The organism is Lentimicrobium sp. S6, from assembly GCF_013166635.1.
In the GTDB taxonomy this organism is placed as follows: Bacteria; Bacteroidota; Bacteroidia; order Bacteroidales; family UBA12170; genus UBA12170.
Map to the genome: position 1 here is coordinate 1 of NZ_JABKBZ010000050.1, position 41,565 is coordinate 41,565.

Annotated in this window: 41 protein-coding genes; 15 read left to right on the forward strand and 26 right to left on the reverse strand. The window is 35.0% G+C overall.

Annotated features, from left to right (window positions below; all coding sequences use genetic code 11):
• Nucleotides 1-115: 115 nt before the first annotated feature.
• From HNS40_RS15110 to HNS40_RS15125, 4 genes are all read right to left on the reverse strand, one after another.
• On the reverse strand, nt 116-520 hold the full coding sequence (locus HNS40_RS15110) for an endonuclease domain-containing protein (RefSeq protein WP_216664177.1): 405 nt from the start codon (nt 518-520) through the stop codon (nt 116-118).
• Nucleotides 521-881: 361 nt separating this feature from the next.
• Complete coding sequence (locus HNS40_RS15115; protein ID WP_253916374.1) at nt 882-1,286, reverse strand: endonuclease domain-containing protein; 405 nt, start codon at nt 1,284-1,286, stop codon at nt 882-884.
• A 661-nt stretch (nt 1,287-1,947) separates the two neighbouring features.
• Nucleotides 1,948-2,412, reverse strand: a complete 465-nt coding sequence (locus tag HNS40_RS15120) for a pyridoxamine 5'-phosphate oxidase family protein (RefSeq protein WP_172282306.1) — start codon at nt 2,410-2,412, stop codon at nt 1,948-1,950.
• A 70-nt stretch (nt 2,413-2,482) separates the two neighbouring features.
• Nucleotides 2,483-3,694, reverse strand: coding sequence for a S8 family serine peptidase (locus HNS40_RS15125; protein ID WP_172282308.1), 1,212 nt, complete (start codon nt 3,692-3,694; stop codon nt 2,483-2,485).
• Nucleotides 3,695-3,889: 195 nt separating this feature from the next.
• On the opposite strand from HNS40_RS15125, the gene HNS40_RS15130 reads away from it, so the two are divergent.
• Complete coding sequence (locus tag HNS40_RS15130; RefSeq protein WP_172282310.1) at nt 3,890-4,321, forward strand: Fur family transcriptional regulator; 432 nt, start codon at nt 3,890-3,892, stop codon at nt 4,319-4,321.
• A 37-nt stretch (nt 4,322-4,358) separates the two neighbouring features.
• On the opposite strand, the gene HNS40_RS15135 is transcribed toward HNS40_RS15130, so the two are convergent.
• The 8 genes from HNS40_RS15135 to HNS40_RS15170 all read right to left on the reverse strand — a co-directional run bounded on the left by HNS40_RS15135 (nt 4,359) and on the right by HNS40_RS15170 (nt 12,807).
• Nucleotides 4,359-6,368, reverse strand: a complete 2,010-nt coding sequence (locus HNS40_RS15135; RefSeq protein ID WP_172282312.1) for a PAS domain-containing hybrid sensor histidine kinase/response regulator — start codon at nt 6,366-6,368, stop codon at nt 4,359-4,361.
• A gap of 300 nt (nt 6,369-6,668) precedes the next feature.
• Nucleotides 6,669-6,998 (reverse strand): hypothetical protein, encoded by a 330-nt coding sequence (locus HNS40_RS15140; protein WP_172282314.1) that lies wholly within the window; start codon nt 6,996-6,998, stop codon nt 6,669-6,671.
• 3 nt (nt 6,999-7,001) lie between these two features.
• Nucleotides 7,002-8,408 (reverse strand): Gfo/Idh/MocA family protein, encoded by a 1,407-nt coding sequence (locus HNS40_RS15145; RefSeq protein ID WP_172282316.1) that lies wholly within the window; start codon nt 8,406-8,408, stop codon nt 7,002-7,004.
• Nucleotides 8,409-8,508: 100 nt separating this feature from the next.
• On the reverse strand, nt 8,509-9,072 hold the full coding sequence (locus HNS40_RS15150; protein WP_172282318.1) for a hypothetical protein: 564 nt from the start codon (nt 9,070-9,072) through the stop codon (nt 8,509-8,511).
• Nucleotides 9,073-9,076: 4 nt separating this feature from the next.
• A complete protein-coding gene (locus HNS40_RS15155) occupies nt 9,077-9,697 on the reverse strand; it encodes a hypothetical protein (RefSeq protein ID WP_172282320.1) in 621 nt (206 codons plus the stop codon).
• 18 nt (nt 9,698-9,715) lie between these two features.
• A complete protein-coding gene (locus tag HNS40_RS15160; protein WP_172282322.1) occupies nt 9,716-10,927 on the reverse strand; it encodes a DEAD/DEAH box helicase family protein in 1,212 nt (403 codons plus the stop codon).
• Between the two features lie 52 nt (nt 10,928-10,979).
• Nucleotides 10,980-11,780, reverse strand: coding sequence for a bifunctional 2-polyprenyl-6-hydroxyphenol methylase/3-demethylubiquinol 3-O-methyltransferase UbiG (locus HNS40_RS15165; RefSeq protein ID WP_172282324.1), 801 nt, complete (start codon nt 11,778-11,780; stop codon nt 10,980-10,982).
• Between the two features lie 52 nt (nt 11,781-11,832).
• Nucleotides 11,833-12,807 carry a T9SS type A sorting domain-containing protein gene (locus tag HNS40_RS15170; protein ID WP_172282326.1) on the reverse strand — a complete coding sequence of 325 codons (975 nt, stop codon included), beginning with the start codon at nt 12,805-12,807 and terminating at the stop codon, nt 11,833-11,835.
• A 413-nt stretch (nt 12,808-13,220) separates the two neighbouring features.
• On the opposite strand from HNS40_RS15170, the gene HNS40_RS15175 reads away from it, so the two are divergent.
• A complete protein-coding gene (locus tag HNS40_RS15175; RefSeq protein ID WP_172282328.1) occupies nt 13,221-14,549 on the forward strand; it encodes a trehalase family glycosidase in 1,329 nt (442 codons plus the stop codon).
• 229 nt (nt 14,550-14,778) lie between these two features.
• On the opposite strand, the gene HNS40_RS15180 is transcribed toward HNS40_RS15175, so the two are convergent.
• Nucleotides 14,779-15,273, reverse strand: coding sequence for a DUF4149 domain-containing protein (locus HNS40_RS15180; RefSeq protein WP_172282330.1), 495 nt, complete (start codon nt 15,271-15,273; stop codon nt 14,779-14,781).
• Between the two features lie 179 nt (nt 15,274-15,452).
• On the opposite strand from HNS40_RS15180, the gene HNS40_RS15185 reads away from it, so the two are divergent.
• Nucleotides 15,453-17,384: a M1 family aminopeptidase gene (locus tag HNS40_RS15185; protein ID WP_172282332.1), complete on the forward strand. Its 1,932-nt coding sequence runs from the start codon at nt 15,453-15,455 to the stop codon at nt 17,382-17,384.
• 6 nt (nt 17,385-17,390) lie between these two features.
• Here the strand turns inward: HNS40_RS15185 and HNS40_RS15190 are convergent, their stop codons facing one another.
• Nucleotides 17,391-17,885, reverse strand: coding sequence for a hypothetical protein (locus tag HNS40_RS15190; RefSeq protein WP_172282334.1), 495 nt, complete (start codon nt 17,883-17,885; stop codon nt 17,391-17,393).
• A 134-nt stretch (nt 17,886-18,019) separates the two neighbouring features.
• Here HNS40_RS15190 and HNS40_RS15195 point away from each other — a divergent pair, with 134 nt between their 5' ends.
• Nucleotides 18,020-20,032: a trehalase family glycosidase gene (locus HNS40_RS15195; protein ID WP_172282336.1), complete on the forward strand. Its 2,013-nt coding sequence runs from the start codon at nt 18,020-18,022 to the stop codon at nt 20,030-20,032.
• Nucleotides 20,033-20,115: 83 nt separating this feature from the next.
• On the opposite strand, the gene HNS40_RS15200 is transcribed toward HNS40_RS15195, so the two are convergent.
• Both HNS40_RS15200 and HNS40_RS15205 read right to left on the reverse strand, forming a co-directional pair.
• Nucleotides 20,116-20,511, reverse strand: coding sequence for a hypothetical protein (locus HNS40_RS15200; protein WP_172282338.1), 396 nt, complete (start codon nt 20,509-20,511; stop codon nt 20,116-20,118).
• 485 nt (nt 20,512-20,996) lie between these two features.
• Entirely contained in the window at nt 20,997-21,992 is a 996-nt protein-coding gene (locus HNS40_RS15205; RefSeq protein ID WP_172282340.1) for an aminodeoxychorismate synthase component I, read from the reverse strand.
• Between the two features lie 93 nt (nt 21,993-22,085).
• Between HNS40_RS15205 and HNS40_RS15210 the strand changes: the two genes are divergently transcribed.
• Nucleotides 22,086-22,706 (forward strand): aminodeoxychorismate/anthranilate synthase component II, encoded by a 621-nt coding sequence (locus HNS40_RS15210; RefSeq protein ID WP_172282342.1) that lies wholly within the window; start codon nt 22,086-22,088, stop codon nt 22,704-22,706.
• A 2-nt stretch (nt 22,707-22,708) separates the two neighbouring features.
• A complete protein-coding gene (locus HNS40_RS15215) occupies nt 22,709-23,257 on the forward strand; it encodes a GNAT family N-acetyltransferase (protein WP_216663637.1) in 549 nt (182 codons plus the stop codon).
• Nucleotides 23,258-23,284: 27 nt separating this feature from the next.
• On the opposite strand, the gene rfaE2 is transcribed toward HNS40_RS15215, so the two are convergent.
• The 3 genes from rfaE2 to panD are packed head-to-tail and all read right to left on the reverse strand — an operon-like array spanning nt 23,285 to nt 25,140.
• Nucleotides 23,285-23,782, reverse strand: a complete 498-nt coding sequence (gene rfaE2, locus HNS40_RS15220; RefSeq protein ID WP_172282346.1) for a D-glycero-beta-D-manno-heptose 1-phosphate adenylyltransferase — start codon at nt 23,780-23,782, stop codon at nt 23,285-23,287.
• Nucleotides 23,754-24,752, reverse strand: coding sequence for a lysylphosphatidylglycerol synthase transmembrane domain-containing protein (locus HNS40_RS15225; RefSeq protein ID WP_172282348.1), 999 nt, complete (start codon nt 24,750-24,752; stop codon nt 23,754-23,756). The genes rfaE2 and HNS40_RS15225 overlap by 29 nt, the downstream gene beginning before the upstream one ends.
• A 37-nt stretch (nt 24,753-24,789) precedes the next feature.
• Nucleotides 24,790-25,140, reverse strand: a complete 351-nt coding sequence (gene panD, locus HNS40_RS15230) for an aspartate 1-decarboxylase (protein WP_172282350.1) — start codon at nt 25,138-25,140, stop codon at nt 24,790-24,792.
• Nucleotides 25,141-25,303: 163 nt separating this feature from the next.
• Here panD and HNS40_RS15235 point away from each other — a divergent pair, with 163 nt between their 5' ends.
• The 4 genes from HNS40_RS15235 (at nt 25,304) to HNS40_RS15250 (ending at nt 27,986) form a co-directional block, all read left to right on the forward strand.
• Nucleotides 25,304-25,708, forward strand: coding sequence for a hypothetical protein (locus HNS40_RS15235; protein WP_172282352.1), 405 nt, complete (start codon nt 25,304-25,306; stop codon nt 25,706-25,708).
• Nucleotides 25,597-26,676 (forward strand): MFS transporter, encoded by a 1,080-nt coding sequence (locus tag HNS40_RS15240; protein WP_172282354.1) that lies wholly within the window; start codon nt 25,597-25,599, stop codon nt 26,674-26,676. The genes HNS40_RS15235 and HNS40_RS15240 overlap by 112 nt, the downstream gene beginning before the upstream one ends.
• A gap of 52 nt (nt 26,677-26,728) precedes the next feature.
• The gene (locus tag HNS40_RS15245) at nt 26,729-27,427 is read left to right on the forward strand and encodes a type 1 glutamine amidotransferase (protein WP_172282356.1); all 699 of its coding nucleotides are present in this window, start codon (nt 26,729-26,731) and stop codon (nt 27,425-27,427) included.
• Nucleotides 27,428-27,794: 367 nt separating this feature from the next.
• The gene (locus tag HNS40_RS15250; RefSeq protein WP_172282358.1) at nt 27,795-27,986 is read left to right on the forward strand and encodes a cold-shock protein; all 192 of its coding nucleotides are present in this window, start codon (nt 27,795-27,797) and stop codon (nt 27,984-27,986) included.
• Between the two features lie 76 nt (nt 27,987-28,062).
• On the opposite strand, the gene HNS40_RS15255 is transcribed toward HNS40_RS15250, so the two are convergent.
• The 6 genes from HNS40_RS15255 to HNS40_RS15280 form a co-directional block, all read right to left on the reverse strand.
• Nucleotides 28,063-28,938, reverse strand: coding sequence for a radical SAM protein (locus tag HNS40_RS15255; protein WP_172282361.1), 876 nt, complete (start codon nt 28,936-28,938; stop codon nt 28,063-28,065).
• A 239-nt stretch (nt 28,939-29,177) separates the two neighbouring features.
• Nucleotides 29,178-29,975, reverse strand: a complete 798-nt coding sequence (locus tag HNS40_RS15260; RefSeq protein ID WP_172282363.1) for an SDR family NAD(P)-dependent oxidoreductase — start codon at nt 29,973-29,975, stop codon at nt 29,178-29,180.
• Between the two features lie 89 nt (nt 29,976-30,064).
• Nucleotides 30,065-30,727 carry an oxygen-insensitive NAD(P)H nitroreductase gene (gene nfsB, locus HNS40_RS15265; protein WP_172282365.1) on the reverse strand — a complete coding sequence of 221 codons (663 nt, stop codon included), beginning with the start codon at nt 30,725-30,727 and terminating at the stop codon, nt 30,065-30,067.
• A gap of 31 nt (nt 30,728-30,758) precedes the next feature.
• A complete protein-coding gene (locus HNS40_RS15270; RefSeq protein ID WP_172282367.1) occupies nt 30,759-31,418 on the reverse strand; it encodes a peroxidase-related enzyme in 660 nt (219 codons plus the stop codon).
• A gap of 21 nt (nt 31,419-31,439) precedes the next feature.
• Nucleotides 31,440-32,303, reverse strand: a complete 864-nt coding sequence (locus HNS40_RS15275; RefSeq protein WP_172282369.1) for a DUF4437 domain-containing protein — start codon at nt 32,301-32,303, stop codon at nt 31,440-31,442.
• A 26-nt stretch (nt 32,304-32,329) separates the two neighbouring features.
• On the reverse strand, nt 32,330-32,626 hold the full coding sequence (locus HNS40_RS15280) for a putative quinol monooxygenase (RefSeq protein ID WP_172282371.1): 297 nt from the start codon (nt 32,624-32,626) through the stop codon (nt 32,330-32,332).
• Between the two features lie 262 nt (nt 32,627-32,888).
• Here HNS40_RS15280 and HNS40_RS15285 point away from each other — a divergent pair, with 262 nt between their 5' ends.
• From HNS40_RS15285 to HNS40_RS15305, 5 genes are all read left to right on the forward strand, one after another.
• Nucleotides 32,889-33,743 (forward strand): AraC family transcriptional regulator, encoded by an 855-nt coding sequence (locus HNS40_RS15285; protein WP_172282373.1) that lies wholly within the window; start codon nt 32,889-32,891, stop codon nt 33,741-33,743.
• A 443-nt stretch (nt 33,744-34,186) separates the two neighbouring features.
• Complete coding sequence (locus HNS40_RS15290; RefSeq protein WP_172282375.1) at nt 34,187-35,710, forward strand: carbon-nitrogen hydrolase family protein; 1,524 nt, start codon at nt 34,187-34,189, stop codon at nt 35,708-35,710.
• A 31-nt stretch (nt 35,711-35,741) separates the two neighbouring features.
• On the forward strand, nt 35,742-37,148 hold the full coding sequence (locus HNS40_RS15295) for an arginine decarboxylase (RefSeq protein WP_172282377.1): 1,407 nt from the start codon (nt 35,742-35,744) through the stop codon (nt 37,146-37,148).
• A gap of 1 nt (nt 37,149) precedes the next feature.
• Nucleotides 37,150-38,007, forward strand: coding sequence for an agmatinase (speB, locus tag HNS40_RS15300; RefSeq protein ID WP_216663640.1), 858 nt, complete (start codon nt 37,150-37,152; stop codon nt 38,005-38,007).
• Nucleotides 38,000-38,974 carry a deoxyhypusine synthase family protein gene (locus tag HNS40_RS15305; RefSeq protein WP_172282379.1) on the forward strand — a complete coding sequence of 325 codons (975 nt, stop codon included), beginning with the start codon at nt 38,000-38,002 and terminating at the stop codon, nt 38,972-38,974. The genes speB and HNS40_RS15305 overlap by 8 nt, the downstream gene beginning before the upstream one ends.
• Before the next feature lie 76 nt (nt 38,975-39,050).
• Here HNS40_RS15305 and HNS40_RS15310 read toward each other — a convergent pair whose 3' ends face one another.
• Nucleotides 39,051-41,363 carry a PAS domain S-box protein gene (locus HNS40_RS15310; protein WP_172282381.1) on the reverse strand — a complete coding sequence of 771 codons (2,313 nt, stop codon included), beginning with the start codon at nt 41,361-41,363 and terminating at the stop codon, nt 39,051-39,053.
• Nucleotides 41,364-41,565 lie beyond the last annotated feature (202 nt).

Below are 41,565 nucleotides of genomic sequence, written 5' to 3' on the forward strand. Positions count from 1 at the left end.
TTAGTAGAAAATCTCCTCTAATCTTATTTAAATTATAGGAATCTTGATACTTACTCAAGTACAATTTTTTCAACCTCTGGTGTTGGGGAAATAAAAAAACCGGTAATTATTTGTTTTACATATCCATTATTACTCTCTTTTGACAAATAATTGAAATGCTTTCTATAACTGTTTCAATGTTATTCTCAATTTCATTATTTGTAAATCTCTTTACCATCAAACCTGCTTTTTCTAACTCATAGGTTCTTCCTGCATCATCTTCCATCACATCTTTTTTTTGATGAATCAAACCATCTACTTCAATTATGAGCTTGGCATTATGGCAATAGAAATCAACGATAAACTGGCCTATTGGATGCTGTCTTCTGAATCTTAAACTTAAAATTTGCTTGCCTTTTAATCGCTCCCATAATATTACTTCTGCTTGTGTCATATCATCTCTAAGTCTTTCCGCCTTTAGAAATGTGTTTGCATTAGCTCCAAAGTTCATTGGTTTATTATTCTTTTTTATTCTGACCATAAAACAAATATATATATTATTTCGGTTTTGCTTTGACCTCATGGAAGCCGAAAATAGCATCTTTCTGATTAGAGAATTCCTCTAATCTTATTTAAATTAAAGGAATCTCAAGATTTACTCAAATGCTATTTTTTCCACCCCTCGGAGTCGGGGAAAGAAAAAATCATAGAGCACAAATCTAATTATACCATTATATCTTTTTTCGGTTTGCCCCGACCCCAAGGGGAGCCGAAAAAAGCATTATCCTTAGTAGAAAATCTCCTCTAATCTTATTTAAATTATAGGAATCTTGATACTTACTCAAGTACAATTTTTTCAACCTCTGGTGTTGGGGAAATAAAAAAACCGGTAATTATTTGTTTTACATATCCATTATTACTCTCTTTTGACAAATAATTGAAATGCTTTCTATAACTGTTTCAATGTTATTCTCAATTTCATTATTTGTAAATCTCTTTACCATCAAACCTGCTTTTTCTAACTCATAGGTTCTTCCTGCATCATATTCCATCACATCTTTTTTTTGATGAATCAAACCATCTACTTCAATTATGAGCTTGGCATTATGGCAATAGAAATCAACGATAAACTGGCCTATTGGATGCTGTCTTCTGAATCTTAAACTTAAAATTTGCTTGCCTTTTAATCGCTCCCATAATATTACTTCTGCTTGTGTCATATCATCTCTAAGTCTTTCCGCCTTTAGAAATGTGTTTGCATTAGCTCCAAAGTTCATTGGTTTATTATTCTTTTTTATTCTGACCATAAAACAAATTTATATATTATTTCGGTTTTGCTTTGACCTCATGGAAGCCGAAAATAGCATCTTTCTGATTAGAGAATTCCTCTAATCTTATTTAAATTAAAGGAATCTCAAGATTTACTCAAATGCTATTTTTTCCACCCCTCGGAGTCGGGGAAAGAAAAAATCATAGAGCACAAATCTAATTATACTACTTTATCTTTTTTCGGTTTGCTCTAGCTTCAAGGGTGGCGAAAAAGGAAACATTCTGGGAGATAGTATGCAATAAGGCTATTAAATTTAAATTCAGCTGTTCTCCCACTTTCCCCATCCCCAGGGGGTGGTGGAAGAAAACAATAGGAATTTCAATGATAACTCCGACCTGATTTTTTCCACCCCTCGGGGTCGGGGAAAGAAAAAATCATAGAGCACAAATCTAATTATACCATTATATCTTTTTTCGGTTTGCTCTAGCTTCAAGGGTGGCGAAAAAGGAAACATTCTGGGAGATAGTATGCAATAAGGCTATTAAATTTAAATTCAGCTGTTCTCCCACTTTCCCCATCCCCAGGGGGTGGTGGAAGAAAACAATAGGAATTTCAATGATAACTCCGAACTGATTTTTTCCACCCCTTGGGGTCGGGGAAAGAAAAAATCAATAATTAGATGTTTAACATTTTCTTTTTTACTCCCCTCCCGACTGCTTTCCACTCATCTCCAAAATCTCAATTTTCCAAAGCTTTACATTTTGAAGCATCTTTTCCTCAAAAGCCCAGGTTTTTCCAGAATAATGCTTCATAATTTCATTAATGGCATAATCTTTCTCTTCAAAAGTTGCTAATTCTTTCATATTGCCATAGCCAATCACACTTTTAAAAGCAGCGGTCCATTTACAGGCAATTACTGGGTCTGTAATAGTTTTTACATCTGCTTCAAATTCAAAGCATACATATTCGTTCTTCATAAGGAAATCTATTTTTCTTCCTTTTATAGCAGTATGAACGTAAATATGCTTCTCGTCGTAGCCAAATGATACTGGTGTTATATAGGGGATATTATTATCAGCATAGGCTATTCTACAAACCTCCGTACTTTTTATGATTTGGTCTATTTCTTCTCTGCTATTTATCTTTTTGTCGTCTCTTCTCATGTCTCAAAGATACTTTTTTCCATAAAAAAAGCGGGAATAAATCCCGCTTCCATATATTTTTAAATAGATGCTATAAATGAGCTATATCATCTGCATTTCCATCGGGATCGTTATTTACAGTTCCTGAGGTAGAGGGGTTTCCATTGGTCATTAATAAAACACCACAAACATGAGGTGTGGCCATTGAAGTACCGCTCATGGTTGTATATCCACCTCTTTTATAACAAGAATATACAGATACACCTGGAGCACATAAGTCTACAGGAGGATTTCCATAGTTGGAGAAATAGGCAAAGTCATCGTTGATATCCATGGCAGAAACGGTCCAAACATTTGTTCCATTTATTCTTCCTGGACTAGGCTGAGGTGAATTATAAGTATGTAATCCATCATTTCCAGCCGCTAGAGCAAAGAAGATACCATTTGAAGCAGCATTCACAACTGCATTATCCAATGCACTAGAAGCAGGATAACCAACACTCATATTGGCAACATCTCCTGCGCTTGCATTGGCACCAACATAATCAACACCGGCAATACAATCAGAAACTCCTCCATAACCTCTTCTGTCTAATATTCTAACAGCAACAACCGGTGCGCCAGCTGCAACCCCAATTACCCCAAAATTATTATCTATAGCAGCAATAGTTCCAGCACAATGAGTACCGTGTCCATGACCATCATCAGGATTGTTTTGACCGAATGCTACACTTCTGGCAACATCTACATTTAAATCTGGATGATCTAAATCGATTCCAGTATCTAATATCCATGCAGAATTGGAACCTGAATAAGTAGCACCTCCTCCAACTCTAGTGATTCCATAAGGAAGTGTCTGTGTAGTAGTACCTCCTCCTCCACCTGGATTTCCACCTGGTTTCTTTAATATCACATAATGATCTTGCTCCATGTAAATGACTCTTTCATCTTTTTCAATAAGACTTGCTTGTTCAGGGCTTAATTCTGCAGCAAAACCTCTAATGGCATGACTATAGGTTGCAGTAATACTTCCACTTTTCAATCCTGAAGCAGAAAGAATATCTTGAGCTATTAATTTGACTTCTTTTTGACCAACTTCATAAGACACTGTGCTTTTTAAATTTGCATCATCCATTACAATGATATACTTCCCCGGTATAACATCTCCATTGGAAATCCCCATTAGGTTTTCCGCTTCAATTGTTGCTTGTTTTACTTCCTTTATAGTTTCATATTTTTCACAAGATACTACTACAAAAACCAAAGCCAACAATAGGCTTTTTACAATGATTTTTCTTGACATAAGTAATTGTTTTTAGGTTTAATTCGTTTAGATAATTCTAAAAATGCTATTTAGAATGACTCAAAATTAGCAAAATATACCATATAAACAAACTTTATTGTGCTTATATATAGATAAATATGAGTAATTCAACAGATGAATATTTCTATAAAGCTTATTGTTGCTGGGATTAGAATACTATCTTTGCCCACGAAAATGAAAAAAACAAGAATAGAAATACTAGAGGAAAAGAAAGTAAAAATCACAGCCAATCGAGAATTGGTTTTGGATGTGTTTTTGAAGCATGAGTATGCTTTATCTTTAGCTGATCTAGAAGATTTATTGCCTTGGGGCGATAGGGCTACCCTATTTCGTACCCTTAAAACCTTTGAGCAAAAAGGTGTCATTCATCAGATAAAAGATGGTAGCAATTCCACCAAATATGCCCTTTGTCACGATTCTTGTGGCTCTGCTCAACATCTCGATATTCATCCTCATTTTCATTGTCAGGAATGTGATAAGACCATTTGTTTGGATAAACAGGAAATTCAAATTAATAGCCTTCCCAAAGGTGCTCAGGTGAACGAGTATTCTTTGATTATCAGTGGTTTTTGTTCAGGATGTATAATACGCTTGAAAGAATATTAAAACGATTTCATTTTGAAGGAAACTGATTTTGTAATACTTATTTCTTCATGTGTTTTATAATCATTTGTCTTAAATCATTAGCTTTTATGGGTTTTGAAATATAATCGTTGCAACCAATAGAGATGAACTTTTCTTTATCACCTTGTATAGCATATGCCGTTTGTGCGATGATGATAATTTCTTTATTAAATTCCCGAATTTGTTTAGTGGCTTCATAGCCGTTAATCTCTGGAAGCTGAATATCCATTAAAACCAAATCAATTTCTGAATTTTTAACACAAGCCATAACTGCTTCGGTTCCTGTTCTTGCATAATAGATATTTTTTGCTAATTTCCTCACACTTATTGTAATAAGTTCTTCAGATTCTTTGTCGTCCTCAACTATTAAAATGTTCAAGCGCTTGTTAATATTTAAATGTTTTGCTGTAGTAGTTTCATTTTTGTCAGACTCTTCTATTATTTGGCTTTTTTGAATTGGAAGAGTAAAATAAAAGGTGCTTCCTTTTTTTGCATGTTCTCCATCAGATTCCACCCATATTTCTCCACCTAACAATTCCACATAAGCTTTAGAGATGGATAAGCCTAAACCTGCACCTTGAATGGCAAATCGATTGCTAATATCTGCTTGTATGAATCTTTCGAATATTGCTTTTTGTCTCTCTTTAGGGATCCCAATTCCCGTGTCTTTAACATAAAACTCCATTTTAGAAATCGCTTTATCTTTTTTTACTTTATAACCAAATTCTATGGAGCCTTCTTCGCTATATTTAATAGCATTTTTAACTAAGTTGGTTAAAATAGCAAATACTTTTTCTCGGTCGGTATTTATTATAGATTCACTGTTTTCTAATTCATTTTTAAACGAAAGGTGCAAGCCTTTTTCTTCTACCTCAGGTTTAAAGAAAGTATAAATATATTCTATTTGCTCATTGATGTTGGATTGATGGTTCTCTACTTCCATTAATCCAGCTTCAAGCTTTGAAATATTGACAATATCGTTGATGATATTAAGCATGCGCCCTCCACTTTTCTCTATAATGCCAATATACTTTTTTTGCTCTTCTCCACTTAGGTTAGGTTCTTTAAGTAATTCTGCAAAACCAAGAATACCATTCATTGGAGTACGTATTTCATGGCTCATATTGGCCAAAAATGCTGATTTTAACCTTTCGCTTTCTTCCGCTTTTTCTTTTGCTTTTTTAAGCTGGTCCATATTTTGGGCTAATAAAACATCTGCATTTTTCTTTTCAGTAATGTCCTTAGCCATAGAAATAACAAGCCTTCTGCCATCATTAAATATTCCTAAAGGTGAAGAACTAAAATCCCATACAATTTTATTTCCTTTGGTGGTCAAGATTTCATACTCCCCCTCCTCCACTTTTTTATTTAGATGGTATAGATTGTCAATATAATCTTTAATGTTTTTGCTTTTTTGCCCATAGGCTTTTTTTGTCCAATCATAAATCGTTGGGATTTCAGCATGTGAATATCCTGTTAATTCCGTCCAAGCTTCGTTTATGGTAATCACCTCGCCATCGTCTGCATGAATCATAATTGGAAAGGGTGATGCCATAATAGCTCGCTTTAATTTTCTTTCCCCTTCTTCGGCATCTTCTTTAGCTTCTATCAATTTTTTATTATTTCTGACGAGTTCTGCGTTTTGTGAATTCACCAAATCATTGATGTCATTTTTTTGAGCGATTTCAGTTTTTAGCCATTTTCTAATTAATAACATGAGAATAACCAAAGCGGTGATTAAATTAATGATTTTTGGGAAAAAAACATTTTGAGGTTGGGCTAAATAATTGAAAACACCAATAGGTATAAGACCTGAGAGTGAAGTATACCAAGCACCAAAGTAAAGGCTTTCAAAAAGAGACCGAAATGCATCTAGTGCTAAAATAATCAACAATAGCCTCAGTAATTTATCTGATGACGCTAGGGCTCTAGTTTTCTTAAAATAGAACACAAATATATATGCCCAAACCAATATGAGCGCCCAATAAATAATAGGTGTTAGATATTTGAAAAAGTCGGCTGTGCTCATATTTGTATTTTTGTCTATTATATATAATGACTGATTTTATAATATGCCAATTGGGTGCAAATAAAATTTAGCCAGAGAGAATAAGAAAAAGATATTATTCTAAATTATTGCATTATCAACCATTGCTATCAAAGATAATGAAAAGCTATCGTTTTACCAAATTTACATATGTATCAGTAAAACAGGCAGATAAAATCATGATATTATGTAGGCAAGAGTTTTCAATATGATAAAACTATAATTAGCATTTCCTCTCCTATAGGGGTGTTTTTAAATGGAGGAGGCCATCTAGATAATATATCAGCATGGTTTTTTCCATGAGGCTCCGGGTTTAAGATTTCTCATGACCAAGAAGTAATCAAAAGTAGTTCCATTATGCATATCATATTTTTGATCAGAAGCATTCGCCACCAGAAGCATTGGACTTAGGTATTTATATAGGCCCATTAGGGTATAAAGTGGTGAAGCCAAAAACTGACTTATGGGAAGGACGATAAACAAGCTAAAAAAACCTAAGAAACTCATTTTCATGAGGAGAATCCAAAGAATCATCAAGCCCATCATTAAAGAAAACATGATGAAGGACAATACCCATTGAAGAATGATATTCTGCTGATAAAATGGATTCATAAACTAGAGTTTCACTGGCATCATCTTCTTATTTTTTCGACTCTTTTCAGCCATAAATCCCATGACATGACTTTCCACGGAAGCATCTATGGTGGAGGTGAGTAGATCTGGATTTTGTTCTTTTACCGCTTTTATCCAATCGGTAACCAAAGCCCAGTCGCCACCACCATGACCACTGTTTTTATAATTCTCCACATCTTCCACATGAATATCCCATCTGTTTTTTTCTCCGGTGAGGAAATCGGTATGAACAAACTCATCCATATCACCAACGATATCACCCATAGAACCCATAATTCTTGTCCTACGTCCATGATAAGAAGTGAAAGCTTCCATGGAGAAATTGGCAGTTATACCCTCCTCAAATTCCATGGAACTCACATAATGATCGGGCTGGTCGTTATCCATATGATAAACGCAGCGTCCATAATTGGTGGTTTTCAATTGCTCTAATATAAACTCTTCTTTGTCATGTTCCTCCTCAGGAAAATCGAAGACATGAATATAAGTTCGGTCGCGATAATAAATTTTAAGAGCAGAGTATGGGCATTGACTTTCGACAGCACATCCATCGGTACATCTAGTGGTACTTCCTTCTGGAGCATTAGATTCCTTAAACCATTTTAAATTGCCATAGGCTGCAATACTGGTACAAGGTTGGCCAACCAACCAACGGAGGATATCCAAATCATGACAAGATTTCCCTAAAATGATAGGAGTAGTTTCTTTGGAATTATGCCAATTTCCTCTCACATAGCTATGCGACATATGAATATGTTGAATAGGTTCCAAATGCTGAATACTGATCAACTCACCTAGAACTCCAGAATCCACCATCTCTTTAAGCTTGATGAAATAGGGAGCATATCTGAGCACATGACAAACTGCTACGATTCTCCCTGTTTTATTGGCCAAAGCCAAAATATCTCGACATTCTTTCTCGGTGGGTGCAATGGGTTTTTCTAGAAGTATATCATAACCCATTTCCAAGGCTTTCATGCAAGGGCCATAATGCAAATCATCGGGAGTGGTGATGATGATGGCATCTGCGAATTTGGGTCTTTCGAAAACATGTTCCCAGGTTATGAATCTATTATTATCTGGAATATTGTGTTTTTTAGCATAACGCTCATTTCTAATGGGAATAGGTTCTGCCACTCCAATAATATCTAATTCTTTAGGAAAGGCTGTTGCATAATTCCCATAAACATTGCCACGAGCTCCTGCACCTAGGGTAATGGCAGTGATAGGATCTGTTGCCTCTGCATCGCCAAAAGGACGAATAGAAAGGGTTTTTTCATTGAATTCGTTTGCAGCAATAGCGCTTAAAGATGTTGCCATCAAAGGTAAGGCACCAGCACCTAATAGCATATTTTTAAGGGCTTGTCTTCTGTTGAGCTTGTTTTTCATTTGGCGCGATTTAGTATCCCAGTAGCAGGGAGATTAGGATGGTAAATATAGGAAATTTGAAGGTGTGGTGGATAAGTGATTTTACTATTATTGAAGACTATTATTGTCTTTTTTCATAAAGCTTAATAGCTTTTAGGTAGTTTTTGGCTCCTTTGGGACTTAGGTCGTAAATAAACCCATTGAGTCCTGGATAGACTCTGCCAACCCAGGCTACAAGACTATCCCGCCTAGGTTCCCATTTTTCAATATTGAAGTATATATATTCCAGAGTGTGAATTTTTGATATCTTATTTTTGTCGAATTCAAACCATACTTTGCATATTACTGCGGAATCTTGTAAAAAATCAATGCGTTTGCCTATTTTTGATTGTATGGTGAAAATGGAATCTTTATGATTTTGTATCTCCATCAGCTTATGTTTTGCATTAAACACAGAATCCCATTGAAATTGCTCATGAAAACCTTGTATTCCTTTTGTTAAAACAAAATCCATTTCCATGGTGATTAGACTATCGGATAAGAGACAAGAAATGCGATTGAAATCCCCAGAATTTAGGGCTTGGTAATAGGCTTTAATCAGGTCCTCCTCAGATGATTTCTTGTTTTTAATGGAGCAAGAAAAGGACATAAAAACGACAGCTAGTAATAATAGCATTTGTTTCATAGTTTTAGTTCTCCATATAATAAACAGTTTCCAAAAACTTTCCAAGGGGCTTTTCTTCTTCGGAGCTCATTTCTTTAATAACACCTCCCACAGTGATTTTTTCAGCGGGTAATTGTTCCGAGCCTCTCGCATGGGCAATAAAAAAGGATTCTAAGGAGGATTCATCTCTAAGTTCATAAACATCGTATTGATCGATGAGAGGAATCATAGAGAAAGTAGTGACTTCTCCAGTGCTGATGGGCATCATGATAAAACCCATGAAATCAGTTTTTGAATCGGTGAGTTTAGGAATGCCAGTAATGATAGCGTTGGACGAGAGTTGAGCCTTTTTATTGGCTTCAGAAGCTTGCAGATGCTGAGCTTTGTGTTTCTGATATTGTTTCTGTAGTCCGTCATCTAATTGAGACAAAACTCCTGCTTCCTCCTTTTCACTCAAAGCACTAATCGACATCTCCAGAAAAAGAATACTCTGCTGCTTGGATCCAAATATCCCTCCTACTTTTCCGAGCTCCGCCTGACTAATAATGCCATCCTCTGCTTTTGTTAGAATATTATAGAATCTCCCACCATTATCTAAGGATTTGAGGGCGGTATTTATGTTTTGATATGGGATTAGTTTTTTCATGGTTATGTTATTTACTATTTACCTCCACTTGTTAATTCGCTCTGTTTTATCTTCAAATTCCGAGGATAAAGAATTTATTCTGGATTGAAGCAAGATTTTTCTGCCTTCAATGGTTCTGGAGTAGATGAGTTCACAGGAACCCACAAGCCGCTTCCATTGTCTCTCAAAATACTCAGCTGTTTTTTTATTTCTGCCTATAATTTCAGGAACAGCATGATAGTCTTTTTGAGAAATGATCTTCAGGAATAAGCTTTTTCTGATGATTAAATACCTCGGATTGTCCACCGCAGCAATAATTTCGTGAAGCGATTTTATAAAAGTAGATTTTTCATAGCTTGTTCCTCCTTTGAGATGGCAATATATGGAGCCAAAGTCATTTAACGAAGCTATCACCTCTAATTTGGAGTATTCCGTATTTATTGTACCTGTTTTAATAAGTGATTCCAAAAGAGCCTCCCCAATTTGCTGTATATCTTTGGAGATATCTCTGTATTTAAAATATAAGCGAATGGTTTTATAGGTCTGTCTACCAAATATTATCACTCCCAAAATGCCAATATACATTAGGTATTGAAGCAAATCTTCTCGAGATTTAATATATCTAATCGATCGTCCTAAGCCATTAAATATGCTTTCTAGAAATCCGAAGATCGCAGAAACCAGCATAGCAATCATATTCGCTATTGTTTTATGATAATACAAAGACATGGTTTTTTTATACTCTTTACCTTCGGGGAATGGAACTTTTATTTGTTCTATTAATGAACTTCCATTTAAGAGCGCATCCTTCCATTTTTGCTTGAGTTGGTCTCTCTGTCCTGCTTTTTTAATGATTTCCTTATTGAAAGATTGAAGCTCAGCTGACCCAAATACTTCGGGTAAATGGATTCTATTTATTCCATTCTCTATGGTGGTTTCGGTTTCATTTGAAATGCCAACAAAAGATTTAAATCGCCTTTTGAGTAATTGAATATCATCACCGACTAGAAGAAACAATTCGCAAAATCTTTGTATCCACTGATTCCGAATAGATATAGTAGGAGCAAATATAAGCGTTGGTTTATTTAAACGAATAGCTACTTCGAGCCCAAGTACAGTTTTTCCAGAACCTGGAGGAGCAATAATATGCAGATGATTATCATCTAGCTGCTCCTCAAGATCATCAAGAACTCGTTGCTGATATCTTCTCCATTCGTATTTGAATTTTATATCTTTTGGAAACTCTTTCAATTTTCTTTGATTTATTTGAATCGAATAAACATTAAACTACTCTTTGTTTTTTTTAGATTTTAGTGCTTTCCCGAGCTCTCACAGAATACATATATGGAATTTTATCTCCATGTTTTTGATTTACCCATTTTCCTTTCTCTATTTCAACTAAATTGGGGAAACAATCATAGACTTGATATGGGAATTCATGGAGGAATTCTATGGAGAGGCCATTTGAAATTAAGCTATTCATTACTTCCCCCAGGCTATGATGCCATTCGATATGCTTTAGGTTATTACCGGAAACTTCTGATTTGTCGGTATAGGAACTCTCCACTTGAGTTTCGATGGGTTTTGATTTGAAATAGCCATTTTCAATTTCTGAATCCTCATTTAGGGTATAGATAAAGGGATGGAATTCCACCAGATGAAATACGCCATTGGGCTTTAAAAAACGATGGATAAGTTTTGCCCATTTGTCAAGATCATCCAACCAGTTTATGGCTCCATAAGAAGTATAAACAATATCAAACTTTTCGTTTAATACTTCTTCAATATCGTATATATTGGAACGAATAAATTGAGCAGTAAGGCCTAAATAATTAGACAATTCCTTGGCTTTTTGTATGGAGGTATCTGAAATATCTATACCTGTGACTTCAGCTCCCATTCTAGCAAGAGATAAGCTGTCCATACCAAAATGGCATTGAAGATGAAGGATTTTCTTTCCTCTGATATCTCCTAATTCTTCTAGCTCAATATGATTTAATGAGGATTTACCTTTCAGAAAACCTTCTATATCATAAAACCTCGAATCTGCATGCAGATTGGTTAACTCGTTCCAACTTTGTCTGTTCTCTTCGAAATTATTCATTTTTAGTACTTATATGATTTTAATTAAACCTTCGCCAAAGAGTGTGAATTATTTATTGAATAATTAATTTTCCTTTTTGAAAATAGTTTGAAGATTCTATATTTATAATATAGATACCAGGTTCTAAAGTTGAAATATTCAGTGATTTTGTTATGTTTTCTTGTGAAAATGAAAGTTGTCCCAATTGATTAAAAATCTGAATATTTTTAGATTTATCATGGCTGAAAACAATCTCACATTGTGCTGGATTGGGATAAAAACTAAAGAAATCAGGCTCTATATCGGTACTTATAGATTGACTACAGGAGCTCTCAATTTCTTCAATAGTATTACAACCATTCAGGTTGTTTTCTATAGTAAATGATATTGTTTCTTGTTCTAGAGCTAAACAAATACTATTGATATGACAACTTGATAGCTGCGGGTTTTCTTTAATTGTTAAAGAGCTTAATTCACTCAAATCAATATTTTGTAATGGACTAATATCGGATAAAAGTGTATTGTATTTTATGCTAAGTAAGGTGGTGATTGACTGAAGATTGCGTGCTCCTTCAATATCTGTTAAACTAGGATTGGACCAAAGTAATAAGTGAGTAGGTGATGAAACAATATTTTCTAAGCCATTCAAATTAGTAATTAAAGGCATATTCATAACATCAAGAGCTCCCCCCACAAAGGTAACATTGCTCAGTTCATCAATATTTTCAACAAGAGGAAGGCTGGCTACTTCTAAATAATCCCCAACATAACTTACATTTTCAATCCCACTTAAATTTTCTAATAATGGGCAAGTATCTATCCAAAATCCAGATTCAAAGGTGCTAATGTTTTGAAGACCATTTAAATTAGTGATATCATCTCCCATGATCATTAGATTACCTTCTATTGTTGTGCAATCAGGGTGATTTATTAAAAAATTATCAATATCAGCTTGTGTGCTAAAATAGTTGTCACCTGGGAGACAGGATTGAGAAAATGCAGAAATGGAAAATACTAGAAATGAGAGATAAAGGAATGCTTTTTTCATGTTTTGTTTGTTTTGATGTTATGATTTAAATTATGGCTTTTATTGGCAATATCTGCTATTTGTTTATACCAAACGAAATTACAAATAATATATTAAACACTTAAGCAGTTTGTTAAGTTTGTCATGTAATATGAGATTTTTTAAATTTCTACAGGGATCTGTTTTGCTAAAAAGGCAAACACGTCTTCATTGTTTTGTGACCTTTGTGCCTCCTCTGTGTCTTTTGTGTAACAGCTATTACACAGCGTTTTTCAAAGATTTCTCAAAGAATCACAAAGTTGAGAATTCTTGTTGCTTAAACATTTCATATTCTCAATATGCAAACATCTAGTGGAGCTTGATCTGATTTTGCTTAGATAATTCAATTGATTATTATAATTTTCACTAATATTACATCCTCAATAAACGCATCTATGAAATCCATAATCAATTATTCAGCTGCCCTTCTATTGTCCATTATTCTAATGGGATGCTGTGAACAAAAAGAAACTGAAGAAATAAGCCAAGAAATGGCAAAAACAGTCATAGACTTGAGGAAAGTGGAAAGTATCTACGAGGATATTAAAGTAGAATATGCCAAGCTTCGCCCTAAGGTGATTATGCCTGCCGAAGGTTATTTGAAATACCCTTACCTCATTCCAGCGGGTTTTTATAAACAAATGTGGGATTGGGATGGTTTTTTTATGGGCAATCATTTTATCAGTCAGAATCAGCCAGAGTATATGAAGTATTGGGCTCTGAATTTAATAGAAGGCGTAGATGAGGAGGGTTATGTTTCGGGATGTGCCACCACAAAAGGCCCCCGTCCTATCTTTGGGAAATTCTCCATGAAACCTTTTCTGTCACAGGGTGTTTTCCTCGCCTCACAGAAAATGGATGATTTTAAATGGGTTGAAGAGCATTATGAAGCTTTGATGAAGGTCTTAGAATATAGAGATCAAACCCAATTCGATACGGTGTACGGTTTATATTATTGGGATAATGCCATGCAAAGTGGCGCCGATAATAATCCTGCCATGAATTATTTCTGGAAGGAAGATCATCGCTCTTTCCTTTCTTGTGATGCCAGTACTTTTAGCTTAAGAGAAATAGAAGCACAAGCATTAATAGCAAAGAAATTAGGTCATGATGAAGATGCAGAAATGCTTAAGGCTAAAGCTCAAAAACTAAAGAAAGCCATCAATGAGCAGCTCTGGTGTGATGAGGATAAGATGTTTTATAATATCGATAGAGAGATCGGTGATTTCTATAAAAGGGTGAGCTATTCTTGCTTTGTGCCTTTGCTACATAAGATTCCTTCGAAAGAAAATGGTAGGGCCATGATTGAGAAGTATCTTATTTCGGAGGATCACATGAAAGCAGCTTATGGCTTTAGAACCTTATCTAAGCAAGATCCGGATTATAATAACAAAAATATTATTGTTCCTTTCTCCAATTGGCAAGGTCCTGTTTGGCCCATTGCCAACTATATTTACTCGGTAGGCTTGAAACATTATGGCTTCGAAAACGAGTTGGCTTGGCAAGCCCAAACACTCGGTCAACTCATGCTTACAGATCTAAAAGAATGGGGAAGTCTGCACGAAAATTATCATGCCGATACTGGAGCTCCTTTAGCCCCCTCCTCCGATCACGTGGATAAAGACGGTAAGTTCGTTGGTTTTATCAGCTGGAATTTATGTGTTGAAAATATGTTGGCTGGTGTTGTGGATGACGAGTGGATGCTTTTGGAAATTGATAAATAGATCAGATTTATTTATCTCATTCGTTTTTAAAAGAATGCCCTTTAGTGTTTCAGTTTCTGCAAATTTTGTGGTTCGAAGTCGGGAGTATGAAGCTAGAAGTAAATCTGCTTCGGGCTTCCAACGTCTAACTTCCAACCATATTTAGGTAATTATTATATCGAATTTTATTCGTAAAACACAACCTATGATAATTCAGTCCATAGTGGCTTTTTAGCTATCTGAAAACATGCTATAAATAATTCATCATAGCTGAAAGGAAGATCACGATGATTCCAAAAAGGAAGGATATTCCTGCCAGTTTCATTTGTTTGCCTTTCAAAGACATCAACTCTGGTGATGGTCCATTCACAGCCAATTTAGCTGCTTTTGGGCTTATGATTTCAAAATTAATAATGGCAAAAAGAGCCAATAGACCCACAAAAACATGCTTAATAAAGCCTACTGTTTCCCAAGAGGTATCAAAATTGATAATGGCTACATAATATTCGCTGGCAATCTTCATGGGGATTCCAGTGATAAAGAGAATCGCTAAAGAAACATAAACTAAGACTCTCACCCTTTTAAAAAGAACAGCCATAAACTTTCCAGCAGTAACGGGATCCAGAGTTTTTGATACGGTAGGCATCAAAATTAAAACATTGAAAAACATTCCACCTATCCATGCAATGGTAGCCATTAAATGGAAAAAATCTAAGATAATTTGTAAAACTGGGTGATCTATCATAATCAGGTTTTTTTAAGGCTGAAATATACAAAATTCATCTTTACATAGAGCCTGATTTTTAAATTTCTAATCACTAATTGAAATATTTGTCAGATGAATTTGAACAGCTTTTCTGTTTAAGAAACTTTTTCCTTGATAAGTATATTTTATCATTACTTTTATACACCAATTCACAAGCCATGAAGAAAATTTTCTTTCTCTCTTTTTTAGTACTAAATATCATTGCTTCCGCCCAGCTTCAGCGTCATAATCCTCATGGATTTGAAACACCTATCAAAGATGTTAATACCGATTGGTATCCTGTGGAAGATCCAAATTACGATGTACTTTTCTATCATATTGATGTGGAAATAGCTGTGGATTCTATTTATATAAGTGGGGAGGTTAAATTCCTGATATCTTCTAATATTGATAATTTGAATAGCCTAATGGTGGATTTAGATCAAACTTTCGATGTGGAATCTATCTCTTTTCCAGTATCTAATTATACTTTTGAGGATAATGTGTTATATCTTCAACTCGAGAACACTTATCAAACTGGTGATACGCTGTCTTTTCGTATTCAATATTCTGGTCATCCCGAAATGCCCGGAGGATATAAAGGTTTGAGATACGAAACCCATGATGGAAACCAACCTATTATTGCCAGTCTTTCCACTCCATATTTAGCACATTCTTGGTGGCCTTGTAAAGATGGAACCAGTGATAAATGTGATTCTCTGTATATGGATATCACAGTAAAAGATACCATTATCGACGATTTACAACTGATAGCTTTATCCAATGGTTTACTGGTGGATGAGTATACAGATGGAGTGATGAGAACCTTTAAGTGGCAGCATAAATATCCCATTATTCCTTATTATATCATGGTGGCTATTTCTAATTATGAGCACTTTCAGCAAGATTTTGAAATGGATGACATGAGCTTTCCTTTGGATTATTATGTTTTTGAATCGCATTTAGCTAATGCCCAAAATGGGGTGAGTGAGATGCCTGATGCCATGGCTTTTTTTAGTGAAATATTTGGACCCTATCCTTTTTCCGATGAGAAGTATGGAATGACACAATTGGGTTATTATGGTGCTATAGAAAACCAGACCAATACCATTACCAATAATATGTCGCAAGATTGGTTAGATGTATCGGTTCATGAGTTGGCTCATCAATGGTTTGCAGATTATATCACTTGCGAAAACTGGCATCATGGCTGGGTAAATGAAGGTTTTGCCAGCTATGCCGAAGCTTTGTATTTTGAACATAGAGATGGATTCGAAGCCTATCAAAGTTATGTCATAGACTTTGAGTTTTATAATTCGGGCACTTTATATATTGATGATATTAGCGACCCCTTTAGTGGTGTTTTTCGTCCCATCATTTATAATAAAGGAGCCTATGTTTTACACATGCTGCGAGGAGTTTTAGGTGATGAAATGTTCTTCAATGTCATCTACGAATATGCCACCAACGATAATTTCAAATATGGCTGGGCCAATACCGAAGATTTTCAAAGCGTATGTGAGGAGGTCTCCGGAGAAGATTTAGACTATTTCTTTGAGCAATGGATTTATGATGAGCGCTATCCCAAATACAGATATAATTATTTGAGTTCCACGAACCTAACAGAAGTGATCATTCAGCAATCACAAGGGCTTTTGGGCTGGAGAGAAATATTCACTATGCCCTTAGAAATTTACTTTCAATTTGAGGATGGTAGCGATACCATAGTCAGCGTTTTTAATGATGAAATAGAGCAGCATTTTGCTTTCAACTTTGAGCAAGAAGTCATAGATATGGAAATAGACCCGGGTTCTTGGGTATTATGTACTAAGGTTTTTGATTCTAATATTATTGTGGGAAATCAAGAGTTTGAAGAGCTTGTTTTCCGGGTATTTCCAAATCCCAGCGAAGGAAGTTTTACAATTCAGTTGGACGGATCATTTAGGGGTAAAAAGGTATCTTTAGTTATCTTTGATCTTAATGGAAGTGAAGTTCAAAATCAAGAAGTGAATTCAGCAAGTATTTCTGTTCAAGGACTTAAAAAGGGGATTTATCTTTTAAAAATATCAAGCAGCAATATAAACCATTCTAAAAAGCTAATAGTCTATTAGAGTTTTTTAAAACTTCATAACAAGCCCAATGCCAGAATTGGTATTTTCCAGATGAAAAGAAACTTTAGCTTCTTCCGTAGTTTCAAGTAAATCATTATTGTAAATGTCTACTGCATTAAGCGCTCGTTTCTTAAAAGCAGAGCCCAGTGGTATTGCAATAATCACTAATCCTGCTCCTATTCCGGCTAATGCCCAATTGGGTTCTCCTCCTCCTAAGGACGTTCCTAATGGCCAGCCTATTAAGAAACCGCCAGCATAACCCAATATCATACTCATATCGCGGTTTCCCCTTGCGGCTTTAAATTCGAGCCTGGCCTCGGGATGACTAGCAAATATCTGGTCTAGTTGAGGAACGGTTAAGACTTCGCCATGTTTCTTTAAAGGAAATCCTCTCAAGGAGTCTTTAACAATAGGTTCATTAGCTGTTTGGGCTTTTATTTGATCAGGATTGATTAGAATCAAGCAAATAAGGATAAATAGAAAATAAGATAATGTTTTCATCATTGATAAATTTAATATATGCGATGACAAATATAATACTTTTAGGTGCATAAGCAAATTTTATAAGAAAGTGCTCTGTTTGATAATCCGATTCTTATGTTTTCTATATTTACCCTCGAATTAATGGTCTTATTATGAAAGCAAAATGGATACTTTATATTTTAGGAATTTCTATTCTATTACTGGCTTGCGAACCAGAACAGAAAAAGTCAGAAACCTATTACCCTGAAAATATTTTAGATTATTCAGCCAATCCACTGGACGCAAAAGATAGAAACCATTTGGCATTTTCTGATCAAGGAGCTTGGTTTGCTTATGGCTTTCCAACTGTTTCGCAGAATTATGGTGGGTTTTCTGGGCCATTTCTAATGACACAAGAAAATGGAGTTTGGAGCAGTTCTGTTTTGGGTCAGTTGACACTTCTTGAAGTAAAAAGCAATCAAGTTTTAGATTGGAGTAAATTTGTGGCCAAGCAGCAAAGCTATCCAAGTCATTTAGAGCAGATATATGAAAACGAGCAATTGAGCATAGAACAAAAACTCGTCTTCTCATCTGCTCATACCGCTATCATTACCAGTAAAATCACCAATATGGGAGAAAGACATTATGCTTTTCAAGCCATGTTCTCTGGTGAAACCTATCTCTCTTCTCTTCGTTTTTCGGAGGAAGGTTCTATAATAAAAGCCTCCTCCGATTTATCAGAAGCCAAGGGATATATTGAATCCTGGAATAGTGAAATCAGTCATCGGGTGGTCAATGATTCCTCTTTTATTTTAATGCTAGAAAGCGTAGAATTATCTCCTGGGGAGTCTGCTGAAATAGTGATGTCCCAATCTTTTATATTTCCAGAGTATGATTGGAAAGTAGAGCATGAGAAAATTGCCGAACAAGTTAAAGAGGTGAATGGAGTTTTCCAAGTCAGAATAAATGAGAAGCAAGAGCAATTGCAATGTATCTATGATAAACTAGATACTTCTTATCAAAAAGATGCCTTTAAAAACCTCGTCGCTAAAACTCATTTGACTCTACAAAACAATTGGAGAGTTCCAGCTGGGGAGTTAAAACATAGCGGACTTTTTCCGAGCTATCATTATGAATGGTTTCATGGGTTTTGGGCTTGGGACAGTTGGAAACATGCAGTAGCATTGGCGAAATATGATCCAGAACTTGCGAAAGAACAAATCAAAGCCATATACGATTATATGGATGAAGCCGGTTTTATTGTAGATTGTATTTATCGAGATACCAGTATAGAAAAGCACAATTATAGAAACACTAAAGCCCCGCTTTCTGCATGGGCCGTTTGGAAAGTTTATGAGCAAGATGGGGACTCGAGTTTTCTAAAAGAAATGTATCCTCAACTTAAAAAGCAGCATGAGTGGTGGTATAAAAACCGTGATCATGACCAAGATGGATTATGTGAATATGGCTCAACAGATGGGACTTTAATAGCTGCCAAATGGGAAAGCGGAATGGATAATGCGGTTCGTTTTGACGACAGTGAGATTCTGAAGAACTCCGAAACGGCCTATTCTCTTAATCAAGAAAGCGTGGATTTAAATGCTTATCTCTATGCTGAGAAAGTCTATTTGTCTCGAATGGCCCGTGAACTGAGTTTTATTGAAGATGCTCATAAGCTAAATGCTCAGGCCGAATTACTAAAATTACAAGTTCAGAATCAATTCTACGATCCTCAAACGGGTTGGTTTTACGATACTTCTATCGATGGTAAAGAATTTGTAAAAGTGATGGGTTGTGAAGGATGGATTCCACTTTGGGCTACTATAGCAACGGAATCACAAGCTGCTGCTATAAAAGAAAATATGATGAATGAGGACTATTTTAATATGAAGGTTCCGCTGCAAACCTTAAGTGCGGCTCATGCCAAATTCAAACCCGAAGGTGGCTATTGGCGAGGTCCGGTTTGGCTCGATCAAAGCTATTTTGGAATTAAGGCGCTTAAGAATTATGGTTTTCATGAAGAAGCTTTGGAGCTCACACATAAACTCATTTATAATGCTGATGGGGTTTTTACCAAAGGAGCTTCTATCAGAGAAAATTATCAACCTATCACAGGGAAAGGATTAGAGTCCGAAAGCTTTAGCTGGTCGGCTGCACATTATATTTTGATGATGCTTGAGGAATAAAATGATATGATGAATAAAAAAAATAGCCAGTAGAATACTATTCCACTGACTATCCATCATCACAAAAATCAATTCAAATTCGCTTATTTCTTTCGTTTGGGTTTATTTTGTTTACCCTCCTTCATGTAATTTTCAAACTTGTTTTGTTGCTCTTCACTCAAAAGTGCTTTTACCTCCTTTTCAAAAGAAGATTTAAGGGCATCCATTTCTTCTTTTTTTGGCTTTTCCTTACCCGAAGTTTTATCTTTTACCTCATTGAAATGGCTTTGATAAACAGCCAAAATTTCTGTTTCTTGTTTGTCGGATAATTCCAACTCTTCAGCAAGCTCATTTACCATTTTCTTGACTTGTTTCTCATTTGGAACAGGTGGTTTTTGCGGCCCATCTCCTTTTGGTGCTTGAGCAAAGGTGATTCCTGAAAATAACAATACAATACTGAGTGCTAAAACGCTTAATATATTCTTCTTCGATTGTTTCATTTTTCTGTTTTTTAGATGTTTATTTCTTGTTTTCATTGCAAATATAAAGCAGGAGCTCAGGGAATAAAAAGATAATCGACCGTTTGATGTTTTTCATCTATAGAAAGCCATATTTAGAAGATGAGTAAGAGATGTGATGTGAGTTATATAGGGTCTTAAAAGATATAAATTAATAATCCATACTATTGTTTCCTGTATTTAATTACTTTTGAGGAAATTTTAAAACATACGATTATGGCAAAGAGTCAAGATGCAAAGAAGAATGTAAAGAAAGAAGCTGCTAAAACTCCAAAGGAAAAGAAAGCAGAAAAGAGACTTAAGAAATCTCAGCAATTTTAATCAGGATTTTATTATTTTAAATATAAGGCATCATTTTTTGATGCCTTTTTTTGATTACGAAATTTGCCAATGGAATTATACTTGATCCCCTGTTTTTAAAAGATGGGAATTTAGATGTGAAAGCCTTAAAATGAGGACTATGAATGTTATTGGTATTGATTAATAATAGGCAAGTAAACCTTATCTTTTAGCTCCTCATATTCCTTTTTGCACTGACTAAAAGTTGTTATTCCTCCTCCGCTTTTAAAGACAACTTGTTCATCCTGTTGTTCCAAGTATCGAATCATAACTGCGCTGTCTAAGCTTTTCCCATCGAAATAACCAAATACACCAGTATAGAAACCTCTATCATAGTTCTCAGCCTCACTAATCACTTCTAATGTTTTCTTTTTAGGTGCTCCACAAATACTTCCGGCAGGTAGAAGCTTAAAAAAGTGATGGCCTAGTTGATCAAAAAAGTCAATATCAATATCACCTCTAATCTCACTGCTCACTTGTAATAGGTTTTTATGGGAAGTCTTCACCTCTGTAAGGAATCTGAATTTTTCTACTCTCACATTTTTACTCACCATACTCAAATCATTCCTAATCAAATCAACAATGGTGTGATGTTCCGCTGTTTCTTTTTCATCCTCTAAAATGCTCTGCTGAGCATTAGGAATAGCAGCATCTATGGTTCCTTTCATGGGGTATGATGAAATTTCGCCATCCTCTATCTTTACAAAAATCTCAGGAGAAAAAACCACGAGTTTATCTTTAATCCAAAGCTTATATGGGGCCTGAGCATGCTGAAATATCTGTTGAAAAGATAAGTTGGTATTTATCTTTGAAGGCTTAGTTAAATTGATCAGATAAGTATTGCCAAAGTCTAAATGGGATTTTGCAATATTAAAGGATTCACTAAACTCAGAAAAGGCAATACATTTTTTTTCAAAGACTATGGATTCAGGCAATTCGATTTCTTTTGGAAATAAAAATGATTTCAAGGGAGTTTGAAAATGAATACCAGAAGAAGTTAAGTCTTCCTTAGCAATCAATATGTTTTCTCTATGATCGAAGGACAATACAAAAAGAAATGGTTTCCTTTTTCTACCCCATTCATTCATCTGCAATATTGCTTTTTCTTTACTATAAAGCTTCATCCTCATTAATTTTGCCCTACACTATTCAGCTGCGAAGATATTCAAATAACTTATGAAAAAGCTGATTCTTATTTATCTTTTCTCAGTCTTTTAATGCATGATAGGTCTATATATTTCCTAATATTGCAAATAAATAAATGCTCGGTGAAGAAACTTTTGATATTAGATAATTATGATTCCTTTACCTATAATTTGGTACAATTGGTTGAGCAACACCAAGGGTGGGATTTTGATGTTATTAAAAATGATAAGATTAAACTAGAAGAAGTGCTAGACTATGACAAGATTTTGCTTTCTCCTGGTCCTGGATTACCTTCAGATGCAGGTATCATGCCCCAATTAATAAAAGAATATGCGGCATATAAATCTATTTTAGGAGTATGTTTAGGTCATCATGCTATTGCCGAAACTTTTGGAGGTTCTCTTTTTAATTTCGATCAACCTATACATGGTATCAAACGAAAAGTAGATTTACTTATAGAGGATGGTATCTTTGAAAACATCCCCAAAATTTTTGAGGTAGGACTTTATCACAGCTGGGCCGTCAATAAAAATGATTTCCCAGAAGATCTAGAATTAGTCGCCCTAAGTGAAAAAGGAGTCATTATGGCCTTAAGACATAAAACTTACGATGTGAAAGGAGTTCAATTTCATCCAGAAAGCATTATGACGCCCTTGGGTAAAGAGATGCTCTGGAATTGGTTAAATCAATAATGATGCATAAGAGAATAGAAATCCATAGTTCTAGACTCCTCCTTCGAGAAATTGAATCATCGGATACTTCAGCGATTTTTATGTATAGATCTGATGCACAAACCAATCAATATCAAGGATGGATTCCTGAAAAGCTGGAGGAGGTTAATGATTTTATTGAGCATAAAATTGCGAAAGAATTCAATCGATTAGGTACTTGGTTTCAGTTGGCAATAGTTTTAAAAGAGTCAAATAAGTTGATTGGTGATCTTGGAATGCACTTTTTGGAGAATGACGCAGTTGAATTGGGTGCTACCATTGCTCAAGACTATCATGGTAAAGGATATGCTACAGAAGCACTAAAAGGGGTAATAAATTATCTGTTTAACAAAGTTGATAAACAAAAGATAAAAGCATCGGTAGATCCTCGGAATTTAGCCTCTATTGCCATGATAGAAAAGTTAGGCTTTAAGAAAGAAGCCCATTATAGGAAAAGCTTTTTCTTGAGAGAAGAATGGGTGGATGATGTGATTTATGGATTAACTAAACAGCTCCATTTCGAGCAGAAATAATAATGCAAATCGATAAGTTTTCAACACTTAATCCGCCAATTTAATTTTGGCTTCAATGGCAGATGTAGAATGGCCAGGAAGGAATTCTAAGGTTTTTACTTGACCACCTTTTGCCATTACAATATCATAACCCACTATATCTTCAGCATTATAATCGGCGCCTTTGACTAATACATCGGGTTGTACTTGTTTGATTAAATCGTAGGGAGTATCTTCGTTAAAGTAAATGACTAAGTCCACAAACTCTAATGCAGCCATTATATGGGCTCGTCCAACCTCATCCTGAATAGGACGATGTGGCCCTTTTATTCTACTTACCGAATCATCTGTATTTAAACCAATGACTAATACATCGCCATAATCTGCAGCCTTTGACAAATACTCAATATGCCCACGATGAATGATATCAAAACAACCATTGGTAAAAACAATTTTCTTGTTCTCACTAGCCCATTTTTCTATAACCTTCTCCAGTTGTTTCTGGTCTTGGATGATTTTATTTCTTATTTTGCTTAGGTAAATCATTAAGTGGTTTTCTTTTATTCAAAAGTAATAAAACATAGCTCACTCCACCAGCCAATAAAATAATGAGGGTTTGTGCTGCATGATTTGCCGTAGCATAGGCAGCAGCAGCATAGGAAGGAATATCGTATAATTGAGTGAATAATTCAGTAACAATGAAATGGTAAGAACCAATTCCTCCAGGAGTTGGAGCCACTATTCCTAGGCTTCCGATAGCTAGTACAGTGAACCCATCAATAATATTTAATAGTGAGGTTTCTTCGAAAGAATAAAAAGGTAATATGATCATTCCTAAGTAAAGCAACCAAATCATAAAAGTATTGAATAGAAATATCATTTTATTTTCTAATTTGGCAATACTTTTCATCCCTGACCATATTCCGTTTAAGAAAGCTTCTATCTTACTATACAGCATAGTCGTTTTAAAATATGGTCGTAACTTTCTAAATATCAATACCCCAACTCCTATGATAATAATAATAATCCCACTTAGAATAAGAATAGCATTCAAATCTCCAGCGTAGCTTCCCATCATAGGGCTAATGATGACTTTATTAATAAAACCACCAATTAAATTAATTTGAAACAATACGATTCCCGCAATGATAAGAAGCAAAACAATCATATCGAATACTCTTTCTGTGATTACCGTACCAAATAAGGTGTTGAAGGGAATATTGTCTTTCTTACTCAAAACTACACAACGCGAGACTTCTCCCATTCTAGGTAAAGCAAGGTTGGCTAAATAACCAGTCATTACTGCATAAAAAGTTGTACTAGCTTTAGTTTGATAGCCTACAGAATTAATCAATTGATTCCATCTTAAGGCTCTAAAAAAATGACTCGCCAAGGCTAAAAACATGGAATAAATCAACCAAGAATAATCGGCTTTTTTTAACTCTGACCAAATATCCTCTATATTTATATTGCGAAATGCAAGATATAAAAGGACAATACCCAATACTAGAAACATTAGATATTTAAATATTGAGAAAAGCTTATCTTTCAAACTAGTGGGGGATTTTATTGTTATCATCGGGGAAAATGATAAGAGGCTGATGTTTTTTTGCTTCTTCAAATTCCATACTGGCATAGGAAACAATAATAATTTTATCATTAACGGCCACCAAACGGGCTGCAGCACCATTGATACCAATAATACCACTTCCTCTTTCACCTTTTATCACATAAGTATCTAAACGATTACCATTGGTGATATTATAAATGTGTACTCTCTCATTTTCGATGAGGTTTACAGCATCCATCATATTTTCGTCAATGGTAATACTACCAATGTAATTGAGGTTGGCCTGTGTGATGCCAACGCTGTGAATTTTCGATTTTAAAACATCTATACGCATAGTGGCGCAAAATTACAAAATTTTTATTTGTATTCAACACCATGTGTAAATTGTATATGCCTGAAAATTAAATAGTAAGAAGCTTTTAACAAAAACTATAGTTCTAAATGGACTCTGTATTCTCTTGAATAGCCTCCTCAGAGAGAATATAAAAAGTCTATTTTTGCTAAAAAAACAAATGGAGGAATTTAAAAGAAAGATTAGTGAATCTCCTGGAATGCGTTGGGGAATTTTAATCCTAGTGGGTTTTATACTCTCGGCTAATTATTATTTCTACGATGCCTTTTCTACACTTAAAGATCAGTTGATGTCAGAGTTTGGCTATAGCAATACGCATTATGGTTTATTTGTTTCCTTCTATTCCATTCCCAATACTTTCCTATTGATGGCAGTGATTGGAGGTGTGGTTTTAGATAAACTCGGAATTAGAAGAACGGGATTCATCTTATCTTCTTTATGGCTTTTGGTGCCATGCTTACCGCCTACGGTGCTTCCGATTATTATAGAGAGGGTGGATTTACTCATGGTCTTTTCTCTTCTATTCTTCCAAACTATTCTCCCGAATTAAAAATGATGTTATTGGGCCGATTCTTCTATGGCTTGGGTGCCGAAACTAGTATTGTAGTGATCAGTAAGATATTAGTGAAATGGTTTAAAGGTAAAGATTTAGCCCTGGCCTTTGGATTGAAAGTAGGTTTTGGTCGTCTAGGAACATTCGCAGCTTTGCAATTATCTCCACGTATTTCTGATGGTGGAGCCCATTTAAGTACCGCCATTTGGTTTGCTGCCGTTCTTGTTTTGGCGGGATTATTAGCCTTTATGGTTTATATGCTGCTTGATACTAGGTATGATAAGGAAGTCCAAAGTGCTCAGGTAAAAGAATCTAAGGAAGGGTTTAAAATGTCTGATATAGGCAAAATATTGACCAATCCTGCCTTTATCTATATTGCACTAATATGTGTCACTTTTTACTCAGCAGTATTTCCGTTTTTAGCTTTTGCTCCCGATTTATTTCTTAATAAATTTGGTTTATCCAGTATTGAAAGTGGAGAGATCACCTCATTATTGCCTCTTGGTACCCTGATTTTTACTCCTGCTTTTGGCTTTTTAATTGATAGATATGGAAAAGCTGCTACCGCAATGATTTTTGGAGCCTCACTCCTTGTACTCATTCATCTAAATTTTGCTTTCACCGATTTTGCGCCTCATTTTCCCATGATATTATTAGGGATTTCATTCTCTTTAGTTCCGGCAGCCATGTGGCCCACTATGGTGAGATTGGTTGACGAGAAACAAATAGGAACGGCTTATGGATTGATGTATTCCATTCAGAATTTGGGACTATTTGCCTTCCCAATACTTTCTGGACTTATATTGGATTATACCAATCCTGGAAATCCAGAAACCCTTAACTATACTCCTACTATGCTCATGTTTGCAGGCCTTGGTTTATTGGGTTTATTCTTTGCTGTTTTATTGAAAGTAGAAGATAAAAGAAAAGGTTTTGGAGTTGATTTGGCATTGAATAAAAAATAATAGCTTTGCAGCTTCCATATTCTGAGTTTTGCAAAATATTGAACCGAAAAAAATGAAAAGTCCTAAAATTTTAATCCTCGATTATTCTATTGATCAATTTGAAACACCTTTAATAGAAAGCTGTTTTGAAGAAAACATAGAAACTCAAACTTTCCATATTCAAACAGAGGATTCTTTTCCGGAGAATTGGGAAGAGATGAGTTTTACTCATATCATCCATTCTGGTTCTACACTTTCTATAAATGATGTTTCCCCATTTACTGAGAATGCTGTGGCTTTAGTCCAAAAGGCATCCGAAATGAAAATTTGGCAGATGGGTATCTGTTATGGTCATCAACTTTTGGCATTGGCTATGGTGGGTAGGCATGCAATTCGTCCAGCTTCTAAAGGTTTTGAAGCAGGTTGGGAAAAAGTTTATTTTCTAGATTCTGCGGCGAGTCTATTAGGAGTAAAAGGAGAAGAGGATGTTTGGCAACACCATTTCGATGAAGTTGTGGAGCTTCCCATTTGGTCGGAGCTTTTGGCCACCAATGGACATACACATATTCAAGCATATATCAATTATGAATCTTGTGTTTTAGGAACACAGTTTCATCCAGAATTTGATTTGGAAAAAGGAAACGCATTTTTTAGATCAGATCGTAAAAACTTGGTGAAACTTGGAGTTGATGTGGATGAAATTCTGAGAGGAGAACCAAGTTTTAATTCTAAATTAGTTATCTTTAATTTCTTCATGAAGGTAGGTTTATGAAGAATCTGAGTATCTAAAAGGCATAACAAGTCCTGAAAAGAGTTGATATAAAATTTATTTATTATTGTTACTGGTAAAGAAAGCAAGTAATAGTGATGGGATTTTCTATAACAGTAGTATGTAAAGATCCTAACGTAGTAGAACTTTGATGTGCCTTGTAGGTTCACAATCCCCGACTACTAATTTAGGCTATGAGCAGTCAATACTCGCAAAACAATTTGGATAATAACAAACACGTTTCAAAATTAAGTACTGGAAGAAATATCTATATGAAGTGCATTTAAACCAATATTTATGTATAATTAAAACGTCATTATGTACAGTCATAATAATAGCCTACATTTGCAGTTCATATAAAAAAAATAAGATGAGTAACGGAACAGTAAAGTTTTTCAATAATTCTAAAGGATTTGGGTTTATTACTCCTGAATCAGGTGAAAAAGATGTATTTGTACATGTTAATGGCCTAATTGATGAAATAAATGAAGGTGACAAAGTAAGCTACGATGTAGAAGAAGGTCCAAAAGGAATGAACGCAGTTAAAGTTAGAGTAGTTTAATCTACCCCTTTAAGCATATTAAAAAAAGCCTGTCAATCATGACAGGCTTTTTTATTTCTCTGGATTTTCTGTTTAATTATATGGAATGTCGCTCCGGAATACTATTTAAATAATTATGGTCGAGTCTTTCAATCATTGCATCTACTCTTTGTATTGATTTTTCTTTATCTCTGGGTAGCAAAGAATCAAAAGGCACTGTATTAATGCCATGAATACCTAGATATTCAGTTTCTATTTCAATTAAATCAATGAGTTTTTTCTGTTCTTCTAGTACTTCGAGTTCTGTTGCAAGCTGATAAACTCCTTTCTCTATATCATGAGCAAGTGGACTACCACCATTAGCTCCTAAGGTAGTAGGAACTATTCCTATGGGCTTGGTTTCGTTAATGAGTTTTGCTGTAGCTATGGCATTTTCCATACCTTTTCCACTGCCAGCAGCTCCAAACATAAATCCAAAGAAAAAATCGATTCCTGCTTTATTTAGTCTTTTTAATTGCTCTTGTGAATCCTCTAGAGAAGCTCCTTTATTGAGATATTTTAAGGTCTCAGCATGTCCTGTTTCTGCACCTACCCAAAGGTCATTAATTCTCAAATCTCTTAATTCTTGTAATTCTACGTTTGTTTTTCCTTTGATATTGCTGACAGAGGCGTACATGGTAATGGTTTCTACTTTGGGCAAGTATTTATGGATTAATTCAGCAATGGGTTTGAGTCTTCTAGCAGACAAAACAAAAGCATCACCATTTACTAAAAATACTCTCCTTACATTTGGGTGCTGCTGTTTTGCTTCTTGTAAATCTCTTTCTATTTGGTCCAGTTTTTCCATGGAAAATTGAACATCGCGGTACATGGTACAAAAAGTACATTTATTATGTGCACATCCTACAGTAACCTGAAGCAAAAGGGTGTTGGCTTCGTAAGGTGGGCGGTATATTGGTCCTGTATATTTCATTTTTAAATTGATTTTTATTTAATGGTGATACTTGAATATTATAATTATTGTGCAGAATTGAATGATAATTAGCATTTCAGAGGCATATTATTCTTATTCAAGATCAAATTAAGGTATTTACTTTCGTAAATGATACTGATTGAAAAATAGATGCTCTTTATGGCGAAGAAATTCAGTTCTTTAAGGCTTTATGTAGTTTGTGTTAAGCCAGCATGATTATAGGATGAACACCTTTGAAATTACTCCTGAATCAGTTTCTCCGTCTCGCTAATTAAGCTCGTAATAGCCGCTTCATCATAAGCAACGGGATGTGCTTGAGCAAACATGGCATTGTCATTATCGTAGTATTTACCCGTAAGGCCTTTATGCTCCTCCGAAAGGGCAAGATCATATAAGATATCTGTGCCTTTTTCTGCAGGTGACCAATATTGCCCATAAGCTTCATTGGCCATTTTGGTATTGAGTAAAGAGCCTGGGTTTACAGCTATGACGCTGATGGCTTTTTGTTCTTTTGCCAAGCGCATGCTCCACATGGTAAGGGCTAATTTACTCTGTGCATAGGCCTCGTTTACTGAGATACTTGTGTGGCCTTTTAAAGCTTCTAAAGAAACTGGAGCTTGAGCGGCTGAACTTAGGTTGATGATACGTGCTTCGGTCCCTTTCTCTAATAGAGGAATCAATTCCTTGGTGAGTAGGTAGGGAGCGAGATAATTCACTACAAATCTCAAATCGAAGCCCTCCTCATTTTTTGCGATAGGGCTTTTAAAAACTCCAGCATTATTAATGAGAATATCGATTTTGCTGACTTTATTTTTTATCTGCTCGACCATATTTCGTAGCGAAGATAAATCAGAGAAATCGGCAACAAACTCCAATAAGTTGGTATTATTGGTTTTGGCTTTTATTTCAGTGCTAAGTGTTGTAAGTTTTTGGGCACTTCTACCATGTAAAAGCAAGGTATGACCTTCTTGAGCTAGTTTAAAAGCTAGTAGTTTTCCTATGCCATCTGTGGCGCCAGTGATAAAAATATTTTTCATGTTTTCTTTAATTAAGAATAAATTAAAAGGTAAAATTGCACGGATTTTTAAATCCGTGCTAGCCATTTTTTTATGCTATAATTATACAATTACTTTAAAAGAGTAAAAATTTCCTCCTGAGATAATCTTGATTTTGGTGTTTTATCAGTAGTATTAAAATCGGTTTCGGTTCTATATCCTAAAGAAACTACGGCAACAGCAGTAAATCCTTTTTCACGTAGGCTAAACTCTTCATCAATTACTTTTAAATCTACACCTTCCATCGGTAGGGCATCAATACCTAAAGTAGCCACACCTAAAAGTAGGTTTCCGATATTCAAATAGACTTGTTTTTCCATCCAATGTTGTAGATCCTTAAAATCGTAGCGATGCATATTGGCAAAGATATTACGTCCTCCGTTGGTCATTTGTTTGATTTCCTCATTGGGGAAACGTCCATCTTTGTCCTCAGTGTCTAGTAGATGTTGCATATACTTTTCATCGGCATCGGTTCTGGAACAGAATACAATCACATGAGAAGCATCTTTTACTTTAGGCTCGTTAAACTGATAAAAACCTTGAGTTCCTTTGGCAATACGTTCTTTCCCTTCTTCAGTACTGGCAATTACAAAATGCCAAGGTTGTATATTGGTACTCGATGGACTCATTTGTAATAGCGTCTTCACTTGCTCAAAATCCTCGGTAGAGATTTTTTTATTAGAATCAAATTCTTTGGTGGAATAGCGCCAGTTTAAAATTTCTTTTAAATTCATTTTTGTATGTTTTAAATATTTAATTGATTTATTATTTACGACCCATCATATAAAACTCTTCATCAGGGCGGACTTTAGCAAAATTCATCATTCGATTTGAAAGTCCATAAAAAGCGATGATGGCATTGATATCCCAGATATCTTCATCAGAAAATCCATGCTGATGTAAGGTTTCAAAGTCATTATGATTAATGCTTTTTGAATCATTAGATACTTTCATGGCAAAATTGATCATGGCTTTTTGACGTGGGCTGATATCGGCTTCACGATAGTTTACTGCAATTTGATCGGATAGGGTAGGCTGTTTGCTAATGACTCGTAGGCTGGCCCCATGAGACATCACGCAATACATGCAGCCATTTGCGTTTGATGTTGCGATAATGATCATTTCCTTTTCAGCAGGGCTTAAACCGCTTTCTTTTTTCATGATCGCATTATTGTATTTAATAAAAGCTCGGAATTCTTCGGGTCGATGCGCCAAGGCGAACAGTACATTGGGAACAAATCCTCTGGCTTCTTGAACTTTTAACATCGTTTCTTTAATATCCTCTGGTAAATCATTTACTGTGGGAATGGGGAATCTGCTGATGTTTTTGTCTGGTTGCTCTATATTATTTGGGTTCTGAGCAAATGCTGAGTGATTAAATAACAATAGTAGGGCACTCAAACTTATAAATATTAATTTCTTCATCTTCCTTTTTATTTATGATTATTAATCTAAAACAACTTTGTATTTTCCAGTGCTTCGAACATATATTAAACTCTCTTTATCTTTAGGAGAAGCAAGCTGATGATTTGAGCTTCCATTAGAACTAAAATAGCTACCAGCATCTAAAATTTGTAGATCTGATGTTCCAGGTTCTAGGTAATCAATTGGTCCTTGAATGACTACAGCTCGGAAATTATTGCTTTCACTTTGGATTTCACCTTTAAAACCTGCTGGTAATTTGATTAAACTTCCATTTAGTTTTTCTTGTTTTGTTTCTCCCCAAAGCATTGCGATTTGTACAGGTTTGTCGAAACTAGAGGAGCTTTTTTGCTCAATCCATACCATATCTGATGCATCTAACCAAACCATATTCGATTCATCTAAATTGAGAGCTGTTTCTTCAGTATGAAATGCATCTTCTGTAGAATGTACCAGATAAGGACCTTCTTCAATTTCAATATATGCGAAAGTATTAGCCCCTTTTGCTGCTGTTATATGAATTTCGCCTTTGGGCTGTGTCCAAAAAGAGCCGCTTGGAAGCCACATGTTTTCAGCATTTGGGTCGTCATTATGAATGAAACCATTAATAACGATACCACGGTAGGAAACATTATGGATATGTGGAGGAGATTTAAAACCATCTGATGGTTTCAAAAGAAAGCCCGTAGCTTCAGTTCCATTGCGATCTCCCCAAAGAGTTCCTGCCATTGGGGCTTTATCTCCACGAGCTGGATTTAAATAAGTCCACTCTACTTCAGAAGCCAGTATGACTTCATTATTTTCTTTTGTTCCAGTTGGAAGCTGAGCATAATTTTGAGTAAAAGTAGCAAGCAGGATAGCTAGTATAAGTATATTAAAATGCTTCATCTTGATTTGTATTTAATGATTATAGATTACGCGATATGGCTCATCTCATGAACAATAAATTCCTCTACCGCGCCTTCGGTGGCTTTTAAATAATCAGCTAGATGTTGATTATTCATATGGACCTGCCATAATGCTCTGGTTTCCCAGTTCTCATGGAATAGAAAGAGATTCGGGTTTTTTTGATCTTGATGTAAGTCATAATTAATACATCCTTCTTCTGCTCTAGTAATATCTATTAGCTTTAGTAATTCTGTTTTTACTAAATCTCTTTTCTCTTCTTTAGCTGTTATTCTAGCTATGATGGTTAGCTTTTGATTGTTCATGTTATTGTATTTTTTTAAGTGATTAATGATTTAAGCTTTTTTAATGGAGTTCATTTGTTTTCCTAATCCTAAGACTCCATATTCTTTTTCATTATTGATGTGGCAAAATTAGGGAATCCATATTGTCTAATTATTGTAAGGATAGGGGTATAAATGGTATATATATTGGTTTATTAGATAAAATATATGGTTTTTCGGTGTTTTATGTGATTTATATATTTCAATATACCTATATTTGCACAATATAACCAATATTAATACAATGAAAAGAGAGTCCGTGCATCATATTTTTGAAATTCATATCGAAGAAATGTCTTCTTGGGGAAAAAGACCACATCAGCATAACTTTTTTGAAATAGTATATGTGGAGAAAGGCTCAGGTTTTCAATGTATCAATCAGCATGAGTTTGAGTTTAAAGAAGGGAATGTTTTCTTACTCCCTCCTCTCGATTGTCATTCTTTTAAGTTAGCAGAACCAACGAGGTTTTATTTTATTCGGTTTACCGATCATTATTTTTTAAAGGACCATGGACTTACAGATTATAATGCTTGGTTTGATAAGATAGCTTATATACTAGCTAATTATAATAAGGTACCTGGTGATATTATTTCTTCTGATGGCGAAAGACAGTTTATTATTAATAATATCAAATCCATATATCAAGAATATCAGGTAGCCGATTCTTATTCTGAATCGATTATTGCGGGCACGGTGGCTTCTATTTTAAATATATTGGCTCGAAGCATAGAAAAAAAATATGTGGATCAGGGCAATGAAAAAGACAATCGTTTTGGGGAGGTCTTACGATATGTTAATACCCATATTATTGATAGTGAAAAACTTCGTATTCCAATATTGGCGGAGAAGTTTGGGGTGTCCAAGTCTTATTTCTCGGAGTATTTCAAGAAAAAAGCAGGAATGAGTTTGGCAGAGTATATTCTAAAGTCGAAGCTCAGAATAGTAGAGACCAAAGTCTTGCATACCGACCTCAGCCTAAAAGAAATTGCCTATCAGCTGAACTTCACCGACAGTAGTCATTTGGCACGTTCCTTTAAAAAAGCCAATGGAGTTACTGTAAAAGAATTTAAAAATGGCACTCAACTTTGTCGGGCATAGTATTGTGTTTTCTTGTTTTGAATACCATTTTTATGGATTCTTATAGGAAGGATTTAGTTTCATAACCAGATGGTATTGAATGTAATTTGTGTCTAGAGAACCATAACACACAGTATGTTTTGTTTCATTTTGCTCTGAACCTAAATATATGAGAATATAATTGCATGTATATAATAGTATATCAATCATATACGTGTTATGGAATTGTTTTTAGAATTGTGACACTCTTATGACAAAAAGATTATATTTGCCGCGGTTTTTTTTATCAATGAGAAGCTATTATTATAGCTGCAATGGTTTGGTTATCAGTGTGGCTTAGTGTTTTAGTAGCGTCTCATTTTATTTTTGTTTTTTAGAAAACCCGTAGAACTATAAAGAAATATTTTTGATACTGAAGTTTTTGAATAGAAACTTTAGTAATTTTAAACACTGTTTTATGCCTAATGAAAAGAGAAATACATAACGTTGAACTGGTCTATTTAGGTCTTGCTGATTATGCTGAATTAAAAGAAGTAATGATCAGTGCTTACCATACTATGACTGATTCCTATTGGCGTGAGGATAGTATCCGTACGCTTATAGATATCTTTCCTGAAGGTCAAATTGTAATCAAAGTAAATGGTGATATTGCTGGTTGCGCCTTATCTATCATCATCGATTCGAAGAGCATTGACGAACAGCATACTTATAAAGATATTACAGATAATTTTACCTTTGAAACACATACCGAAAGTGGTGATTTTGTATATGGTATTGATGTTTTTATAAAGCCACAATACAGAGGGTTGAGACTAGGACGTAGGCTTTACGATTATAGGAAGGAGCTCTGCGAAAGATTAAACTTGAAAGGTATTTTGTTTGGCGGTAGAATTCCAAACTATTATAAATACAAAGACAGCATCAGTCCAAAACAATATCTAGAGAAGGTAAGATCCAAGGAAATCCATGATCCGGTATTAAACTTCCAATTATCCAATGATTTTCATCCACTTCGGGTTTTGAAAAACTATTTGGAAGGAGACAAAGCTTCTGATGATTATGCTGTTTTGTTAAGGTGGAATAATATTTTCTATGAAAAGCCGAAAACCAAAGCCGAAACCATCAAAAAGATAGTTCGTTTAGGAGTGGTACAGTGGCAGATGAGGTCATATAAGTCTCCAATAGAATTAATGCAGCAAGCAGAGTATTTTGTTGATGCTTTAAGTGGATATAAAAGTGATTTCGCTTTGTTTCCTGAGTTTTTTAATGCGCCTATGATGGCTGCATATAATCATATGAGCGAGGCGGATGCGATTAGAGAATTAGCAAAGTATACCAAAGAGTTGACTCAAGAATTTTCCAAGTTGGCTGTTAGTTATAATATAAATATTATCACTGGAAGTATGCCTGAGATGGTAGGTAATGACCTGTATAATGTAGGTTACCTTTGTCGTAGAGATGGTTCCATCGAGCGTTTCGAGAAAATCCATGTCACCCCAGATGAAGAAAAAGTGTGGGCCTTAAAAGGGGGGGATCAAATTAAAACATTTGATACTGATTGTGGTAAAATTGGTATTTTGATTTGCTACGATGTAGAATTTCCTGAGTTATCTCGGATATTGGCTAATGAAGGTATGAGCATTCTATTTGTTCCATTCCTAACCGATACTCAGAACGGGTATTCTAGAATAAGAAATTGTGCTCAAGCTCGTGCCATAGAGAATGAATGCTATGTGGTGATTGCAGGTAGTGTTGGGAACTTACCAAATGTGCATAATATGGATATCCAATATGCACAATCTATGGTTTTAACTCCTTGCGACTTTCATTTCCCAACAAATGGAATAAAAGCGGAAGCCACACCGAATACCGAAATGATATTGATAGCAGATGTGGATGTGGATTTATTGAGAGAATTGCATAATTATGGGTCTGTTAAGAATCTAAAAGACAGACGCACAGATTTATACGAGATATTAAAGAAATAAACAAAATAATAACTACTTTATGAATACGTAAATGAAGAATACATATTTTGATTTGATTGAGCAATCTTACTACTTTCCTCAGGAAGGTTTCGATTTGCGTGACGACTATTTAACTTTTCATGGTGTTTCTTTAAAGCACTTAATTGAAAAACACGGAACACCCTTTCGTTTTATCTATTTGCCTAAAATTGGTGACCAGATAAAGAAAACCAGGAATCTATTTAATAGAGCCATCAAGAATAATGCTTATAAAGGGAAGTATCATTTTTGTTATTGTACCAAGTGCAACCATTTTTATCACGTCATTAATGAGGCACTTAAGCATAAAGTCAATTTGGAGACCTCCTCAGAGTTTGATATTGATTTAATCATTAATCTGGCTGGTAAAGGGAAGATTTCAAAAGACAGAATCATTGTTCATAATGGATTCAAAACAGAGGAATATTTAGCAAAAATCGTTAGACTCCAAGAGGCTGGGTTTGGCAATTCTATTATTATTTTAGATAGTATCGCTGAGTTTGATCGCTTACAGAAAATCAAAACAAAACAAGTTCTTCGAATCGGATTACGTATGGCTATTAATGAGGAAGCTCAATCTGCCTACTATACTTCGAGATTAGGAATTGCACCTTCAGAAATTATTAAATTCTTTAAAACAAAACTTCGCGATAATGATAAGTTTGAACTTAAAATGTTGCACTTTTTTGTGGATTCCGGTATTAAAGATACACTCTATTATTGGGGTGAATTTCAAAAAGCCCTTAAATTATACATTGAACTAAAAAAAGAAAGCAAGAATCTAGATTCCTTCAATTTAGGAGGAGGATTCCCTATCCGTAACCACTTAGGCTTTGAGTATAATTATGAATATATGATCAATGAGATCATTAAAAATATTAAAGAAGCTTGTACTAAAGATGCTGTTTTAGAACCTGATCTTTTTACGGAATTCGGAAAATATACTGTTGGGGAGTCTGGAGCAATTATCTTTAAAGTATTGGAACAAAAGCAACAGAATGATGCTGAAACTTGGTATATCATTAATAATAGTTTAATGAATACCATTCCTGATGCTTGGAGTATACACGAAAAATTTATTCTATTACCCATTAATAAATGGGATAATGAATACGGAAGAGTTAATATTGGTGGAATCAGTTGTGACCATTCTGACTATTATAACTCTGAGGATTTAAATCAGGAAGTATTATTGCCAAAGTATAATTCAAAAGATAAAGAACCATTATATCTTGGTTTTTTCCATACCGGAGCCTACCAAGATTCGATAAGTGGTTACGGAGGAATCAAACATTGTTTAATCCCTTCGCCAAAACATGTAATTATAGATAGAGATAGCAAAGGAAATATAGTTGATTATGTGTATAGAGAAGAGCAATCAGCTAATGATATGTTTAATATTTTAGGGTATAATAAGTAAGATGAAGAATTTTGGAGGTATAGAGGATAAATATGCTGACTTTAAAAGTTCAGCCATTTTATTACAATCCATTCCTTATGATGGAACCAGTACATGGGGCAAAGGAGCGGACAAGGGTTTTGCGGCTTTTTTAGATGCTGCAGAAAATATGGAGTTATACGACATGGAAACCGATTCTGAGGTTTATGAAAAGGGAATCCATATTCTGCCTGAGATTATTGAAAATCGATCTCCCGAAGCTAGCTATGAAGCTATTTATGAGCAAGCAAAGAAATGGGTGGAGACCGATAAGTTTTTGACTTTTTTTGGCGGTGAACATTCAATAAGCATTGGTATTATTAAAGCATTATATGAGAAATATCCTGATCTTACGGTGGTTCATTTGGACGCTCATGCCGATTTAAGGGAATCCTATATGGGCTCCCCTTATAATCATGCTTGTGCTTTACATGATGCTTCAAAAAACACCAATTTGATTCAAGTGGGTATCCGAAGTATGGATGTTAGTGAAATGCAATTTATAAACGCAGACAAATGCTTTTTTGCACAAGATATTGTGGGTAATCGCAATGATTGGATGGAGGAGGCTCTTGAGCTCATTAATACCAAGCATGTTTATATTACCATTGATTTAGATGCTTTTGATCCTTCCATTTTACCAGCAACAGGAACTCCAGAACCTGGTGGCTTGGAATGGTATCCTACCTTAGAATTTTTAAGAGGAGTTTTCGAGAACAATAATGTGGTTGGTTTCGATTTGGTAGAGCTGGCACCCATTGAGAATCATAAAGCATCAGAGTTTTTAGCTGCAAAATTATATTATAAATTACTTTCTTATAAATTTAAATACGATGAATAAAGGCCCTATTTCACAGTTTATGCTCGAGCATTATAAACATTTTAATGCTGCTGCATTGGTAGATGCCGCTAAAGGATACGAGCTTCAGTTAAGTCAAGGAAATAAAATGATGATGACTTTAGCAGGTGCTATGAGTACTGCAGAGTTAGGAAAATCATTAGCAGAGATGATACGTCAAGATAAAGTTCAAATTATATCTTGCACTGGTGCTAACTTAGAAGAGGATTTGATGAACTTGGTGGCTCATTCGCATTATGAAAGAGTGCCTCATTATCGCGATTTATCAGCCATTCAAGAAAGAGAATTACTCGATAGAGGTTTAAATAGAGTAACAGATACTTGTATTCCCGAGGAGGAGGCTTTTAGAAGATTGCAGGAGCATATTTTTGAGATTTGGCAAAAGGCCGAAGCTGAAGGGAAAAGATATTTTCCCCACGAATATATGTATAAGCTTTTGCTTTCTGGCGTATTGGAACAGTATTATGAAATTGATCCTAAAAACAGTTGGATGCTGGCCGCCGCAGAGAAGAACTTACCTATAGTGGTTCCTGGTTGGGAAGATTCTACCATGGGAAATATTTTTGCATCTTATTGTATAAAAGGTGAATTGAAGCCTAGTACAGTAAAGTCAGGAATTGAATATATGACTTGGTTGGCCGATTGGTATACTGAGAACACTAAAGATAATGGAATAGGATTTTTTCAAATCGGAGGAGGAATTGCAGGAGATTTCCCAATATGTGTAGTACCAATGCTCTATCAAGATTTGGAAAGAGTGGATACCCCATTTTGGAGCTATTTCTGTCAGATTTCGGATTCAACCACCAGCTACGGTTCCTACTCAGGTGCTGTTCCTAACGAAAAAATTACTTGGGGAAAACTGGATGAGAATACGCCAAAATTTATTGTAGAATCAGATGCTACTATAGTGGCTCCTCTCATTTTTTCTTATCTTTTGGGTTGGTAGAATGCCTTTCTGGTTTTGAAATTAATATTCCTTCAATTCATTATAAAATGAATTGATGGATAGCTTAGAAATTACCCTAATAAGATTCAGATAAAACACGAATCAAATCCTGAAGCTTAAATGGCTTACTTAAGTAATCATTCATTCCGGCGGCAATATATTTGTCTTTATCGGTTTTTAAGGCATTTGCTGTTAATGCAATGATTGGTGTTTTCCTTATTTTCTTAGATCTTATTTCATGAACCCTAATCAAACCTGTTGCTTCTAAGCCACTCATTTCTGGCATTTGAATATCCATTAAAACCAAATCGTAATGATTTTCCTTAAATAGCTCTAATGCTTCTCTACCATTATTGGCAATTTCTACTTGATGGCCCAGTTTTTCAAGATTGATGATGGCTATTTTTTGATTGATTTTATTGTCTTCGGCAAGTAGAATATTCAAATTATCCTTAATAATGAAGTCATTATTTTTGCTGGAGTGGGTATCTTGAAGGTCTTGATGAGCCTCCTGAGTTGGTATTTCTACCCAGAAGGTACTTCCTTCGCCAAATTGACTATCAACTCCTATATTTCCACCAAACAGTTGACTCAAATCTTTGCTAATTAATAAGCCTAATCCGGTTCCTCCGTGGGTTCGGGTTGTTGAACTATCGGTTTGAGAAAAGGCCATGAAGAGCTTTTTCTTACCTTCCTCTGAAATCCCAATGCCAGTATCTATTACATTGATTCCTAGCGTAAAATTAGGAGATTTTAAATTTTGTCTTTTCTTTTCTAGGAATATGGTTATACCACCTTCCTCAGTAAAGTTGATGGCATTGTTTACCAAATTGATAATGATTTGTTTCACTCTGGTAGGGTCGCCAAGAACAGATGTAGGGAGTTGATCGGAGATTCTGGTCTTTAGATATAATTGCTTCGCTTTTGCTTTAATCATCAGTAATTCCTCAACCTCGGTAAGCATTTTCTTTAAGTTAAAAGGAATCTTCTCTAATTCAACTTGTCCAGCTTCTATTTTACTAAAGTCAAGAATTTCATTGATAATGGTTAATAGGTTTTCAGCTGAAACACTAATGACTTTTAGTTTTTCTTGAAGGTCAGCATCTTCTGTTCCTTGCATGATAATATCAGTCATTCCCATAATCCCATTCATTGGAGTTCTGATTTCGTGACTCATTTTTGCAAGGAAGAAGCTCTTGGCTTTATTGGCCTTGTCTGCATTTTCTTTAGCTATGGTTAATTGTGATTCAGATTTTTTTCTGTTGGTGATATCATCTTTAATGGCAATATAGTGGGTGATGATTCCTTTGGAGTTTTTTACTGGAGAAATGCTGGCCAATTCCCAAAAGACATTTCCATTCTTCTTTTTATTACAGAACTCACCTCGCCAAACTTGACCATTTTCTATGGTTTTCCACATCTCCTTATAGTCGATTTTGTTTTCCTCATTTCTGGCATTTAAAATTCTAGGATTTTGGCCAATAACCTCCTCCGAACTATATCCTGTTACTAATTCAAAAGCAGGATTTACATATTCTATTTCTCCATTGGTTTTGGTAATAACAATGGAATTTGGAGATTCCTGAACCACCATACTCAATTTTTTTAATTCTTGTTCCGCTTTTGTTCTTTCAGAAATATCTATAAAGCTTTCTACATATACATCACGACCATTTATTACCGCTTTTTTTACGCTTTTAAGAATCTGTTTTTCTTTCTTATCAGCAGTGATTAGTGTTTTTCGTTGATTGTGTATTTGTTCGTCAAAATCCGAAATAGGACAGCTGCCTTTGTCGGTAGGGCAGATGAAATGATTACACACACTACCAATAATATGAGCATTATCTGTACCGATCATCTCTTTTGCTTTATCATTAACGCTTAGTATATTGTGGCTAATAGCATCTATAACAATAATCCCAACTAAAGCAGAGTTTAAAACGGCATCATTAAATTGTTTTTGCTCTAGTAGCTCTTGTTCAACACTTTTTTGTTTGCTGATATCCATAAATGCTTCCAAAATCATATCCTGATTGTGGAGCCTAATGGGAATGGCACTTTTAACAACGGTACTTACTTTTCCATCTTTGCCTTTTAATCCCAATTCAATATCATGTACAGCCAAATCATTAGAAGTAATGGGGCATTTCTCCTCATCATCTAGGCAAAAGACATTGCCACAGTGTTCGTTTATATAGTCAGCCTCATTGGCATCATTCATCCATTTTAATGCGGTTTTGTTGATTTGCTGAATCTCTTGTTTGCGGTTGGCTAAAGCTATTCCTACTGGCAGTGCATCTAAAATTTTCTGAATGGTTTGATTGTTTTCTTCTAGGTCTTTCTTCGATTGCTCATGTCTGTCAATCAAATGATAGATTTGTTTGAGCATTTGTGTGATTAGAATAATTATAGCTATAACCATCAAAAACAAAAACAGATAGCGATATAAATTATTAGGGTTACCCATTTAGTTCACAAATAGTTGTATATGAGTATATTATTTTGTAAATTGTATTCAAATTCAGGAACGATGAGGATACTAAAAAACATTGATAGACAGACGTTTAAAGAAAGATTTACAACAAAAGAAG

Excerpts from the sequence above, each read along its gene's own strand:
- HNS40_RS15110 (WP_216664177.1), bottom strand. The coding sequence starts at position 520 with ATGGTCAGAATAAAAAAGAATAATAAACCAATGAACTTTGGAGCTAAT.
- HNS40_RS15115 (WP_253916374.1), bottom strand. The coding sequence starts at position 1,286 with ATGGTCAGAATAAAAAAGAATAATAAACCAATGAACTTTGGAGCTAAT.
- HNS40_RS15120 (WP_172282306.1), bottom strand. The coding sequence starts at position 2,412 with ATGAGAAGAGACGACAAAAAGATAAATAGCAGAGAAGAAATAGACCAA.
- HNS40_RS15125 (WP_172282308.1), bottom strand. The coding sequence starts at position 3,694 with ATGTCAAGAAAAATCATTGTAAAAAGCCTATTGTTGGCTTTGGTTTTT.
- HNS40_RS15130 (WP_172282310.1), top strand. The coding sequence starts at position 3,890 with ATGAAAAAAACAAGAATAGAAATACTAGAGGAAAAGAAAGTAAAAATC.
- HNS40_RS15135 (WP_172282312.1), bottom strand. The coding sequence starts at position 6,368 with ATGAGCACAGCCGACTTTTTCAAATATCTAACACCTATTATTTATTGG.
- HNS40_RS15140 (WP_172282314.1), bottom strand. The coding sequence starts at position 6,998 with ATGAATCCATTTTATCAGCAGAATATCATTCTTCAATGGGTATTGTCC.
- HNS40_RS15145 (WP_172282316.1), bottom strand. The coding sequence starts at position 8,408 with ATGAAAAACAAGCTCAACAGAAGACAAGCCCTTAAAAATATGCTATTA.
- HNS40_RS15150 (WP_172282318.1), bottom strand. The coding sequence starts at position 9,072 with ATGAAACAAATGCTATTATTACTAGCTGTCGTTTTTATGTCCTTTTCT.
- HNS40_RS15155 (WP_172282320.1), bottom strand. The coding sequence starts at position 9,697 with ATGAAAAAACTAATCCCATATCAAAACATAAATACCGCCCTCAAATCC.
- HNS40_RS15165 (WP_172282324.1), bottom strand. The coding sequence starts at position 11,780 with ATGAATAATTTCGAAGAGAACAGACAAAGTTGGAACGAGTTAACCAAT.
- HNS40_RS15170 (WP_172282326.1), bottom strand. The coding sequence starts at position 12,807 with ATGAAAAAAGCATTCCTTTATCTCTCATTTCTAGTATTTTCCATTTCT.
- HNS40_RS15175 (WP_172282328.1), top strand. The coding sequence starts at position 13,221 with ATGAAATCCATAATCAATTATTCAGCTGCCCTTCTATTGTCCATTATT.
- HNS40_RS15180 (WP_172282330.1), bottom strand. The coding sequence starts at position 15,273 with ATGATAGATCACCCAGTTTTACAAATTATCTTAGATTTTTTCCATTTA.
- HNS40_RS15185 (WP_172282332.1), top strand. The coding sequence starts at position 15,453 with ATGAAGAAAATTTTCTTTCTCTCTTTTTTAGTACTAAATATCATTGCT.
- HNS40_RS15190 (WP_172282334.1), bottom strand. The coding sequence starts at position 17,885 with ATGAAAACATTATCTTATTTTCTATTTATCCTTATTTGCTTGATTCTA.
- HNS40_RS15195 (WP_172282336.1), top strand. The coding sequence starts at position 18,020 with ATGAAAGCAAAATGGATACTTTATATTTTAGGAATTTCTATTCTATTA.
- HNS40_RS15200 (WP_172282338.1), bottom strand. The coding sequence starts at position 20,511 with ATGAAACAATCGAAGAAGAATATATTAAGCGTTTTAGCACTCAGTATT.
- HNS40_RS15205 (WP_172282340.1), bottom strand. The coding sequence starts at position 21,992 with ATGAAGCTTTATAGTAAAGAAAAAGCAATATTGCAGATGAATGAATGG.
- HNS40_RS15210 (WP_172282342.1), top strand. The coding sequence starts at position 22,086 with ATGCATGATAGGTCTATATATTTCCTAATATTGCAAATAAATAAATGC.
- HNS40_RS15215 (WP_216663637.1), top strand. The coding sequence starts at position 22,709 with ATGCATAAGAGAATAGAAATCCATAGTTCTAGACTCCTCCTTCGAGAA.
- rfaE2 (WP_172282346.1), bottom strand. The coding sequence starts at position 23,782 with ATGATTTACCTAAGCAAAATAAGAAATAAAATCATCCAAGACCAGAAA.
- HNS40_RS15225 (WP_172282348.1), bottom strand. The coding sequence starts at position 24,752 with ATGTTTCTAGTATTGGGTATTGTCCTTTTATATCTTGCATTTCGCAAT.
- panD (WP_172282350.1), bottom strand. The coding sequence starts at position 25,140 with ATGCGTATAGATGTTTTAAAATCGAAAATTCACAGCGTTGGCATCACA.
- HNS40_RS15240 (WP_172282354.1), top strand. The coding sequence starts at position 25,597 with ATGGCTTTTGGTGCCATGCTTACCGCCTACGGTGCTTCCGATTATTAT.
- HNS40_RS15245 (WP_172282356.1), top strand. The coding sequence starts at position 26,729 with ATGAAAAGTCCTAAAATTTTAATCCTCGATTATTCTATTGATCAATTT.
- HNS40_RS15250 (WP_172282358.1), top strand. The coding sequence starts at position 27,795 with ATGAGTAACGGAACAGTAAAGTTTTTCAATAATTCTAAAGGATTTGGG.
- HNS40_RS15255 (WP_172282361.1), bottom strand. The coding sequence starts at position 28,938 with ATGAAATATACAGGACCAATATACCGCCCACCTTACGAAGCCAACACC.
- HNS40_RS15260 (WP_172282363.1), bottom strand. The coding sequence starts at position 29,975 with ATGAAAAATATTTTTATCACTGGCGCCACAGATGGCATAGGAAAACTA.
- nfsB (WP_172282365.1), bottom strand. The coding sequence starts at position 30,727 with ATGAATTTAAAAGAAATTTTAAACTGGCGCTATTCCACCAAAGAATTT.
- HNS40_RS15270 (WP_172282367.1), bottom strand. The coding sequence starts at position 31,418 with ATGAAGAAATTAATATTTATAAGTTTGAGTGCCCTACTATTGTTATTT.
- HNS40_RS15275 (WP_172282369.1), bottom strand. The coding sequence starts at position 32,303 with ATGAAGCATTTTAATATACTTATACTAGCTATCCTGCTTGCTACTTTT.
- HNS40_RS15280 (WP_172282371.1), bottom strand. The coding sequence starts at position 32,626 with ATGAACAATCAAAAGCTAACCATCATAGCTAGAATAACAGCTAAAGAA.
- HNS40_RS15285 (WP_172282373.1), top strand. The coding sequence starts at position 32,889 with ATGAAAAGAGAGTCCGTGCATCATATTTTTGAAATTCATATCGAAGAA.
- HNS40_RS15290 (WP_172282375.1), top strand. The coding sequence starts at position 34,187 with ATGAAAAGAGAAATACATAACGTTGAACTGGTCTATTTAGGTCTTGCT.
- HNS40_RS15295 (WP_172282377.1), top strand. The coding sequence starts at position 35,742 with ATGAAGAATACATATTTTGATTTGATTGAGCAATCTTACTACTTTCCT.
- speB (WP_216663640.1), top strand. The coding sequence starts at position 37,150 with ATGAAGAATTTTGGAGGTATAGAGGATAAATATGCTGACTTTAAAAGT.
- HNS40_RS15305 (WP_172282379.1), top strand. The coding sequence starts at position 38,000 with ATGAATAAAGGCCCTATTTCACAGTTTATGCTCGAGCATTATAAACAT.
- HNS40_RS15310 (WP_172282381.1), bottom strand. The coding sequence starts at position 41,363 with ATGCTCAAACAAATCTATCATTTGATTGACAGACATGAGCAATCGAAG.